The organism is Roseomonas sp. BN140053, from assembly GCF_047690175.1.
Lineage (GTDB): Bacteria > Pseudomonadota > Alphaproteobacteria > Acetobacterales > Acetobacteraceae > Roseomonas.
Genome location: NZ_JBLLEB010000031.1, coordinates 1 through 53,499 on the forward strand (window position 1 = coordinate 1; position 53,499 = coordinate 53,499).

Here is a 53,499-nt window from a genome sequence, read left to right on the forward strand (position 1 = left end):
ACCCGCGTGATCTCCTGCCCCTCCGCCAACCGCGCGAGGATGCGCGAGCTCAGCTCCGGCAACAGGGTGCGGGTCAGGATGACCTCGATGTTGCGCGCCCCACTGTCCACGTCACGGCATCGGGCCGCGATCGCTGCGGGCACGCTGTCGTCCACCTCCATCGACACGCCATAGGCTTCCTTCACCCGGCGCGCGATCCGCTTCATGTTGAGGCCAATGATCATCCGCATGATGTCGTCGGCCAACGGATAATACGTTACCACATTGCAACGGCCAAGGAAAGCCGGTTTGAACGATTTTAGCAGATCAGGCTTCAGCGCCTCGGTCAGCGCCTCGGGGTCCGGCGCGGTGTCCGGGTCGGCGCAGAGCTTGGCAATGGTGTCGGTGCCGGCATTGGACGTCATGATGATGACGGTGTTTCGGAAGTCGATGTCGCGACCCTCGCCGTCCTTCATCTGCCCCTTGTCGAACACCTGGTAGAAGACGTCCTGCACGCCGGGATGGGCCTTCTCCATCTCGTCCAGCAGCACCACGGAATAGGGACGGCGACGCACGGCTTCCGTCAGCACGCCGCCTTCGCCATAGCCGACATAGCCCGGGGGCGAGCCCATCAGGAGGGAGACCTTATGCTCCTCCTTGAACTCGCTCATGTTGATGACCGTCAGGTTCTGCTCGCCGCCGTAGAGCAGGTCGGCCACGGCCAGCGCCGTTTCCGTCTTGCCGACGCCGGAGGTGCCGACCATCAGGAACACGCCCACCGGCTTGCGCGGATCGGTCAGCCCGGCGCGGTTGGTGCGGATCGCCTGGGCGATGGCTTCCAGCGCGTGCGGCTGGCCGACCACGCGCTCCTCCAGCTTGTCCTTCAGCTTGAGGATGGTCTGGATCTCGTCGCCCAGCATCCGGCCCACGGGGATGCCGGTCCAGGTTTCCACCACCTCGCCGATGGCGTGGCCGTCCACCACCGGATGCACCAGCGGCTCCTCGCCTTGCAGGGTGCGCAGGGCGGCGGTGGCCTCGGCCAACTCGGCCTTGAGCGCCGCGAGGTCTTCCACCGGCGCCGTCGCTTCCGCCACCGCAGCCGCGCCGGCGGAGGAGGGGGCGGGGGTGGAAGCCGCCTCGACGCGGCCGCGCAGGTCGCGGATGCGCGTCACCAGCGCGATCTCTTCCTTCCAGCGGGCGTCCAGCGCGGACAGCTCGCCTTCCAGCTTGGCGCGCTCTTCCTCCAGCGCCTGGGTGCGCGCGGCGTGGTCGGAGCCCGACGCGCTCTCGCGCGCCAGCACGCGGGTCTCGGTCTCGATCAGCTCCAGCCGGCGCTGCCGGTCCTCGATCGCCGCGGGGGCAGCCGCCTGCGACATGGCGACGCGGGCGCAGGCGGTATCGAGCAGCGACACCGCCTTGTCCGGCAGCTGGCGGGCCGGGATGTAGCGGGCGGAGAGACGCACCGCCTCCTCCACCGCCTCATCCAGGATGCGCACGCCGTGGTGCTTTTCCAGCGTGGACACCAACCCGCGCAGCATGGCAGCGGCCAGCGGGTTGGAGGGCTCGCCGACCTGCACCACCTGGAAGCGGCGGGTCAGCGCGGCGTCCTTCTCGAAGTACTTCTTGTATTCCGCCCAGGTGGTGGCGGCGAGGCAGCGCAGCTCGCCGCGCGCCAGCGCGGGCTTGAGCAGGTTGGCCGCGTCGTTCTGCCCCTGCTGGCCGCCGGCGCCGATCAGCGTGTGCGCCTCGTCGATGAACAGGATGATCGGTTTCGGGCTCGACTTCACCGCGTCGATCACGCCCTTAAGGCGGTTCTCGAACTCGCCCTTCACCCCGGCGCCGGCCTGCAGCAGGCCGAGGTCGAGGCTCATCAGCCGGACCTCCTTGAGCGCTTCCGGCACGTCGCCCGCGGCGATGCGCAGCGCGAGGCCCTCGGCCACCGCGGTCTTGCCCACGCCGGGCTCGCCGGTGAGGATCGGGTTGTTCTGGCGACGGCGCGTCAGGATATCGACGGCCTGCCGGATTTCCGAGTCGCGGCCCAGGATCGGGTCGATCTTGCCCGCTTTGGCCTGCGCCGTGAGGTCGGTGCAGAACTGGTCCAGCGGCCCGCCGGCGCGCGGCGCCTCGCCGGGCACGCCCGGCGTCCCGCCCGCGGTGGAAGGGGAGGAGGCCAGGGCTTCGGCCGAGGACGCTTCCTCGGAAGCCGAGGCCATGTCGCGCATGCCCTTGCGCAGCGCCTCGGGCGAGATCTCGGCGAGGGACTGGGCGCTCTCGCGCACCACGCGGCGCAGCGTGTCATCCGACAGCAGCGCGCCCAGCATGTGGCCGGAGCGGATCTTGGCCGACTGGTCTTCCAGCGAGGCGATCAGCCACGCCTCGCGCAGCCAGGTGACGATGTCGGGTGACAGCGACGGTGCGCGGGAATTACCGGTGCGCAGCTTGTCCAGGCCGCGGTTCAGCTCGGCCGCCACGCGGCCGGCATCCAGGCCCTGGGCGCGCAGGATCGCCGACACGTCGGAGCCGGGGGTTTCCACGAGCTTGAGCAACAGGTGCTCGATCTCGACGTTGTAGTGGCTGCGCGACAGGGTCAGGCCTGCGGCAGCCTCCAGCTGGCGGCGGCACAGTTCATCGAGTCGCCCGACGAGCGACTTCAGGTCCAACGCGACCATGCCAGTGATACGCTCCCCGCCTCGGATCTTGCCGTGAAGAATCGTTGCCGGCCGCAACCCGGCCGGACACCGTTGCGATAAGCTAACTTGCTGTCGGAGCCGCTGTCCAGCACACTCGCTCGCGATTTAGCGATGGACGAAGATTCGGCGCATGGCGGGTGTTGGTGTGCTTGACCTGGATCAGTTGCTGGCGCCCCTCGGCACCGGGGAGAACGGCGTCGGCGACGACCTGCGGGAAGATTATTCCCCGACCTCGCCCTACCAGAAGCTGCGCGATGCCCGGGCCGAGGCCCGGGCCGAGGAGCGCGCGCAGGACACCAGTGGCGAACCTCCCACGGTTCCGCAGTCCTGGCGCGACGTGAAGCGGCTGGGCCAGGTCTGCCTGGCCGAGAAGAGCAAGGATTTCGAGGTCGCCTCCTGGCTGGCCGAGGCGCTGGTGCGGCTCGACGGGCTGGACGGGCTGCACGACGCGTCCGTGCTGCTGACCGGCCTGCTGGACCAGTACTGGGATGGCGGCTTTCCCTTGCCCGACGAGGAAGGGATGGAGGTCCGCGCCTCGCCCCTGGGCGGTTTGGCGGGGGACGCCGCGGATGGCACGCTGATGCAGCCGCTGCGCCGCCTGCCGCTGTTTCCCCGCGGCGATGGCAGCGACGCGTCCCTGTATATCTGGGCACAGGCCGAGGACACGGCCGCCATCGTCGACACCAAGCGGCGGGAAGCGCGGCTGGCTGCCGGGGTGCCGGCGCTGACGACCCTGGAAGCCGAGGCGCGTGCGTCCGGCCCCGTGCTGCGTGGCGTGGGCCTGGCGGCGCAGAAGGCGGGGGTGGTCTGGGCAGAATTCGACGCCAAGCTGACGGAGCGCTTCGGCAACGAGGCGCCTTCCACCCGGCGGGTGAGCGAGGCGCTGGCGCGCATCGTCGAGATCACCGAACGCATCACCGGCCCGCTCACCACCGCGGCCCCGGCCGGGGCGGCCGCCGCGGAACCCTCCGCCGCGGGCGCGACGGCAGCCGGGGCGGGAACCGTTGCCGTGGCCGGACCGGTCGGGGTCGGCGGCGGACCGATCACCGTCGGCGCCCTGCATTCGCGCGAGGACGCGATCGCTCGGCTGGAGGAGCTGGCGGCCTTTTTCCGCGCCACAGAGCCGCATTCCCCCCTGGCCTATACGCTGGAGGATGCGGTGCGCCGGGCGCGCCTGCCCTTGCCAGAACTGCTGGCCGAGGTGCTGCCCGACGAGGGCTCGCGCAATGCCATGCTGACCATGCTGGGCATTCGCACCCTCGGTCCGGTGACGATGCCGGCCATGGTGGCCGCGCCGGCGGCGGTGGCCCCCGCCGCCCCGGCGCCCGCGGCGGCACCGGCCGCCGCGGAAGCGCCCGCAGCGAACCCTGCTGCTTCCAACAAGATCGTCTGGTAGTATTTGACCAGGTTGCGATAGCGAACCTATCTTTCGGGCCGGGAAGATTTGCAAAGGGCCCCGGGGGGGCCTGAATGTTTCGGGAAATCCAGAGGGAATTGCCATGAGCGGGAGCGTTCACGAAAAGCTGGCGCGCGTGCGGAAGCCGCGCGTCCACATCACCTACCAGGTCGAAACCGAAGGCGCCGAGATCCTGCGCGAGCTGCCCTTCGTGGTCGGCATCATGGGCGATTTCGCCGGCGACCCGACCGAGCCGCTGAAGCCGCTGGCGGAGCGCAAGTTCGTCCAGATCGACCGCGACAACTTCGACGACGTGATGGCCCGCATCCAGCCCGGCCTGAACCTGAAGGTGGACAACACCCTGGCGGGCGACGGTTCCCAGATGGCGGTCAACCTGAAGTTCCGCTCCATGGACGATTTCGAGCCGGCCAAGGTGGCCGAGCAGGTGCCGGCGCTGAAGGCGATGCTCGAGACGCGCGCCAAGCTGCGCGACCTGATGAGCAAGGTGGACCGCTCCGACGAGCTCGAAGGGCTGCTGGAGCAGGTGCTGCAGGACAAGGACAAGCTGGCCAAGCTCTCGGGTGAGCTGGGCCTCGACAACAAGGGCGCCTGAACCATGAGCCAGACCCAGACGGGCGCTGCCGGCAGCACCACGGAACTGGAAGGCGGCCTCGGGCTGCTCGACCAAGTGATCGGCGCCACCAAGCAGACCGAGCGCGACCGCGCCCAGGACCTGATCAAGGCGCTGACCGAGGAAGCGCTGAAGGGCACCGTGACCTTCAGCCGCAACCTCGGCCAGACCTTCGACCGCGCCATCGCCGAGATCGACCGCAAGGTAAGCGAGCAGCTGAACGCGGTGATGCACAATGAGCGCTTCCTGAAGCTGGAAGGCTCCTGGCGCGGCCTGAAGTACCTGGTGCAGAACAGCGAGACCGGGACCTCGCTGAAGCTGCGGCTGCTGCAGGCCTCCAAGAAGGACCTGTCGCGCGACCTGCAGCGGGCCACCGAGTTCGACCAGAGCCAGCTGTTCAAGAAGCTCTACGAGAACGAGTTCGGCACCCCCGGCGGCGAGCCCTACGGCGCGCTGATCGGCGACTACGAGTGGACCAACCACCCCGACGACGTCGAAACGCTGCGCCTGGTGAGCAACGTCGCCGCGGCCGCCTTCGCACCCTTCATCTCGGCGGCCGGCGCCGGCATGTTCGGCTTCGAGGATTGGCGCGAGCTGAGCAAGCCCCGCGACCTGGCCAAGATCTTCGAGACGGCCGAATACGCCAAGTGGCGCTCCTTCCGCGACACGGAGGACAGCCGCTTCGTCAACCTGGTGATGCCGCGCACCATCGCCCGCCTGCCCTACGGTTCCGCGACCGTGCCGGTGGAGGAGTTCAACTACGAGGAGGCGCCCGCCGACGAGGCCGGGCGCGCCAAGCAGATGAACCACCACGACTACTGCTGGATGAACGCCGCCTACGTGATGGGGGCGCGGCTGACCGACGCCTTCGCGCAGCACGGCTTCTGCGTCGCCATCCGCGGCGCCGAGGGTGGCGGCAAGGTGTCCAACCTGCCGAGCCACACCTTCACCTCCGACGACGGCGACAGCGACGCGCAGTGCCCGACCGAGCTGGGCATCACCGACCGCCGCGAGGCCGAGCTCTCGGGCCTCGGCTTCCTGCCGCTGTGCCACTACAAGAACACCGACTACGCCGTGTTCTTCGGGGCGCAGAGCACGCAGAAGCCCAAGAAGTACGATCGGCCGGAAGCAACGGCCAATGCCGCCATCTCTGCCCGCCTGCCCTACCTGATGGCGACCAGCCGCTTCGCCCACTTCCTGAAGGTGATGGCGCGCGACAAGATCGGCTCCTTCATGGAGGCGAGCGACGTCCAGAGCTGGCTGAACCGTTGGATCAACAACTACGTCAACTCCAACGAGAATGCCGGCCAGGAAACCAAGGCCAAGTACCCGCTGCGCGAAGCCAAGGTCGAGGTGAAGGAAGTGCCGGGCAAGCCCGGCGTCTACAACGCCGTGGCCTATATGCGTCCCTGGCTGCAGATGGAGGAACTCTCCACCTCCATGCGCATGGTGGCGCGTATTCCGCAGAAGGCCTGAGGTGGACGGGACGGTGGCGGCCCCTGCCGGGGCCGCCGCCTCCCTGCCGGATCACGCCGAACCCGCGCCCACGCTGCGCGAGGCGGTGCTGGCGGGGCGGTTCCTCGGAACCTCCTATGCCGGCACCGCGCGCTCCCTGGCGGAGTTCGCCGCCGGCGGCAGCGAGGCACCCCTGCGGGACTGGTTCGGCGAGGCCGCGCTGCGTGCGGTGCTCGCCCATGACGGCACTGCGCGGGGCCGGCGCGCGGCCTGCGAACGCCTGCGCGAAGCGGCCGACCGCGACATCGCGGCACTCGATGCGCGCATCCATGCCCAGCTCGACCGCGTGATGTCGCATCCGCGCGTGCAGCGGCTGGAAGGTTCCTGGCGCGGGTTGTTCTGGCTGGCGGGGCGAGTGCCCTATGGCGCCAAGGTCAAGCTGCGGCTGCTGGTGGCACGCTGGCCGGAACTGTGCCGCGATTTCGAGCGCGCCGCCGAGTTCGACCAGTCCAACCTGTTCCGCGCCGTGTACGAGGAAGAGTTCGGCCATCCCGGCGGCGAGCCCTACGGCTTGCTGCTGGCCGATTACGAGTTGCGCCACGCACCCGGCCCCGGCAGCCCCACCGACGACGTCGCCGGGCTGGACGGTCTGGCCGGCATCGCCGCGGCCTCCTTCGCGCCGGTCGCGGTGGCGGCGCATCCGGCCCTGCTGGGGCTGGACGTGTTTTCCGACGTGGCGCCGAGCCTGGACCTGACGGACCCGCTGCGCGGGCCGGAGCGGCAGCGCTGGCGCGGCCTGCAGGGGCGCGAGGACAGCCGCTTCCTGGGCGTGCTGCTGCCGCGCGTGCTGGCGCGCGCGCCCTGGGCCGATGAGGCCGTGCGCCCCGACCGTTTCCGCCCGCGCGGCGCGCTGGGGCCGCGGGTCTGGACCAGCCCGGTCTACGCGCTGGGCGCCACGGTGCTGCGCGCCTTTGCCCGCTTCGGCTGGCCGGCCGATATCCGCGGCGCCGCCATCGCCGCCCAGGCCGAGGGCGGGGTGGTGGACGAGTTGCCGGCCGAGCGGCTCTCGGGCGATCCGCCCGGCGCGCCGCCGCGGCCGCCCATCGAGGTGTCGCTGACCGACCTGCAGGAACGCCAGGCGGTGGAAGCGGGGCTGATGCCGATCCTCGGGCTGGAAGGCCTGCCGGAGGTGACCTTTGCCGCCACCCCCAGCCTGCACCGGCCGCCGCGCATGACCGGCGAGGTCGCCAACGCCAACCAGCGCCTGTCCGCCCAGTTCAACGCGGTGCTCTGCGTCAGCCGCTTCGCCCACTGCATCAAGGTGATGGGGCGCGACATGGTGGGTGCCTTCAAGACGGCGGAAGAGATCGAGATGAAGCTGCAGCGCTGGCTGATGAACTTCGCCAACTCCTCCGGCGGCGGCATCGGCGAGAGCGCTGCCAAGTACCCGTTGCGCGGCGCCCGGGTGGAGGTGCGCGAGCGCCCGGGCAAGCCGGGGGTCTTCGGCTGCACCGTGCACCTGCAGCCGCACTACCAGCTGGACGAGGTCGGCGCCGCCTTCCGCCTCGTCACCGACCTGCAGGCCGCGAAGGCCGCGGCCTGAACCGAACACGCCGCGCGAGCGGCTGGCACCACCGACCAGGGGGAACACGGGACTCATGAGCAGTGATCCGGCGGGCGACGCCTTCCGAGCCGGCGACATCAAGGCCGCCATCGCCGCCACCACGGCCGCGGTGCGCGCCAAGCCGACCGATTCCGGCCTGCGCTGGCTGCTGGCGGAGATGTTCCTCTTTTCCGGGGAAACGGAACGCGCCGACCGGGCGCTGGACGCGGTGATCGCCGACGACCCCAGCCCGGCCGTGCTGGAATTCCGCCGCCTGCTGCGCGCGGAGGAGCACCGCCAGCAGTGCTTCCGGGAAGGCCGGGTGCCGAAGTTCCAGGGCGACGACCCGACCCCGGCGCAGAACGCCGCGCTGCGGGCGCTGACCCTGGCGCGCACCGGCGACCTGGCCGGCGCGGCTGAGGCGGCGGCGCAGGCGGAGGAGTTGCGTCCGCGCACCCCTGGCACCGCCGACGGCAAGCCCTTTGACGACCTGCGCGATGCCGATGACATCTTCGCCCCGCAATTCGAGGTGCTGACCGCCGGCGGCGACTACATGTGGGTGCCGACCGAACGGCTGCAGTCCTTGGTGATCGAGCCGGTGCGCCGCCCGCGCGACCTGTATTGGCGCCGCTGCATGCTGGAGTTGAAGGACGGCACGGAAGGGGCGGTGTTCCTGCCGGTGGTGTATCCCGCCACGGCGGCCACGATCTCCGACGCGCTGCGCCTGGGCCGGGAAACCGAGTGGTCCGAGGGCGAGGGCCCCGTGCGCGGCCTGGGCCAGCGGCTGCTGCTGGTGGGCGAGGACGCGCTGCCCCTGGCCGAGGCGGGCACGCTGGAGTTCACGTGAGCGATTCACATCGCCTCCGCCTGCCGCTGCTGGACCGGCTGCTGGACACCGATCCGGACGCGCCGCGCGACCCGCCCCTGTCCCAGCCCTTGGCGGTGGAGGTGCTGCGCGCCGCGGTGCGGCGGGACATGGAGGCGCTGCTGAACGCCCGGCGGCGCCGCGTGCCCCTGCCCAAGGGTCTCGCGGAGCTGCCGACCTCCCCGATCGGCTACGGCGTGCCGGATCCCACCGCGGGCTCCTTTACCGCCGAGGAAACCCGCGTCGCCCTGGCGCGGGAGGTGGAGCTGACGCTGCGGCGTTTCGAGCCGCGGCTGACCTCCATCACCGTGACTCTGCCGCCGCTGGAAAGCGAGTCGCTGGACCGCTCGCTCAAGCTGCGGGTGGAGGCAATCCTGCGCACCGATCCGGTGCCGGAGCAGGTGGCCTTCGAGACGGTGCTGCGTCCCGCCACCCTGGACGTGGCGGTGCGCGAGCAGTGAGCGAATCCCTCCTCCCCTACTACAACCGGGAACTCCAGGCGCTGCGGCGCGACGCCGGTGAATTCGCCCAGGCCTTTCCCAAGGTGGCAGGCCGCCTGCGCCTGAGCGGCGAGATCGCCGACGACCCCTATGTGGAGCGCCTGCTGGAGGGCGTCGCCTTCCTGGCCGCCCGGGTGCAGCACCGTCTGGACGACGAGCTGCCGGAGATCTCCGACGCGCTGCTGGAGATGCTGTCGCCGCAGCTGCTGGCCCCCGTTCCCTCCATGACCACGCTGCGCCTGCGCGGCAGCCCGGAGCTGCGCGCCGGGGTGGTGGTGCCGCGCGGCCTGGCGGTGGAAACCGATCCCGTGCGCGGTGAGCCGGTGCGCTTCCGCACCTGCCACGACGTCACGCTCTGGCCGCTGGTGCTGGACACCGCCCGCCTATCCGGCCTGCCCTTCCCCGCGCCGCCCAATCCGGCCGCCTCCGGCGCGGTGGCCTGCCTGCGGCTGGTGCTGCGCACCCCCGCCCCCGATCTGCCGATCAACACGCTGGGGCTGGACCGGCTGCGGCTGCACCTGCGCGGTGCCGGGGCCCAGGGCGCCCTGCTGCACGAGTTGCTGAGCCAATCCGTGATCTCGGTGGCGCTGGCCGATGGGCCGGCGGACACCGCCCCCACCATCCTGGGGCCGGACGCGCTGCGGCCGGCGGGTTTCGCGGCGGAGGAAGCGGCGCTGCCGTGGCCCAACCGCGCCTTTGCCGGGCACCGGCTGCTGACGGAATGGTTCGCCTTTCCGGAAAAGTTCCTCTACCTCGACCTCGACGGGCTCGACGCCCGCTCTCTCGTGCAGAAGGGCGACCGGATCGAGGTCTTCGTCTGGCTGTCCCGCGCGGTGACGGAGCTGGAGCGCTCGGTGAGCGCGGAGAACTTCGCGCTGGGCTGCGTGCCGGCGGTGAACCTGTTTCCCCTGCGCTGCGAGCCCATCGCGCTGGACGGCACGCGCTCGGAATGGCCGATCGTGCCTGATGCGCGCCGCCCGGCCTCGCTGGAAGTCTACGCGGTCGAGGAGGTGCGCGAGAGCCGTTCCGACGGCAGCCGGCGCACGGTGCTGCCCTTTCACCGTCTCGGCCGCGCCGACGCTCAGGAAGAGGTGACGGAGGTCAACTACCTGTCGCTGCGGCGCCCCGCGCTGGCGCCGCTGACGGGTACCCAGACCACGCTGGCACTACGCGACGCCGCCTTCGACCCGGCGCAGCCGGCCGACGCGGTGCTGAGCGTGGACGCGCTGTGCTGCAACCGCGACCTGCCTTCCATGCTGCCCTTCGGCGGCGGCCAGCCCCGCCTGCGGGTGAGCGAGGGGGGCACTCCCGTGGCCGGGGCGGAATGCATGACCGCGCCGACGCCGACGCTGAGGCCGCAGCTGAGCGAGCGCAGCGCCTGGAAGCTGGTTTCGCATCTGGCGCTGAACCACCTGGGCGTCACCGGCGGGCCGGAGGGCGCACTGGCGCTGCGCGAGATCCTGCGCCTGCACGACCTGCGTGACACGGCCGAGAGCCGTGCTGCCATCGCCGCCCTGCTGGCGGTGGAGAGCCGCCCCGGCGTAGCACGGCTGCCGGGCGGGCGTCCCGGTGCTTTCGTGCGCGGGCTGGACGTGACGCTGACCTTCGACCCGGCCGGCTGGCAGGCCGGCGGGCTGCACCTGCTGGCCGCGGCGCTGGAGCGCTTCCTGGCGCTGCAGGTCTCGGTCAACGCTTTCGTGCGCACGGCGGCGGTGCTGCGCGGGCGTCCCGGGGCGGTGGCGCGCTGGGCGCCGCGGTCCGGCACGCGCATCCTGCTGTGAGCGAGTTCCCGCCTGCCCAGCGCCTCGACCTCGCTGCCCTCGGGCTAGGAGAGGCCGCCCCGTCCGGGGCTGCGCCGGACGCCGTGGCCGGGGTGCCGCCGGAACGGGTGCCTGACGCTCCGTCCGGGGCGGCGCCGGCGCAAGCCGCTACCCCGATCCCGAGCCCGATCCCGGTGCCGCTGCATCTCGCCTTGCCGCTTCCTGGGCCACCGGAGCCTTCGCCGCGTGACCGGCTGGCCCGGACGCCCGGGCGCTTCGACCTGGACCAGGGCATCGCCGTGGCGGCGCACGGGGTGGATGCGCGCGACTTGCACTACCGCACCAGCGCGCGCCTGGCGCATGCCGAGGGTGCCATCGTGCAGGCCGACCCGGCGGCACGCACGCTGACCCTGGCCACCTTCGGGCTGATCGGCCCGGGCGGCGTGCTGCCACGCCACCACACCGCCACGGTCGCGACGGAGCTGCGCAAGCGCTCCGCCGCGCTGCACGCCTTTCTGGACATGCTGGGCGGGCGCTTCGCCGGGCTCTGGGCCAAGGCAGGGGCCAAGTACCGCCCGACCCGCGACCCCCAGCCGGCCGAGCGCGCGCTGTCCGCGGCCCTCGGCCTGGGCACGCCGCACCTGACGGAACGGGCCGGGGCACCGGAACCGGCGCTGCTGTTCCATGCCGGCAACCTGTCGGCCCGCACCCGCTCGGCCGAACGGCTGCGCGCCATGCTGGAGGAGGAGGCGGGCGGCGCGGTGGAACTGGTGGAGTTCGCCGGTGGCTGGCTGCGCCTGCCCGAGGAAGAACGCACCCGCCTGGGCGGCCGCGGCCGGCGCGGCGGCGTGCCCGGCCAGCATTCCGCCCTGGGGCAGGGCGCCGTACTGGGCGGGCAGGTCTGGGACGCGCAGTCGCGCTTCATCGTCCGCATCGGCCCGCTGCCGCGCGAAGCCTTCGAGGCGCTGCTGCCCGGCACGCCCGGCCATGCCCGGCTGCTGGCGCTGTGCCGCCTGCATGTCGGGCTGGACACCGGCTTCGCCCTGAACCCCGTGCTGGCGCGGGAGGACGTGCCGGCCCTGCGCCTCGGCGCGGCGGCGGCGGGCGCGCGGCTCGGCTGGTCCTCCTGGCTGACCCGGCCCACGCCGCGGCGGCGCGACGGCACCGAGCCGATCTTCGATGCGCGCTGAAACCGCCACGTGAAAGCAATCTTCTCGCGCCCGCACCGATCGTGCTATTCCGCCTCGGAAAATGGGAGGCTGGATCATGTCCCGCACCGCGTTGCTTGCCGCCGGAGCGGCCGTCCTGATCGGCGGCGCCATCACCGCCACCCCCGGCTGGGCCCAGTCCGACCCCGCTGCCCTGTCCCTGATCGAGCGGCTGCGGCCGCAGGCCGGCCAGACCCGCGGCATCCGTATGCCCGGGTCGGAAGCGGCGCCCGCCGCCCCGACGCAGCCGGCACCGGCCGCCGCCACTGTGCCCGCGCCGCCGTCCGGCAGCACCGCTCGCCCGGCGGCGGCCAGTGCTCCGGCGCCCCGGCCCGCGACGCCGGCCCCGGCGCGTCCCGCCGCGGCCGCCACCACGGCGCCTGCCGGTGTTGCGGCCGTGTCCATCACCGTGCGCTTTCCCACCGGCTCGGCCACGCTGACGCCGCAGGCGGAACGCGAGCTGGCGCCGCTCGGGCAGGCCCTGAGCTCGGCCGAGCTGGCGCCCTACCGTTTCCGCATCGAGGGTCACACCGACACGGTGGGCTCGGTGGACAGCAACAAGCTGCTCTCGGAGCGTCGTGCCGATGCGGTGCGCGACTACCTCGTGAGCCGCTTCGGTGTCAGCCAGGACCGGCTGGAAGCGGTGGGCCTGGGCCAGTCCCAGCCGCTGGTGCGCACCGGCGACCAGGTGCCGGAAGCGCGGAACCGCCGCGTGCAGGTGCTGAACCTCGGGAGCTGATCTCCCGCGACGCGGGAGGCGGGCGCGATGGGCTCGGAGGCTGACGACACGGTTCGGCTGAGCCCGCCGCCCCGCGCCGGGCGGCCGGTTCGGGGCTCTGCCACCCGGCGCAACGCTTGGCTGGGGGGGGTAGCGGGGCTGATCCTGGCGGGTGCGGTGGGCTGGACCGCCTTCCGCCTGCTGGCGCCGGTTCCCGCCCCGCTGCCTTCCCCGGCGCCGGTCGTCGCCCTGGCGACACCGCCCGCCGCTCCCGTCCTGCAAGCCTTCCCCGTGCTGACGGAAGCCGAGATCGCCGACCACCGGGCGGCCTGGCCGACGGTGCTGCAGCTGGCGGAGAACCCGCGCGTCTTCGTGCTGGATTTCCCGGACCTCGCCAGCCAGGGCATGGCGCTGAACCGGGTTGCCGCCCTGGTGGAAAAGGCCGACCTGCCGCGCGACCACGTGCTGTCCGACACCGAGATGGCGGCCGTGCTGGTGCGCTCGGGCGAAACGGCGGAAACCTACTACTACGGCCACGACTACCGCGGTTCCGACCTGGAACGCTTCTTCACCCTGGCGGCCCGCGAAGGGCTGGTGCTGAACGAGGGCGAGCGCTGGGTGTCCGAGCAGCTGGCCCGTGCCCGCGCCCTGTCCGGCCCGGGGGAGATCGCCCTGATCTCCGTGGCGGCGCCGGGTCCGCGGATGGATGAATCCGCCCGCCGGACGATCCTGCACCACGAGGTCGGGCACGGCTACGACTTCACGGTGCCCTTCTACGCCGCCCATGTCCGCCGCGTCTGGGCGGAGAGCTTCACCGAGGCCGATCGCGCTGCCTTTCGCAGCTTCCTGGCGCGCGAAGGCTACGACGTGACCAACGAGGACCTCGTGGCCGGCGAGATGCAAGCTTACCTGCTGTTTACCCCCGACGAGCGCTTCTTTGCCGCCCAGCATCTCGGCCTGAGCCCGCAGCGGGTGGAACAGCTGCGCGCCCTGGTGCGGAACCGCGCGCCCCTGCCCTGAGCGCCGCCGTTCAGCCGGCGGCGGGAAGGCGCTTGGACAGGAAGTAGCGGCTGTGCCCGGGCGGGTGGTCGTCCAGCTGGCCAAACACGGCGTAGCCCAGCTTCTGGTAGAAACCGAGGGCCTGAAAGCTGAAGGTGTCCAGCCGCACGCCGATGCAGCCACGACGAGCGGCCTCGGCTTCGGCCTGCCGCATCAGCTCCGAACCCAGGCGCTGGTGCCGGAGGTGTTCCGGCACGGCCAGCAGCTCGATGAACAGCCAGCCCCAGGAGGTGCGGCCCCAAAGGCCGCCGGTCACCGCGCCCCCGGCCGGCTCCCGCAGCAGCAGGGCCAGGGGGCGGCCATCGGAAGGCCCGATCTGGGCTTCGTTGAAGGCGACCAGCGGGCGCAGGATCGCTTCCCGGGCCGAAGCTTCCGGCGCATCCGTCAGGACCAGTTCATATTCCGCCTCAGAAGCCACGCCAGCACCCCGCGACACGTCGGGGCCGGTTTAGCGTGAAGGACGGGGGAGGGGGATAGCGCCGGCGCGCTTCGCGTCGGCCGGCCGGTGTTGTCGGGGCGATGCCGTCCCTCCGGCCCAGGGCCGGGATGCGGGGGCGCCGGGCTGCGGCGGTAACGACCGCCGGGCTGCAGCGTTCTCCCCGTATCTCCCGAACTGGAACCCTGCCGATGCGCCCGCCCCTGATCGCCGCCCTGTTGCTCGCCGCCACGCCCCTGTTGTCCCAGGGCGCTGCCGCACAAACAGCCGTGGAGCGCGCGCAACGGCAGCTCGACCAGCAGATCCAGGGCGACCGCCTTCGCGATGCGGCGCGGGACGCCAGGGGCGACGTGCGCGACGGCGCCGCGGCGCGGGTGGACGCGCTGGAAGCTGATCGCGCGCCCTTGCTCACCAACCGGAGCCCGACTCAGGACAGCCTCACCAGTGGCGGCACGCACCTGGAAACGGCACCGGTGGAACTGCCGGGCAGCACGCCTCTGCGCGACCGGGCACCCACGGTGGAGCGTCGCTGAGGGCGAGCCGCGGCGAGGCGGGGAGAGGAGTGGCGCGCCGCCGAGGGTGAGTATCGGTCCTTACTTCCTCATGGATGATTCCTGAACGGCCGGCAACGCATTCAGGTGTCGGAACGTTCATCGGCAAACGCCCAGGAGCCGATCATGTCCCGTTTCACTCCCCTGTGCCGTGGTGCCCTGCTGGCCGGCTTCGTCGCATCCGCCTTCGCCCTGCCGGCCGCCGCGCAGGACCTGAACGGCATTGTCGGCCAGGTCCTGCAGGGCCTGCAGGGCAACCAGCCCGGCAACAACGAGGACGCGCGACGACGCGACGAGGATGCGCGCTGGGCCCGCGAGCGTGAGCGGCAAGGCTCTGAGCGCGATCGCGAAGCCCGGGAACGCCGGCGCGAGGATTGGGAGCGCGACCGGGCCCGGCAGGAAAGTGACCGTGGACGTGGTGGGGACCGCCGTCGTGCCACGGAGGACCGTGACCGTCAGCTGGCCGAGCAGCAGCGCCGGATCGAGGATGAGCGCCGCCGCATCGCTGATGACCGTCGGCGCATTGAGGAAGACCGCTACCGGCGCTGAGGCCCGCGCCGCAACCCGGGCCGGAAAGGCACGTTCCCTCGCCACTGCTTCGAGAACGACACCATGCGCCCCCTATCCATCCTGGCTGCTGCTATCCTGGCCCTGACCGCGTCGCCTGCGGAAGCCGGGACGCTCGACAACCTGTTCAGCAGCACACTGGGGCGGATCTCCCTGTTCCGCGGCCAGGGTGAGGCGGCCGCGCCGGCGAAGCCGGTCGCGGACGAAGCCCTGAATCGCGAGCGTGAAGCACGTGAGATCCGGCGCCGCTACTGGGAGCAGGAAAAGGCGCGACGGGAAGCGCGTGCTGCCGGCAGCACCAACCTGGTCGCCAGCCCGGTTCAGTAGGCCGGAGCGTCCCGCGTCGCATAGCGCCGTGCCAGAATGCGGAGCGGCAGGGGGGGCGACCACCCCCCTGCCTTGCAGCATCAGCGCGGCGGCAACCCCCAGATTTCCTCGGCATATTCACGAATGGTGCGGTCGGAGGAGAACCAGCCGACCCGTGCCGTGTTCAGGATGCTGGCCCGCCACCAGGCTGCCGGATCATTCCAGCGGGCGGCCACTTCGCGCTGCGCGGCGTCGTAGCTGTCGAAGTCGGCGGTGACCAGGAAGGTGTCGTGATTCAGCAGCCCGTCCACCAGCCCGCGGTAGCGGCCCGGCTCCTCCGGCGAGAAAACGCCCGAGGCCACGGCGTCCAGCACCCCGGCCAGGCTGGGTGACGCGGCGACGGCAGCGCGGGCGTCGTAGCCCTGCTGCTTCCGGGCCGCGACCTCCGCGGCGGTGAGGCCGAAGATCACGATGTTCTCGGGGCCCACGCGCTCCCGGATCTCTACGTTGGCACCGTCCAGCGTGCCGATAGTGATGGCGCCATTCAGCGCCAGCTTCATGTTGCCGGTGCCGGAAGCTTCCAGCCCGGCGGTGGAGATCTGCTCGCTGAGGTCGGCCGCGGGAATGATCATCTCCGCCAGGGACACGTTGTAGTTCGGCAGGAAGGCCACCTTCAGCATGCCATGCACGGTAGGGTCGTTGTTGACCACCCGCGCCACGTCGTGTGCCAGGCGGATGATCAGCTTGGCTTGGTGATAGCTGGCGGCCGCCTTGCCGGCGAAGACCTTGACCCGCGGCACCCAGTCGCCGGTCGGGCGCGCCCGCATCGCGTTGTAGAGCGCCACGGTCTGCAGCACGTTCAGCAGCTGGCGCTTGTACTCGTGGATGCGCTTGATCTGCACGTCGAACAGCGCGGCCGGGTCCACAGCCACGCCGATCCGCTGCGCGATCAGGGAGGCCAGGGCCTCCTTGGCCACCCGGCGCTGGGCGGCGAAGCGGTTCTGGAAAGCCGGGTCGCCCGCATGGTCGGCCAGCCCTTCCAGCAGGCCGGGATCGTCCAGCACGCCCTCGCCCAGCGTGTCCACCAGCAGCCGGGTCAGGCCGGGATTGGCGCGCAGCAGCCAGCGGCGGAAGGTGATGCCGTTGGTCTTGTTGGTGATGCGCCCGGGCAGGACGCGGTTGAGGTCGGCAAAGACGGTCTGCCGCATCAGCCCGGTGTGCAGGGCCGAAACGCCGTTGATCTTGTGGGAGCCCACGAAGGCCAGGTGCCCCATCCGCACGCGCCGGCCGTGCTCCTCGTCGATCAGTGACACGGCGGCCAGCAACGCGTCGTTGCCCCCCTCCCGCCGGGCGGCGTCGAGGTGACGGGCGTTGATCAGGTAGATCAGCTGCATGTTGCGAGGCAGCAGCCGTTCCATCAGCGACACCGGCCAGGCTTCCAGCGCTTCCGGCATCAGCGTGTGGTTGGTGTAGGAGAAGGTGGCCCGGGTGATGTCCCAGGCCTCGTCCCATTCCAGTCCGTGCACGTCCAGCAGCAGCCGCATCAGCTCGGCCACGCCGATTGCCGGATGAGTGTCGTTGAGCTGCACCGCCACCTTGTCGGCCAGCGATCGGACCTCGCCGTACAGGGCGAGCTGCCGCCGCAGCATGTCCTGCAGGGAGGCAGAGGCGAAGAAGTATTCCTGTCGCAGCCGCAGTTCCTGCCCTGCCGGGGTCTCGTCACCCGGGTACAGCACGCGGGAGATCGCTTCCGCCCGGACGCGGTCGGTTTGCGCGCCGACGTGGTCGCCGCGGTTGAACTCGGCCAGCCGCAGAGGGTCCTTGGCCCGCGCCGACCACAGCCGCAGCGTGTTCACCCGCTTGCCGCGCCAGCCCACCACCGGCGTGTCGTAGGCCACCGCGCGCACGGTTTCGCTGGGGTGCCAGACCAGCTTGGGGATGCCGCCGGGCACCAGCTCGGCCTGCACGTAGCCGCCGAAGCCGATGTCGTAGCTGATCCCGGCGCGCTCGAACTCCCAGGGATTGCCGAAGTTCAGCCAGTCTTCCGGCAGCTCGTGCTGCTGGCCGTCCTCGATCACCTGTCGGAACAGCCCGTGCTCATAGCGGATGCCGTAGCCGTAGGCGGGGATGCCGATGCTGGCCATGCTTTCCATGAAGCAGGCGGCGAGGCGGCCCAGCCCGCCATTGCCCAGGGCGGCATCGGCTTCCTGCGCCAGCACGGCGTCTAGTTCCACGCCCAGCCCCTTCAGGGCCTCCCGCACGGTTTCCGTCAGGCCTAGATTGCCCAGCGCGTCCGACAGCAGGCGGCCGATCAGGAACTCCAGGGACATGTAGCAGACCTGCTTGTCCCCGCTTTCCCGCGTATCGGTGTTGGAGGTGCGCCAGCCGTCCACGATCCGGTCGCGGGTGGCGAGGGCCGCGGCCAGGAACCAGTCGCGCTCGCTGGCGCGCTCCTGCGTGCCGCCGACCTGGTAGATCAGCTTGGACAGGATGCTCTGGCGCAGCTCCTCCACCTCGGCCCGAGGCGGGCTGCCCGATGTGGTGCTGTCGAGGTCATGGGCGGGCGCGGCGATGGTGTCCACGGGAAGACCTTGCTTGGAGGAACGAAGCGGAATCTGGCCGATCAGCCCGGGTTGTCCAGCATTTTCGCGCTATGGTTGCGAATTGCTGCTTGCGGATCAGCTAACGGATGCAGCATCGGGGCGGGAACCTTAGCACAGCAGGGCCGGACCGAGGGACGGGATTGTTCCTGTTCGGGCCTGTCCGACCCGTTCAGCGCACCTCCAGCACCAGCTTGCCCCGGAGGTGCCGGGATTCGCTGACCCGATGGGCCTCGGCCGCGTCGGCCAGGGCGTAGCGGGTGATCGCGGGCAGCCGCACCGCCCCGGATTCGAGCAGGTGAAGGATGCGCTCCAGGTGCGCGCGGTCGCGGGTCACGGGAGGGCGCAGCACGTCTACATCCGTCCGGGGCGGGTGGGAGCCCACGGGGGCCGGGGCGATCCAGACCAGCCGCCCGCCGGGCCGCAGAACCTTGAAGGAGCGGAGCTGTACTTCGTCGCCCACCGTGTCGAACACCATGTCGCAGTCGGAAACGAGGGTGGTAAAGTCCTCGTTCCGGTAGTCGATGGCCCGGTCCGCCCCGAGCTGGCGGACGTAGTCGTGGTTGGCGGCGCTGGCGGTGGTGATCACCTGGGCACCGAGATGCTTGGCGAGCTGGATGGCGAAGCCGGCCACGCCGCCCGCCCCGCCCTGGATCAGCACAGTTTCGCCGCGCTGCAGCCGCCCGGTATCCTCGATGGCCCAGAGCGCCGTGAGGCCGGCCAGGGCCACCGCCGCGGCCTCGACATGGCCGAGGCGGTCGGGCTTGCGGGCGAGGAGGGCGGCGCTGATCGCGAGCTTCTCTGCATAGGCACCCTCGATGCCGCGATCGGTGACGCCGAACACCGCGTCGCCGGGGGAGAAAGCGGACACCCCCGCGCCGAGGGCGCTGACCACGCCCGAAAAGTCGCGGCCGAGGATGTGCGGAAAGGTGGTGTCGTAGATCCCGCCGCCGTTCCGGACCTTGTAGTCGGCCGCGTTGACGCTGGCCGCGTGAATGTCGACCACGACCTCGCCCGGCCCGGCCACCGGATCGGGCGCGTCGCCGTAGCGCAGGACCTCGGGCCCGCCATGGCGGGAGAGGATGATGGCCTTCATTGATGGTCGTCCCCTGCGGCTGCGCGCCCTTCGCCGGGCGCGAAGATGGCGGCGCCACTGATCCGGCAGCCGGGTTCCCTGTCAACGGCGCGGCGCCTTGCCGGGCGCGGGACGCGGCGCCTGTGCTTCGCTGCCCAGTGGCGGGCGTGGGATGTTGCCCAGCCCGGTGCCCGGTCCTAAGCCTCCGGGAAAGCGGGCCGGGGAGCGCGCCCGCAGCGGGAGCGATGGGATGGAAGAACCGATCCTGGTGGCGGGCGGCGGTCTCGGCGGGCTGTTCACGGCCCTGGCGCTGGGCCGCAGGGGCATCGCCGTGCGGGTGCTGGAACAGGCCCCGGCCTTCGAGGCGATCGGCTACGGCATCCAGCTCGGGCCCAATGTGTTCCCCCACCTGGAACGGCTCGGGTTGCGCGAGGCGGTGCTGGGGGCCGCGCATCTTCCCCCCGCGGTGCTGATGCTGGACGCGCTGTCCGGCGAGGAGGTCGCGCGCATCCCCACCGGCGCTTCCTTTCAGCGGCGCTTCCGGCACCCCTACGTCGTGATCCACCGCGTCGACCTCTACGAGATCCTGCTGGCCGCCTGCCGGGACACGCCCGGCATCACGCTGGAGCCTTCCACCGCCGTGGCCGGCTTCGAGGCGGGCGACGACGGGGTCCGCGTGCGGACGGCGGAAGGGCGGGAAATCCGCGGCGCGGCGCTGATCGGCGCGGATGGTCTGCGTTCCGCCGTGCGGGCGCAGCTGCGCGCGGAGGGCGAGCCGGACGCGGTCGGCTACGTCGCGCATCGCACCCTGGTGCCCATGGAGCAGGTGCCCGCCCATGTGCGCCGCGACGAGGTCATCCTGTGGGGCGGGCCGGGCTTCCACATCGTGCACTACCCGCTGCGGGCCAACAGCGTGTTCAACATCGTGGCGGTGTTCCGCACCGAAACCCATGCGCAGCGCCGCGACCCTGCCGCCTACAAGGCGGAGCTGCAGCACACCTATCGCGACGCGCATCCCGCCATGAAGACGCTGCTGTCCCTGATGAGCCTGGAACGGCGCTGGCCGATCTCGGACCGCGCGCCGATCCGGCACTGGAGCCATGGCCGCGTCACGCTGCTGGGGGACGCCGCGCACCCCACGCTGCAATCCCTGGCGCAGGGGGCCTGCATGGCGATCGAGGACGGGTCGTTTCTCGCCGAGCTGGTCGGGCAGGCGGCGGGCGACCACGCCGCGGCCTTTCGCCGCTACGCCGCCGAGCGCTACGTCCGGACCTCCCGCGTGCAACTGGAATCCCGTGCACTCTGGGACGTCTACCACTGCGACGGCATCGCGCGGGACGTCCGGCGTCAGACCTTCGGGGAACGCTCCGAGGAGGATTACTTCCGCTGCCTTGCCTGGCTCTATGACGGGGCGGACCCCCCGGCCGCGCTGCGCTCCGCTGCGGCGTGAGGGGGCATCCCCGACGCGGGTGAAGCCGCCGCGGCGCTACTGGCTGGCCCAGACGACGCGGTGCATCCAGGTGATCTCGGCCAGGTCGAAGCTGTAGTTCGGGTGGGCGGGGTTGAGCGAGGACAGTTCCACCTTGCGGGCGGATTGGCGCAGCAGCTCCTTGGCCATCACCTCGCCGCCGCGGGTGCGTACCACCACGCGGTCGCCGCGCCGCACCGGGGCGCCGGGGGACACGATGATGGTGTCGCCGTCGCGGAACACCGGCTCCATCGATTCGCCGGAAATCTCCAGCGCATAGGCATTGGGGTCGGGGATCTCGGGCACGCTGATCTCGTCCCAGCCGGCCCCCACGGGATAGCCGCCATCGTCGAAATAACCGGCGCTGCCGGCCTGGGCGAGGCCGATCAGCGGGATGCGCCGCATCGCCCGCACGGGGGAGCGGAAGTTCATCGCGGCGCCCGTGATCAGGCTGGCGAAGGCATCCATCCCGGTGTTGGTGGCGCTGAGCACCTTGGCCACGCTTTCCGTGGAGGGCCAGCGCGCCCGCCCGTCCGGGCCCGTCCGCTTGGACGGGTTAAAGGCCGTGGGGTCCAGGCCCGCCTTGCGGGCGAGGCCGGAGGCGGAGAGGCCGTTCTCCGCCGCCAGCGCGTCCAAAGCGCGCCAAATGTCGTTGTGCTGCATGGGTCCTTTATCCTAGGTGCGCAGTCGTTGATCAATAGGAACTTTCTCTTACAAAACGATTGACGTTCACGAAGTAGCGAGTGCAGTGTTCACTCATTGTTCCCGTCCAGGTCGAGGAAGCCCACGATGACCCCTGCCGCAGCGCGCCCCACCGGTCCCGGCCGCTTCGCCGCCATCAGCAAGGCGGAGCCCTTCCGCAGCGCCGAGGAGGCGTGGTTCTGGACCATGTCGGCGCTGATCGCCCGGCAGGAAGGGGCCCGCATCGTGGCCGGCCGCGGCGCGGTGGTGCGGCCCTGCGAGCCGGACGACGTGGTGAAGTGCCTCGACCGCCTGTACCGCCAGCGCCGGGTGGACCTGTCCCACGCGCGCATCCTGCGGATCTGGGGCGAGCGCGGCGAACGGCCCAGCGCCAACCACCCGCGCGAGCGGCACGACCACCGGCTCTGGACCGAGGCGCTCGACCGGCTGGAATGGCCGCTGCGCATCAAGGGAATCGTGGCCGGCGAACTCACCTCTCCCGCGGCATCGGCCGGCGGCACCGTGGTGTCGCTGGATGCCGCCCGGTCGTGAAACTCGGGGAAGGGGACGACTCGGCGACGGGGCAGCCGGCGGCGCACCCGTCGCACCGGCGGCAGGCAGGGGAACAGGAACTCTGGCTCGGCTTCGGCGGCCGGGCCGACCAGTTCTGGCTGCGGCTGCTGCGCCCGGGCTTCCGGCACTGCTTCGCCGGGCTCCGGGATGCCGGGGGCTGGACCGTGCTCGACCCCTTGTCGGGACGGTTGCTGGTGGTGCGACTCGACGTGCCCGCGGGGTTCGACCTTCCGGCCTTCTGGCGGCGCGCCGGCTGCGCCGTACTCGGTCCCTTCGTGCCGGCCGCGCCGGCGGCCCGGCGTCCCTGGCTGTCGCCCTTTTCCTGCGTGACGCTGTGCCGTGCGCTGCTGGGTCCGGGTTCGCCCCGCGCCATGACGCCCTACGGGCTGTTCCGTGCTCTCGAAGAAAAAAATACTATTATGAGGAAAATGTTCTTGACGGACGGTGTTCTCTCGCGTTAGAACACCGTCATCAACGGGCGAGCTGCGCCCGTTGCTCCCTTCCCGAACCTCCTCGTGGGCCCGACCGGATCATCCGGTCGGGCCCACGGCTTTTTCGGGACCCTCTCACACCGGACCCAGGAGAGCACGCGCGCATGGGTGTTTCGTTCCGTGCCCCGATGGCGAGGGTGACCGGCAACGGTTCCGCAGCCCACGGCGGCGCCTTCCTGGTCGGCAAGCCGGGCTTGCCGTCGCGTCGTGCCGGCGGGGCCGTGATGGCCATCCCTCATCCGCTGGCGTCGCAGCTGGCACAGGCCCCGAGGTCGGCACGATGAGCCCGCATCCCGGCTCCGGCGTGACGCCGGACGCGATCCTCGCCCGCCACGCCGCCGCGCTGGAGGCGCGCCGTCCCTGGGAGGGCGTATGGCGCGAATGCTACGAGCACGTGCTGGCCACCACCCCCGGCAGCGGCGGCCCCACCCTGTTCGACGCCACTGCCGCCGATGCCGCCGAGCAGCTTTCCGCCTCGCTGCTCGCCGAGCTGACGCCTCCCTGGTCCCGCTGGTTCGGCCTGTCCCCCGGCCGCGAGTTGGCGGAGGGCCCGGATGGCCGTGCCGCCGCCGAGGCGCTGGAGAATGCGGCGGACACGCTGCAGGGCCATCTCGACCGTTCCTCCTTCGCGCTGGAGATGCACCAGGCCTTCCTGGACCTGGTGGTGGCCGGTACCGGTGTGCTGCTGGTGGAGGAGGCCGCCCCCGGCGAGATGTCCGCCCTGCGCTTCCAGGCCGTGCCGCTGCGCGAATGCGTGCTGGAGGAAGGTGCCTCGGGCCGGCTGGACACGGTGTTCCGTGCTGCCCGGCTGGACCGCGCCACGATCACGGCGCGCTGGCCCACGGCACTCCTGCCGCCCGGTGAGGCCGGCGAGCGCTTCCGGGTGGTGGAAGCGGTGTGGCCCGACCGGGCCGGCGTCGCTTTCGCGGCGGTGCTGGACCTCGATGGCGGGGCGGTGCTGCTGGCCGAGGGGCGCTTCGCCCAGTCGCCGTTCATCGCCTTTCGCTGGATGAAGGCGCCGGGCGAATCCTATGGCCGCGGCCCCGTCATGAAGGTGCTGCCGGACGTCCGCACCGCCAACAAGGTGGTGGAGCTGGTGCTGAAGAACGCCTCCATCGCCGCGACGGGCATCTGGCAAGCGGATGATGACGGGGTGCTGAACCCCGCCACGGTGCGGCTGGTGCCCGGGGCCATCATCCCCAAGGCGCCCGGCTCCTCCGGCCTGACGCCGCTGGCGGCGCCCGGTAATTTCGACGTGTCACAGCTGGTGCTGTCCGACCTGCGGGCGCGCATCCGCACCGCGATGCTGACGGACCGGCTGGGCCGGCCGTCGGATGCGCGGATGACGGCGACGGAGGTGCTGGAGCGCTCGGCGGAAACCGTGCGCATCCTCGGCGCCACCTATGGCCGCCTGCAGGCCGAGCTGCTGACGCCGCTGATCGCGCGCTGCCTGAGCATCCTGCGCCGCCGCGGCGAGGTGCCGCCGGTGCTGCTGGACGGGCGGGAAGCGCGGCTCAGCTACCAGTCGCCCCTGGCGCGGGTGCAGGGCAGGGCGGATGCCGCCAACCTGCTGCTGTTCCTGCAGGCGGTGTCCGGGCTGGGCCCGGCCGCCGCGGCCGAGCTGAACCTGCCCGCCGCTGCCCGCCACCTTGCCCGCATCCTGGCCGCCCCGGCCGAGGTGCTGGCCGACCGTTCCACCGAGGAGTGATCCCGCGCATGTCCGACAGCCTGCTGGATGCCGCCCAGGACGGCGTGGCCGCTGGTGCTGCCCCGTCCCGCCCCGAGGAAGTGCCCGAGAAGTTCTGGAACGCCGAGACCGGCACCTTGCGCGTGGAAGCCCTGCTGAAATCCTACCGCGAGCTGGAGCGCAAGCTGTCGCAGCGCGTCGCACCCCCCGGCGCCGACGCGCCGGAGGAGGAGCGGCAGCGCTTCCTGCGGCTGCTGGGCGTGCCCGAGCACCCGGAAGGCTACGAGGTCACCGCGCGGCACGCGCTGTGCGGCCCGGACGCGGCGGTGAACGCCCGGCTGCACGCCGCCAACTTCACCCCCGCGCAGGTGCAGCTGGTCTACGACCTGGCGGCGGAGCGGCTGCTGCCGGTGGTGACCGAAGCGGCCGCGCAGGTCGAGGCGCAGCGGCAGCTCGACAAGCTGCGCGCGGCCTTCGGCGGCGAGGAGCGCTTCGCCCAGATCGCCCGGCAGATCTCGGCCTGGGGCCGCGCCAACCTGCCGGCCGAGGTGTTCGAGGCGCTCAGCACCACCGCCGAGGGCGTCACCGCGCTGCACGACATGATGCAGAAGGGCGAGCCGCCGATGGGCCGGCGCGCCGAGGCGCCGGAGCCGGCCGACGAGGAAGGGTTGCGCAAGATGATGCGCGACCCGCGCTACTGGCGATCGCGTGAGCCGGAGTTCGTGAAGCGCGTGACGGAAGGCTTCCGTCGGCTCACGGGTGGTTGATCGCGCGACTCAGGAATCCACCCCGAACCGAGGTGGACGAGTCACGTTCTAGGCTCGTAGCTTTCGCGACGACGCAATAGCCTGTTTCCCACGCATCCCCCCAGGGTGACAGGCATCGTCGTCGCGCCGGTTCCGTCTTCCCCCCTCGGACGGACCCGGCTTCACGGGGGCGGGTGGCGTCTCTCTTCCCCCTGACGCCGCCCGCCCCCGTCGTAGTTTCCGCCCCATTCCCGACGCGCCCAACCCGCGCCGCCGCCTTCCCCGCGAAGGCCGTGGCGCGGGCGCGCGTCGTTTCGTGCCGCAGGAACCCGGCCTCCGCTTCAGGGGGGAACCGGGCTCTCGGCGTTTCCCGTCCCCCTTTCCCCATCGCGGAGAATGCGCGTGCCCGGACAGATCGACGACGCCTTCACCAAGCAGTTCCAGGCCGAGGTGCACGAGGCCTACCAGCGCCAGGGCAGCAAGCTGCGCCCGACCGTGCGCTCCAAGAGCGGCATCAAGGGTGCCTCCACCGTGTTTCCCCGCGTCGGCAAGGGCGTCGCGGCGGCCAAGCCGCGCGCCGGCGCCGTGCCGGTGATGAACCTCAACCATGGCACCGCCGAGTGCTTCCTGCAGGACTACTACGCCGGCGAGTGTAAGAGGGGGTTTTTGAGTGTCTCATCGGCGGTTCAGCAGAGCTTAGAACGACCACCAAAACAATGATCTATGCGATGAAATGTAGAATGAAACGCTACTGACGCGTGAAGGGTTTAGGTATAGCCAGAGTGCCAGAGTGTGTGCCACAAAATGTGATCAGCCCATCAGCGAGGGCAGGAGGTCAGTGGCACGATGAGAGGTGGTGGGACGCGTCAACCAGCTCCAACAGTCACCGCGGACAGCGCGAATCGGCCGGCAACGGAGAGCAGGGCTGGTCTGCCGCGGCAAAATCGACGGACCAATCTAACCGACCGAAAACTGCTCGACCTCGCTAGCCGGCAACTCACGAAGCCGATCGACCTCTCCGACATCGCCATTGCAGGGCTAACGGCCCGGGTCTCACCCGGCGGGCGCATCGCCTTCTACTTTCGCTGGCGGGCCAACGGCGGCTTGCGTCGCGTGCGCCTGGACGCCGCGACCGTCGCTGAGGCGAGAACGCGTGCGACCGAAGCTCGCAGCGCCACTCAAATTGGGCGTGATCCTCGAACCACTGCTGCGGTGTACAATCCGGTGCAGGCAGCCACTGTGGCTGCGAGCGTAACCGATCTGATAACCGCCTTGAAGCAGCAGGGCCGCTCGGCCCGGTATTGCCGCAATGTTCAGCGCCTGTTCGAGAATCACGTGTTACCGACGTTAGGAAACAAGCGACTGACGGATTTGAACCGGGGAGACCTGACCGGCCTCTACCGTGAGCTGGCCGCTGTGAAGTCAGCGAATGGGAAAGGGCCAGAAGGAACACTCACGGCCATGGTCAACCGCGTGCATCTCCATGTCGGAGCGCTTCTCAGCTGGGCGACGCGCGAAGGCCGACTGCCGCCCGGCGTCGCGCCAGTGGTTCCACGTCCTGTTGCCGAGGAGCCAGGTGAACGAGCTTTGCGCGAGGAGACAAAGGTACTGCTGCGGCCACAGCACTTGGCGCAGTTGTGGCGTGCAGCCGAAGAGGAACAGCCGCACCTACGCTTCCTCGTGCGCCTTCTCTGTCTGCTGCCGATGAGGCGCGAGGAGATCACTGGGCTTTCCTGGAGCGAGATCCAGGGTGAGACGGAAGCGAGCACTGTCGAAACGCAGGACGGTGGTCAGTTCCGTGGCGCCAGACTTGAGATCCCAGCCGGGCGAATGAAGGGAAGGCGACCGCACGTTATGCCGTTGCCGCCTCGATCGGTTCAGCTGCTGCGTGACCTGCATGGGGTGCGCGGGATAGGAGAGTTCGTGTTTTCGGTTACTGCAGGGCGCACCCCCTTCGCGGGCTGGGGAACGCTCGCTGCGCGGCTGCGGAAGCGATGTCCTGACCTGCCGAAAGGTTGGGTGGTGCACGACATCCGAGGCGGTATCGCGACTGCGATGGGCGAGGCGGGAGAGGATGAGGCCGTCATCACCCGACTCCTACACCACGCACCGACCGCCCGAATCGGCATTACAGCAGTCTACGATCGAAGCCGCCGCCTACAGCAGATGTCGGATGTACTGGAGAACTGGGAAATGCGGCTACTGAAGGAAGTCGAGCGACAGGTTGGAGCAGTTAAATCATAGCGAATTTTTCGCAAAAAACAGCGTCACATGTCAACCCGGCTTGACATAAGGCAATGTTTTTTCTGGTTTTTTATGTTGCTTCACGCCGACTTTCTTGCCCAAGTTAGCACCGTGTCAGTCCCGGCATCCGAAGCGGATGCTGCGAGATGTAGCCCAGCGCAGGGCCAGAGCGTCGGCTTCGGCCGAGGGGACAAAGCGAAGCGGCTCGAGGCGGAACGGCCTCGTGGGATTTCCGCCTAGTGAGGGAGGCCCAGGAGAGGCCCCGACACCTGAGCCGTGAGGCTCTGTCGATCCAACAGCAAGCAGGGGTGCGGGGCGTGGCCCGACAGTCACCTCTTGGAAGCGGATGACAGATGCTGAAAGCGAAAGAGCAGTCGAGCGCTCACGAAGATCCTTTCCTCGATACGGCGGCAGTTATTGCGAGGGGATTCATCGGCAGCAAACCAACGCTGCACCGGTGCCTAAAGCGGGAACCAGACGAGAATCCTCTCGATCCCCCGCTCCGCCACACGAAGACAGGGCGCCGGTATTGGCGGCTGTCAGTTGTGGCCGCATGGGAGCAGCGAGAGAAGGACAGGGTCGCGCGGCAGGTCAGAGCGGAGGACTTGGTGCCGGACACTGACCCCGGACGCTGGGCGCCCGCAGCACGCGCGAAGGCAGCCTAGCCGATGTACGAGCATCGATCTGAACGTCAGCAGCAATCGGCTGTGTTGGACGCCAATGAAGACTCGCCAACAAGCACCGCACCTACCAGCAGTGGCTTGCAAGCCACCGGGCACAGCAGGAGTGAACACAACACCTTCCGCAAGTGGGCGGATAAAGGTTTCGGGGCTTCGCTCCTGCCGATTATCCCGCCGAACGCAGTTCTCGAAGCTGATGCCGGCAACCGCTCTCTTGCACTAAGAGGACGAGTGCCTGGTAAGCGGCAGGCAAATGGTTGCTGGCAGCTGTGGCAGGACTGGAACGGCTACGAAGCATCCACAGCTGATCTTGATGAGTGGGCAGCTTGGGGAGCCGGCGTCGGCATACAGGCGCGTCACTTTCCTGCCGTGTGGTGTGACACGGCGGGCCCAAGCATGGCGAACGAGCTCCTTGCATTGACGCGACGACGCCTCGGCAATGGTGCGCTGCGAACAGGTCCGGGACCCCGATGGCTGATGATGTATCGGCAGGGCGCCTTGGCGGAACCTTGGCAATCTCGCCGTATGCACTTCCGCCTCCCCAATGGGGCAAAGGGATCGGTGGAGATCCTGGGTGACGGCGCCTGTTACGTACTCGAGGGCATCATTCCCGACGAAAGCGGATGCGCATACCCGGAACTCCGGGCAATAGACCCAGTTGTTGGTAGACCTAACTGATGCCCCCGCAGGGCTCGAGCGCAGCGGCTGTGTCGCCCGTGTACGCAATAGCGACCAACAAGAGCAGCGATCGCGTGTTCGATCCTGCTCGTTCCTGGAAGCATTGGACTGATCTTGGCTTTGGCCCCTGGCTGGTACCGGTCATTCCGCCCGGTGTCGCTTTGTCCAGCAAGAGCACCGTGCAGCGGGAAGACACCCGGGCTGCGTGGCATCGGTGGTCGCTGGTATGGCTGGGGCGGCTGGCGCATCGGCCGGGCAGCGATGGATGATATCGCCAAGTGGCAGCTGATGGGTTGCAGCATCGGTCTGAACGGCACCCGCTACCCAGCCTGGGATGGCGATATCAGCAATCGGGACCGGGCACGCACTGTGCACGCGCTGATCGTGCGTATCTGCGGCGACACGCCAGTGCGCTTTGGCCGGCATCCCCGCTTCCTGCTGCCCTACTCCGCCGTGGAGGGGCAGCCCATCCGCTGGCGCAAGGTCGAGTGGGAACTGCCGGACGGCACCAAGGAGCATCTGGAGATCCGCGGCGACGGCCAGCAGTACGTGGTCGCCGGCGAGCACCCCGGCACCGGCAAGCTCTACGCCTGGCCCCAGGGAGTGACGCCGGCAGCCGAGTGGCGAGTGCTCACCCTCGAGCTGGTGCAACAGGTCTTCGCGGAGTTGGAGAAGCTGGTGCAGGGCTGGGGCGGGGTGGTCGTGGTAACCGCCGCCAGCACGGGCGAGGGGCGTGCTGTCGCCGACCAAGCAACGCTAATGGCTCCTTCTGCCGAGGCCCTACAGGAAGCCATGGCTGTGCTGCCCAACCAGTGCGCTTCCCGCGTGGAGTGGATTACTGGACTGGCGGCGATCCGTGCCGCTTCGCAGGGCCTGCTGGACGACGACGGCCAGGAGCTCGCTTGGGCGTGGTGCGAGCGATGGGAGGGCGGAAGCGACACGGAATCGGATTGGCAGAAAGCCTGGGCGTCGCTGCGGCCGCCCTACAGTGTCGGCTGGAGCTGGATCGAAGAGCGCGCCCGAGGAAACGGCTGGATCGGGTCAGCCAAGCTGGCGTTCGCCGGGGTGGATGCCCCGGTTCTGCAGGGTGGTTCTCCAGGGCAGTCAGACGCGACGTCGGGTGTGGTGGCAGAAGCAGTAAAGGCAATGAACGCCGAGCACATCTGTGTCTTGGTGGGTACGAACACACGCATCGCCCGCCATTACTGCGACGAGAATGGCCATGCGATCTGGCGGTTCGTGCCGCCGCGCGAGCTCCAAGCCTTCTATGACTCCCGGCTCATCCAGTTGCCCAGCGGCCGGCACCTGAACCGGGTTGCAGTTTGGATGAAGGCCGCAGAGCGCCGCACGGCTGACGGCATCACCTTCGCCCCAGGTGAGCCCGAGATGGTGGGTAATTCGCTGAACCTATGGCGCGGGTGGGGGGTGCAGCCGAGCGAGGCAGGCTCGTGCGAGCGCTTCCGGTCCCACCTCCTCGAAGTGGTGTGCGGAGGCGACCGGGGCGTGTTCCGCTACCTGTGGGGCTGGCTTGCCGACTTGGTGCAGAACGCCGCGCGTAAACCTGAGGTCGCGGTCGTCCTGCGTGGTGGGAAAGGTACGGGGAAGAGCATCGTCGGGGATTACTTGATGCCCATCCTCGGCCCTGCCCGCGTGGTCGTTAGCCAGAAAGAGCACTTTGTCGGGCGGTTCAATGCAAGCCTACGGGGCGCGCTGCTGGTCCAGGTAGAAGAGGCGTTCTGGGCCGGGGACAAGGCGGCCGAGGGCGCGCTGAAGCACCTCATAACCGCACCGGAAATCACGCTCGAACTCAAAGGCGTGGATCCAGTGCCTATCCGGAGCTGCGCGCGGTTCCTGTTCACCAGCAATGAGGAATGGGTGGTGCCGGCCACCTCGGACGAAAGGCGCTATCTCGTGCTGGACGTCTCATCGGCGCGGCGGGGGGACCGCCAGTATTTCAGCGATCTTCTAGCGGAGCGCGATGGCGGCGGGGCTGCCCATCTGCTCTGGGAACTGCAGCACGAGGACCTGTCCGCGTTCGACGTCCGCACCGTGCCCCGCACTGACGCCCTGGCCGACCAGATCTTGGAGAGTCTGCCTCCAGCGCCGAGGTGCTGGTTCGAATTCCTGATGCGGGGGTACATCACCGATCGGCAGCGCATCTACCAGCGGACAACTGGTGGCGCGAACACCGTCGTGGATCAAGGCACCGAGTGGGTGCCGGTTGTCAGGCGGGACCTCTTTGCCGAGGCGGTGGCCGAGTGCGCACGTCAGCATCGCTGGACTGGGCATTTGCCGACAGAGAACTCGCTCCTCCGGCAGCTGCGCCCATATTTGCCGAAGAGCTTCCGAAGCGAGGGACAACGTCTCATCATGCCACCACCGAGGGGATCGGACATGGCGGCCGATAACTCGCGGAAGTGGACTTACCTTATCCCGGCGCTCACAGAGTGCCGCGCCGCCTTCGAATTACAAATTGGCCGGAAAATCAGCTGGCACGACGACGAGGCTGGGTAAGCACGCGTATTGGCCTAGATGGTGTCCAGGGTTCAGCCGCCGTGTCCAGGTTCCCAAGCGTGCCTGGACAGCGTAAGATTTTGAAAATGCTGGCGTGTCCTGGCTGTCCTGGCTGTCTAGCGGTTCTGAACTGCACACACAGTTTTGGCTCTGTGGGGGAGAGCACGGGGCGTGGGTCGCCTCTGAGCGGCTATGATGTTTGAATTCCCTAATCTGATAGACTGTCTGGACAGTGTGGACTAAGCCTTGAAATTATTAGGATATTCGGTGTCCAGGTTCCGGTGCTGACGTGGACATAGCTGGACCGTAGGGTAGTCGGTGGGGCCGGTGCGGGTTCCCCCGTGCATGAAAAGCAGCGCTGCGCGCTTCGCCGTTCATGCAAGTCGTTGATCTGCTGGATTTCGGGCGTTCTTCGAGCAGGGGCCCCACGCTTCGCTCTCTGGTGCCGATCCGGCAAGAGGGAGTGGTGTGTTCCACCATTTCGGTGCGCGTCGCATCGCCCCCCCATCGTAGTCATGCCGTTGTGCCGCTGCGGCTAAGCCGCCTCGGCTTTTCCCTGTGTGCTGCTTCAGGATCTCTCGCAGGCGTAGCAGGAGCTACCCCGTGCGGATTACATTCGCAGCAGCCGCCACCGGAGCGCTTCGCCATGCCCCCTGACGAAACCAACATCGTGCCGTTTCGGGGCACCACAGCGGAGCGGCAAAAAGCAGCCGCACGGGTGCTGGCCAACTGCAGCAGCGTGGCCGATGCCGCCCGCCAGCTCGACGTTTCGGAAGCGACACTTCGCCGCTGGATGGTTCAGGAGGACTTCGCCAACCTGATCCTCCGGGCCCGTGAGCACTTCCTTCGGACGGAAGGCGCGACGCTGGGCGTGCGGGTTATGATGGAACTCGCCGAGGGCCGCCCCTACACGGACGAGAAGGGCGATACGCAGTTCCGCATCGCGGCCCCTGTGCGGTTTCAGGCCGCCAAGGAGCTTCTGGCCTTCGGTGGCCACTCTCAGGCTGGTGCGGCTGCCGAGGTTGCCGGGGCGCGGCGACAGGAGAACCTGCACGAGATGTCTGCCGACCAGCTGGAGCGCCAGATAGCCGCCGCCCAGGCAGCTCTGGAGGAGGCGCGGCGCCAGGTCGCGGTGCTGGAAGGGGTGGCGGAGGAAGCCACCCCGGAAAAGCAGACTCAGCCCTCTGCCGTAGAACTCTGGTAGCGGTTACCTCTTGCGTCCGGGCCAGCTCCGGAAGGCCGTCCTCGAAGCGTCGACTTCGGAGGTGCGATCGATTGGCTTAGGCTCGTAGCGCCTAACCTCCCGGACAGCCGCCATGCTCCTGCGCCGCCTCATCCTGCTCGCCTTCCTGCTCTGCCCGGCGCTGCCGGCCGATGCGCAGCCTGCTACGGCTGAATCCGACGCGCCGGCTGCTGCGAGGGTTCTGATCGAGGTTACCGGCACGGCAGCCGTCATGGAGCAGATGTTGGAGGGCATGCGGACGCCCATAGTGCAGCTCCTCCGCCAGCAGTCGCCCCAGCTACCCGCCGCCACCGTGGAGAGGGCAGTGGACGAACTCTTGATGCCCGAGTTCCGCGTCCGTCTGCCTGAGTTCCTGGATGCTGCTACGGCCATCTATGTGGCCAACTTCACTGTCGAGGAACTGCGCGAACTGGCCGCCTTCTACACCACGCCACTGGGTGCCAAGACGATACGGATTATGCCGCAAATGGTGGAGCAGAGCATGGCAGCTGGCCAAGCGTGGGGCCAACGCGTGGCGCGGGAAGTGCTGCGGAAGAATGCCGCGTCGCTGCGCGAGCGCGGCATCAACCTGTAATAGGGGTCAGCCGCCTGCCGCGGTGCGCTCGCTGGTGGCTCCTTGCGTCTTCAGGCCGGCGTATCAGGGCCCGTGACAGTGCCGAGCACCCGGTAAACACTGGCGCGACCTATGCCGAGCTGCCGGGCGATCTCAGCCGGCCGCGCGCCCTCGGCCTTCAGCCTGGCCACCTCGGCTGCCTGGCGCTGCGCCGTGGGCGCGCGGCCCTGATACTTGCCGTCCGCCTTCGCCTTCGCGATTCCCTCGCGTTGGCGCTCCAGCATCAGCGCCCGCTCAAACTCGGCCACCGCGCCCAGCATCGTCAGCATTAGGCGTCCCGTAGGGGTGCGGGTGTCCACTTCGGCGCCGCCCATGCTGAGGACCCGCAGGGCCACGCCCTTGGCCTCGAGCTGCGCCACGATGGACAGCAGATCCGCGACGCTGCGTGCGAGCCGATCCGGCTTCGCTACGGCCAGGGTGTCTCCCTGCCGCACGAAGGCGAGGGCCGCTTCCAGCTCCGCCCGCTTCGCCACCGAAGAGACCTGCTCCGCGAAAATCCGCTCGCAGCCGGCGGCGGCCAGGTCGCGCCGCTGCGCGTCCAGTCCGGCTTCCTGCTCCATGGTGGAGGTGCGCGCGTATCCCACCAGCATGGCGGGGCTCCTGTCTCAGTGAGGTCTAGGACGTGGTGGAGGCGGGTCGTCTCATTGAGCCGAACCATCCATGTGGGACGGTTCGGCTGCAGGGTGAGACGACCCGCTAGGGCGAGCCCTAGTGAGACGCCGTGACCGGCGCAGCAGCGCGGCCGGGGAACGGGATGATCTGCGCCGGGCCGCGATCTGGGGCGCTGCTGGCGGGACGAAGGGTCCACAGACCGTCGCGCTTCTGCACGTCGTATCCCATGGCGCGCAGCTTGCGCCGGGCTGTCGCGCCAGCGAAGCCGGATGAAGAAGTCAGGGCGAGAGGGAACAGCGTTTCGAGAACAGCAGCTTTTTTCTGCTGGGCAGGCGAAAGGATTGAAGTCCGGGCCATGGCCGGTTGCTCCTAGCTGACAGCATGGCCGGGAGCGTCTGGCTTATCAGGGCGCACACGCTTCCGGGGGCTGATAACTCGCAGCTAGTCGAGCACATGCGCCTTTGGGCTACCGCTTGCGCGGCACCTTCGGACATACGCGCATGTCCCCCGGAAGATCGGTGCGAAGTCGGATGCGCCGTGTCGGGGCGTCACGCTAGCTGCGGAGTTTATCAGGCTCCGTCGCAAAGGTGGGATAGACGCCAGCGGCACGTCAACAACAAAAATGACTGTAGCTCAAAGTATATTGTCGGTCAACAACAAGCACCAGAGCAGTCTTCTGCATGATGTTGAGCAGCACTTGGCAGACATTTACTTCCGAGCCGCATTCGTCACATCACAGTGATCCGGCAGCGTGCCCGACCCACCCCTCCGGGAGGGGGCGAACGCGCATGTATTTCTTACTGACCCGCGCGCCTACTAATTTCCTCCAATTTCGCGACCTTTCCACCAATCCGGTGGAACCTCCACACCGTCAGCCCAGCGCTTCGATCGCCGCCCTGGTCGCGTCGGGCACGTGGTGCCCGTAGACGCGCTGAACCATGGCCACCGAATTCCCGAGCGCCTCGGAGACATTCCAAATTGGCACGCCCCGTCGCAGCATGTGGGTGGCAGCGGTATGGCGGAGCACGTGAGCAGTGACGTCCGACGCTAACCCTGCGCGTCGTACGGCACTTTCAAAGGCGGTGCGGATGGAGCCTGGCTCATCCAGCACCCACGGGCTCAGCCCGCCACTGCCGTCCGGCAATCGCTCCGCCGCGGCAGCCTCCAGCACCTCGCGCAGGCGAGGGTGGATGTGGACGGTAGGACGGCGTTTCTTCGTTCGCTTGCTGTCCGGCTTGCGCAGATGGATGAGGCCCGCATGGAGGTCCACCTGCGACCATTCCAGGGTTTCGAGCGACCTCTTCCGAGCAGCGGTATAGTAGGCCAGGTACACGAACCGCTCGATCCGGCTGCGGCGGCTCGTGCTTGTTCGTCGCGCCGCAGCCAATAAGCGCTCAGTTTCCGGCTCCCTCAACCACGTTTCCCGTGGCTCACCAGCGTCGGGTAGTGGGATAGCGGGTACATCGGCCCGCGACAGACGCCCTTCGCGCACTGCGTGGTTGAGTGCTGCGACCAGAACTCCCAGCTCCCGGCGGATGGTGGGATCGCGAGCGAGCCGCCCCCTGGTCCCGGTGAGTTTGCCGGTCCTGCGGCGATGCACAAAGGATCTGACATCTCCAGGGTTGATACTGGCGACACTCATGTGACCGAAGTGCTGCTCCAGCATCCGCCGCGCGAATTCAGCTGTCTGCTTTGCGTCCACCTTCGGGTGCACGTGTTCGGTGAAGTAGTCGTCCAGCGCCTGTCGCACCGACAGTCCCGATCTGGCAGCCTCGCGTTCAAGGCCCTGCTGCCAGATGCTCAGGAGACGTGCTGCTTCCTCGGTGTCACTTGTCTCAGTGCTTATGCGCCGAAATTTGCGACCCTCCTTCCAAGCGATGTGGAAGATGCCGCCGGCAGCGCGCTCCAGGTGTGCCGTGATCGGCTTCGGTCGCTTCGCCGCGACGCTCTCCGCGTTTGAGAATACGGACGGCACAGCTTGAACACGTGGCGGCAGACGCGTGCGGCCTTCGCCTATCCACACCACCTCGGAGCGTCCCGGCAGGAGTGCTGGCAGTGCCGGCGGAGGAAGCCGCCTTTCAGCCGGCAGCAGCCAGTGCCCACGCATGGGCAGGGGAATCGCGAGCTCGCGGCAGAGCCTCGCCAGGTAGCTGTCGGAGCAGCCGAAGTGCTCCGCGGCCTGCCGTATCGGCTTGCTCCAGACTCGCTCGTGAATTTCCTTGCGGGTGGTCTTCACGTGCCGCCTCCAGCTTTGGGCGGTCTGCATTCAATGCACCTTGGTCGTGTCTGCCAACAGTACTGATGGCGACCGACACTAGGCGCCAAGGCAACGCACTTCTTGGCCCTGTGCGAGGTGTGGGTTGTGAAGGAGGTCGGCGCGCAGTTGGTCGAGGGCGTAGAGGCCGCGATCGAGGCAAACCAGGAGATCCAGCCGGAGCGGAAAGCTGGGTTGGTTCACGCCCGGACGGCGGCGCTAGGGATGCGTCCTATTCCGGCAGGCGCTCCGTGGTGGGGCAAGGGCGGAACGGGACCGGAGTGCACTTCGCCGGGCGGCATGGGGCGGTCGGCGTACCGCATCGGGCGACCCGGGTCAGACGCCCCACTTCTTAACGATGGTTCGGCCATGCGCAGTGGCCAACATCAGAGATTTGGGCGTGGCGTTGGGCTTGGCCTCGAACTCTACGGCGACCACGTTCATTCCGATCTCGCGGCTCACTTCATCGCTCACCGCCAGGGATGCAATGGTGGCTCCCATGGGACCGGGCTGGCCCGGCTGCATGGAAGAGTAATACTTCTTGGCGGAAGGGTCGTATTCCGACACGCAGAACCCGAAACGGACCGGATAGGACACGTCCTGCATCGGGCCTAGCCGGGCTGCATTGGCCGTGGACATCATGCATTGCACGAAGATGGAATCGGTCACGCCCGTGTCCCAGAGGAGCATCGTCATCACGCCGACGACCGGGACTTTGCCGCCCGTCGGCCTTATATCGACCGAGGAAGGGTGCCGGCCCGCCTCTTCCATCCAAGCAGCCCGGATGTCCGGCGCCAGCGAGATACCGCCCGGAGCCTGGAAGGTGGTTATGTAGCCCACCGGGTCGTGTCGCGCGTTGTTGCCGGCGAAGGCCACATGGGCATTGAGAGATCGGGAAAACTGCGGCATCGCAGCGGGATCCTTTCGGTGCGTCGCCAGGGTGTGGCGCCCGCCCGGGCCTGCGGTGCGGGTGGTGGGGTGACGGGGATGCCGGAGGTCCCGACGCATCCCTTGGGGGGGAACCTCTCGCCGTACATTGACTTGGCAGCAAGAGCTTGGCCGTGGGCGGTTCGCGGCGGTCGCTGGGGGGGGGCAGCGCCACGTCGCCTGGCCGAACCGGGCCGGGCCCGGACAGGCGACGTCTTGCCGGGCGGTGGCCTCTCGGACCCGCCGCGGGCAGGGAGGCACAAGGGCCTGGGTTCCACAACGCCGCCGCGTGGAGCTTCCTGGAATTTCCTGGACATTCCTCACTTTCCCGTTCGGCTCGGCACCACCGCCGGGCCGCGGCAAGCGCTGCCCCGAAAGGCGCGCAGGGATGGCTTTGGGGGCGATCGTCGCCGTGCAAAATGCCTTCACCGCGGCACACGGGCGGCTCTGATACCAAGTCCCGCTGGTCAAGACCTGTGCGATGCCGCGGTTCCGCCGAGGGCCGGGGCGGGTCCGCATCGGGCCGGCCCTATCCTCGATAAGTTGAGGCCAACGGGACACGGTATAAGTGCTGGCCCCGCAGGAGGAGCCCGCGGACGTCCGGCGCGGCCGCGAGGCACTGGCGAGGCCGCTGGCCGAGTTCCGCGCCTACTACTTCTTGCTGCAGGGCCCGGTCGGCACCTGCTTGTTCCGGCGGGTGCCAGTGGCGCCGATCCTGGACGCCCGGCTGGAGCTGACTGTCGGCGGCGCTGTCGAACGGCTGCGCTGCCAGGCGTGCGGCAGTCCGCCTGAGATCGTGGGAATGGGCTGGAGCGGGCCGGGCGAAGCCAGCGACTGGCTGCTCCTGCACTGCGGCGTGAAGCAGTGGCGCAAGCAGGTGGACCCACCGCGGCGGCCGCTGCCGTCGGCGGAGGTTCAGGGGCCGCTACCATGATGGCGGCCGGAGCGCCGGCGCGCCGCCCGTAGCCGGCGGTGTCTCGCCACCTCGACGGCAGCCCGCCGCCGGTCGCGCCGCTCTGGTACATGGGCTGGGCCTACTTCAGGATACGCTGTGGAGCGCCCCCCATTTCGACCGGACAGGCGGCGTAACCTGAGGACCTAGGCTGAAGCCTAGGCATACGCCTATGTCCAATGCCGCTGAGCGCGTGGAAATCATCACCGGCCGCGAGCGCCGCAGGCGCTACAGTGCCGCCGAGAAGGTCCGGCTGGTCGAGGAGACCGCTCAGCCAGGCATGACGGTCTCGGCCGTTGCCCGGCTCCACGGCGTCTCGCCCAGCCTGCTGTTCGGGTGGAGGCGTCGTATGGCCGAGGGTGGCCTGGAGGCGGTCCAGGCGGACGACGACGTGGTCGCCGCCAGCCGCGTCCGCGAACTCGAGGCCAAGGTCCGGGACCTCGAGCGCTTGCTCGGTCGCAAGACCATGGAGGCTGAGATCCTGCGGGAGGCGTTGGACGCCACCCGGGGGAAAAAGCCCGGCTTGCGGCTGCCGTCGCCGCCTCCGGCCGGTTCGCGGTGAAGGCCGTGGCCGATACCCTGGGCGTCGCCCGATCCAATCTGGTCGAGCAGCTGAAGGGTCCGGGACGCCGCCGCGGCCCCTACCAGCGCGGGGGCGACGACGCACTCCTGGCCGAGATCCGCGCCATCACCGATGCGCGGCCCACCTACGGCTACCGGCGCGTTGCTGCCTTGCTAAACCGGGCCCGGCGAGTTGCCGGTGAACCACCGGTCAACCGTAAGCGCGTCCTGCGCCTCATGCGGCGCGCCTCGCTCACGCTGCAGCCCAACACCGCGAGACGCGTCATCCGGACGCATGAGGGCAAGGTTGTCGCACCAGCGTCGAACCAGCGCTGGGCCTCCGACGGCCTCGTCATCGCCTGCTGGAACGGCGAGGCCGTCCACGTCGCGTTCGCCATCGACACCCACGACCGCGAGGTCATGGCCTGGGTCGCCACGGCCGGTGGGGGCATCAGCGGTGAGATGATCCGCGACATGATGCTCGCCTGCGTCGAGGGCCGGTTCGGCGACGTCCGCGCACCCCATCCCGTCCAGTGGCTGGCCGACAACGGCTCGCCCTACACGGCCAAGGACACGGTCGACTTCGCAACCGCCCTGAACCTCGTTGCCTGCTTTACCCCGGTCCGCAGCCCGGAAAGCAACGGGGTCTGCGAGGCGTTCGTGAAGACCCTCAAGCGCGACTACGCCCGGGTGAACCCCCGCCCGGATGCCCTCACCGTACTGCAGCAGCTCCCCGCCTGGTTCGAGGACTACAACGCCGCCCATCCCCACTCCGGCTTGCGCATGCTCTCACCCCGTGAGTTCATCGCCAGCCAGTTGTCGACCCCAGTCACCTGTCCGGTTTGATGGGGAGCACTCCACGCTGCGCCTGCGGGCATAGTCACAGCGAGCAGGTGGATGCGCTTAGGCGCCGCCACCGGCTGTCCGACTCGCTCCGGTGCTACGAGGTGATCGCGCGCCTGCGGTGCTCGAACTGCGTGCGGCTCTCAGTCTGGATGAGCGCGTGCCCACGCCATGGCTTTGGCCCGACTGGGTGAGCGTGCAGCTGCTCCCATCGCATCAGAATGACCCGCCAATGTCGCTTGGAACGCTTATCACCAGGAAGTCTTCTTTGTCTCCTCTAACGTTTAGCGCCTCATGAACGCTGTCCTAAGGCAAACCTAAACCGTAGTTGCCTGTAAATGCGGAGCTACATGGGCGAGAAACTGCCGCACAGAGGCAGCGTACTCTGCGCTATCGGCGGTTTCGGTCTCAAATAATTCATCGATGGCCGCTTGTTTTTCTAGGGGGTCTGTCGCTATTTCAATTACGTGTAGTATGCTCCAGATTGCATTCAGCCGCTTCACACGTCTTTGCATCAGTTCTGTTCGGTTAAGATCAAGCCTATGAAGAGTTCGCTTTGCTATGCCTTTATTGGGCTTGGCGAACATTATTGCTCCAGCAAATCTAAAAAGATCGTTGGGCTCGTCAATGTATGGGTCAACAATATCGATCTCTTTCCCTTTTTTCGTATTACAAACATCACATGCTAGCGTCAAATTACTCCAACGGAATGTATCTTCAAGTTTCACAGACTTCGGGGAGATATGGTCAATGTCGCCATAGGTAATGTGAGTGAGGCAGCTTTCACAGTAAGCGCACTTATCGTGCGTTTCCAATCGTAATGCCGCCTTAATCTCGGGATTGTTGTATCGGCTTGTCTCAGTACTGGTTGGCGCTTTGGAGGCAGCGACCCTGTCTTGCAACACCTTAAGCCATTGCGGACCGTTGTCCCGTAAGACTTGAGGTTCTGGTTGTTTGGTTAATTTGATCACTTATGTCGGACCAAATTTGCTAAAGCTTCAGGGTAATAATCGGAAAAACCAGCCTCGGCCAGCTTCGCGCGCAGCTGCTTCAGCGTCTCCGTAGTGACCTCGACACCCTCAAAATCAGCGATTATGTTGTTGAGCTGTCTGGACGCCCATTCTGGGATCGAGACACGGACACCAAGAACCTCTTCTAGGATTTCACTGGCGCTGCCAGCCTTTTTGACTTGATCTAATTCTACTGACCTAACTCGGCGAGTTTTGTGATCTGGAAAGCCGTTCGGGCCCAGCTTTCCTGTGTACCTTAGTGCATAGACGCGGGAGTTCTCGACGGCAGACACTATGAAAGGGCTATGCGTTGCAACTACAAACTGGACTTGCGGAAATGCGTCCACTAGGTTTGCTAGAATTGACCTCTGCATTGATGGGTGTAAATGATTTTCAGGCTCATCCAAGGTTGCACTAAAAGAGGGTTGAATGCGTGAATAAAGGAAAAGCTGCCAAGTAATCTCGATAACAGCAGTGATGCCCCCGGAGCCTGCATCTACGATAAATTCTCCCGAGCGCGTTTTAAGAATAATGTCCGGCGCTCTCACAGACAGTCTTTGAAATCCAATTTCTTTCGGAAGGACTTTACGAAGAACTTTACCGAAATCAGTGAACGCAGCGGCTAACTCGTCAATACGTTCAAAGTGGCTATTCCCCTCGCCGAACGCGGCCATGGCGATCAGCGTTTCTTTCATTCGGTACATTGGGGAGAACTGTGACTGGCCTCCGTTCGAGCGCGTCACATACTCGCTCATATAATTCTGGTAAGCGGCTGCAAGACTAATTATTTGGAAGGAAAGGCCCGCAACAGGCTGGTAGCTTGCAAGCGCTCGGTGTGAGCTTATAGGAACGCCCAGTACCTGCTGTTGGTTGGTTATCTGTAGACCGTATGAATGCGACTGGTTTTCATGAAAGCCTATGGTACCCACAGCGCCATTATCGTAGCGAAAATCACCAATCGGTATGAAATTCCCTGGGCGGCCTCTTGAGGTGGCCGCCTTGTAAGCATCAAAGCCGTCTGAAAGTGAGGGATCTATTTGGTCCTCCTCTTCCTCCTCCTCTTCCTCCTGCTCGATTTCATCATCGAAGAACGTCGTGTATGAACCAGCAGTCTCGCTTTTCGCAAGGAGGCCAGGGTCGAATAAAAAGCCGCCCCCCTTTCGGCGTTTTGGGGTTGCCAAAAAGGGTCGGGCAGGGGCGAAGTGCTGCGCGCATATATTTAAGATCGTACTTTTGCCTGCTCCATTTGATCCAGTAATAATAGTAAGGCGAGGATGAAAGTCGATGGAAACCGCATCGAATTGCCTCCAGCCATTTATGGTAATCGAGGCAAAAGACGTCATTTCGGTCTCCAGTACTGCAGGGCTTGCTGCAATAGGCTCCATACCTCACGTGAGAGTTCCAGGGGAGGACAAGATCCGAGTTGCCCGAAAAACTGTGCGCTGGAACCGCATCAAGGCAAACTACGAAAGGATCACGCTGCGCTCACAGGCGCAATACTCCGTTCGTCATTGGCCTCACCACGCCGTCCGCCTCCAGACCGTGCCGCTCCTGGAATTGCTGCACGGCCACCTCGGTCACCTTCCCGAACACCCCGCCGGCCGTGAGCACATAGCCCTGGCCCACCAGTGCGCGCTGCAGCTGCCGCACTGCGTCGCCGCGATCGCCGATGCTCAGCATGGCCGGGATCGGTCTCTAAGACCCCGTTTGAGAATGGCTACGGGTCTGGGTGGGCAACGCGCCGGAGCAGGAGCGCTCCCATGCTGAGGTGGATCATAGCGTCCGACACGTCCAAGCGCTTCTCGTAATCGCGCACGAGCCTGCGCCAGCGTGTTATCCACCCGAACGTGCGTTCCACCACCCACCGACGCGGCAGCACCTGAAAGCCTTTCTGGTCCGGCAGCTTGCGCACGACTTCCAGCGTGAAATCCTTGTAGGCGGCCAGGCTAGCCAGCCTGCCCCGGTCATAAGCGCCGTCGGCGAACAAGTGCTTCAGCCACGGCCAACGCTTGCGAACAGCCCGGACAATCTCTTCCGCGCCAGTGGCGTCCTGCACGTCGGCGGTGGTCAGGTTAACCATCAGCAGGCGTCCGTCCGTGTCCACCGCCACGTGGCGCTTGCGGCCCTTGGTCCGCTTGGCTGCGTCGTAGCCGCCGCCTCCGGGCGCGTGCGGCGCCTTGACGGTCTGGCTGTCCACCACGCCCGCCGTGGGGCTGGCCTCACGGCCTGCTCGCTCACGGTCCAGCATCAGCATCACGTCGTGGACCGTCTGGAACAGCAGGCGACGCACCAGGCGGCGGAACCACCAGTACACTGTTTGCCACGGCCCAAAATGCACCGGCAGCATGCGCCAGCCTCCGCCGGAGCGCGCCATGTAGCGGATCGCGTTCAGCACCTCGCGCAGGTCGACCTCGGGCTTTCTGCCGCATCCGAGCGGTTTCGGCAGCAAAGGCCTGACTTGCTCCCACTCGGCGTCCGTCAGGTCGGTCGGGTAACGGCGGCCACGCTCAAACGCCAGTTGCCGCTTACGATGCTCCTTGGTCCACATCCCATCCATGTGGCTATTCACGTCAACCCGACCCAGCCCAGAACTGCATTCTCAAACGGGGTCTAAGCCACTGCAGCCTGCCTCGGACGAGAAGCTCGCCTAGAGCTTGGCCTACACGCTGCGTGTCGCCGGGTATGGCCCCATCCGCCTCCCCCCCTCCGCGCCGGTGTGGGTAGTTCGCGATAACCTTGGCCGCCGAGTGCTGGCTTAGCGGTGTGCAAGCAGGCAAGCTCAGCTGACTGCTTCACCCAGCAACCGCGTTGCATCTTCTGCAGACATGCCATCGCTGAACAGGAGGCCTTGGCCCTCCTCGCAGCCGGTACCGAGCAGAGCAGCTCGCTGCTCCGCGTCGCCGATGCCATCGGCGGTGACGGTCAGCCCGAGGCCCTGGCCCAGTCCCACCAGCGCGCTGACAATCCGGGCGTTCTCGCCTTCCGAGCGCATGCCTTCGACGAAGCCGCGATCGATCTTGATCTTGTCGAGCTTGAAGTTGCGCAGGTGATAGAGGCTGGAATAGCCCGTCCCGAAGTTTCCCAAGGCGATGCGGACGCCGATGGCGCGCAGTGCCCCTAGCAGCAGTTGCGCCTGCTGCATGTCCCCCACCAAGGTGCTCTCGGCGATCTCCAGTTCCAGGCGCGACGGCGCCACCTGCAACTCCTCCAACATGGCCGCCACCCGCTGCACCAGCCCGCGGTCGTTCAGCTGTGACGGCAGCAGCTGCAGGCTCAGCGTCACCTCCGCCGGCCAATGCTGGGCCGCCTCGCAGGCCAGGCGCATCACCCGGTCGGACAAAGCAGCGATCAGGCCGCTCTCCTCGGCGATCGGGAGGAACCGCTCGGGCGGCACTTCGCCCAGTTCAGGATGCCGCCAGCGCGGCATCGCCTCGAAGCCGGTGATGCGCCCGCTGCGCAGGTCCACCGTGGGGCGGAAGCCCGGGCGTACCTGATCTTCCGCGATCGCTGTGCGCAGTGCCTCCTCCAGCGCCTCTCGTTCCCTGACGTGGCGGTCCATCTCCGTTTCGAAGAAACGCAGGGCCGAGCGCCCTTCCGCCTTCGCCCGGTACAGGGCCACGTCGGCCTTGCGCAGCGCTTCCGCGGCCGTGTCCGCATCGCCCGGCAGCAGCGCGATGCCGATCCCGGTCCCGAGCCGGTGCAGCGCCTCACCTGCCCGGACCGGCTCCGCCAGACTCTGGATCACCCGCAAGGCCACGTTGGTGGCGGCTTCGGCACCGAGCAGGTGCTGCGCCAGGATCGCGAACTCGTCGCCGCCAAACCTCGAAACCAGGTCGCCGTCCCGCACCGCCCCCTGCAGTTGGCGCGCCACCACGGTCAGGGCCTCATCGCCCACGCCGTGACCGTGCACGTCGTTGATTCGCTTGAAGCCGTTGAGGTCGAGTAGGAACACGGCATGCGACTTGCCGGCGGCGGGTGGCGCGGCGATGGCTGCGGCCAGTGCCTCGTCGAAGCGGCGGCGGTTGGGCAAGCCGGTAAGCACATCCTCGTAGGCCAGCGTCCGCGCCTCCTGCTCGGCGGCTATCCGCCGGCTGGTTTCACGCTTCTGCTCGAGGTAGCGCCGGATGGCGAACACCAGCATGCTCACGGTCAGCAGCGCGCCCAGGGTCAACGCCTCGTCGAGCTCGAGTACCCGATCTGCCGTCGAGGTGCTGCCCTCGGTGACGTAGATGTCGAGCTCAAAGGCGAGGAAGGCAGCCACCAGTAGGACCGCCGCCACCATGCCGAGATCCTGGATGCTAACTCGGTGCCGCATCACCCACGCCTTCCATGTTTCCTGACGGTCAGGAGCCTGCATTCCTGGGCTCGCGACCTCGCCGAGTTGCGCTGGCGCTTTGACGGAGTGTCCTGCCACTCACCGGGCCTCTCTCACGACTTCCTAACTAGCGCATAATTCAACCCAAGGTTGTCTGAACGCCGTGTGTAGAGGCTGGTCGTGCTCAGACCGGCTTGTCGGCAGGCAAGCCAACTAGGCCCGCCCGCTCCTAACCCATCGCTGGAACCCGTACGGCTTCCACCTTGATCGGCATACATTCCTCTAGATGGGGGACGCTAAGTGTCCCCACAGCACGCTACGGATCGTGCAAGATCATTACGCTATGCCGTCATGTTCTTATGTTGTTCGAATCCGGACTTTGCACCTAGGCTCCGGACATGGTCTCCGATTCGCACCCTCCCCTTCACTCCCCGGCTGAGCCGCTGGAACCTGCCTCGGACGAGGAGTTCGCCCAGAGCCTGGCCTACGCGCTGCGCTTCGACGACCGCGGCCGTCCCCGGGCCGGTGGCTGGGAGTTCGCGGCAGGGATCGCCGCCGAGCGCCTCGTCGACCACATCCGCCGCTCCAACTTCGTGGTCATGAAGCGCAAACCGACCCCGCCGCACGGCGCTGGCTGAGGTGCCCACCCCAGGCTTCGCCGAGCTGGGGGCGCGCTCCAACTTCTCCCTGCTCGACGGCGCCTCCCACCCCGCCGAGCTCGCCTCCACTGCCTCAGAGCTCGGCCTCGCGGGCCTGGGCATCTGCGACCGCAACAGCCTCGCCGGCGTGGTGCGCGGCCACGTGGCGGCCAAGGCACTCGGTCTGCCTTTCGCGGTGGGCGCCCGCCTGCAGCTGGAGGATGGCTCGGAGTACCTGGCCTGGCCCACCGATCGGGCCAGCTATGGCCGGCTGTGCCGGCTTTTGTCCGAGGCCCGCATGGGCGCGCCCAAGGGCGAGGCCAGCATTGCCCGCGAGGCGCTGCTCACGGCCGCCTCGGGCTGGGTGCTGGCCCTGGTCGCCCCCGAGCTGCCCACCGCCGGCTTCGGCGCACGGCTGCGGGCCGACGCGGAGGCGCTGCGACCCCGCCTGGCGCTGCCGCTGCTGTGCACCGCCACTCCCTGGCTGCACGGCTACGACCAGGCCAGCCTCGACCAGCTGGCCCAGCTTGCCTCGGCAGCCGGTGCGGGTCTGCTGGCCACCAACGCCGTGCGCTACCACCACCCGGCCCGCCGCCGCCTGGCCGACGTGCTCACCGCCATCCGCCTCGGCCGCACGGTGGACAGCATCGGCATGGCGGCCGAGCCCAATGGCGAGCGCTGCCTCAAGGGCCCCGAGGAGATGGCCCGCCTCTTCAGCCGCTATCCCGCGGCACTCGCGAACACGCTCCGGGTGCTGCGGGCGGCGTCGGGCTTCTCGCTGGACCAGCTGCGCTACGAGTACCCCGACGAGGTGCTCGAGCCCGGCCGCACGCCGCAGCAGACCCTGGCTGCCCGGGTCGAGGCTGCCGCCGCCGAGCGCTGGCCCAAGGGCGTGCCGGCCGGCATCCAGACCACGCTCGCCCACGAACTGGCGCTGATCGAGCAGCTGGGCTTCGCGCCCTACTTCCTCACCGTGGCCGACATCGTGGCCTTCGCCCGCAGGCGCGGCATCCTGTGCCAGGGCCGGGGCTCGGCCGCCAACTCCGCCGTGTGCTTCGTGCTCGGCGTTACGGCGGTGGACCCGAGCAAGCACGACCTGCTGTTCGAGCGCTTCGTTTCCGCCTCCCGCGGCGAGCCGCCCGACATCGACCTCGACTTCGAGCACGAGCGCCGCGAGGAGGTGATCCAGTACGTCTACGGCCGCTACGGCCGCGACCGCGCCGCCATCGTCGCCACCGTGATCCGCTTCCGCGCCCGCTCGGCCATCCGCGCGGTGGGCAAGGCCATGGGGCTGAGCGAGGACCTCACCGCCGCCCTGGCCAAGGCAAGCTGGGGGCCGGGACGGGAGCAGTGCCTCCCCGAGCTCGCCGCGGCCCAGGGCCTGGATGTGGCGGACCGCCGGCTGGCGATGTGCCTGGAACTCGCCGAGGAGATCCAGGACTTTCCCCGCCATCTGGCCACCCATGTCGGTGGCTTCGTGATCACCCGCGGGCCGCTGGTCGAGCTGGCCGTGCTGGGCAACGCCGCCATGCCCGGGCGCACCGTGCTGGAGTGGGACAAGGAGGACGTCGACGCGCTCGGCATCCTCAAGGTCGACCTGCTCGCGCTGGGGATGCTGAGCTGCCTGCGGCGCAGCTTCGCGCTGCTGGCCCGCCACAGCGGGCTGCGGCTCGACCTGGCCGGCCTGCCGCGCGACTGCGGCGAGACCTACGGCATGCTCCGGAGAGGAGACAGCCTGGGCGTGTTCCAGGTGGAGAGCCGGGCGCAGATGAACATGCTGCCGCGGCTGCGCCCGCGTGAGTTCTACGACCTGGTGGTGCAGGTCGCCATCGTCCGCCCCGGGCCCATCCAGGGCGACATGGTGCACCCCTACCTGCGCCGCCGCTGGGGGCAGGAGCAGGCCGAGTACGCCTCGCCCGCAGCCGAGCACGGCGACCCCGACGAGCTGCGCCACGTGCTGGGCAAGACCCTGGGCGTGCCGCTGTTCCAGGAGCAGGCCATGCGCATCGCCATCGTCGCCGCGCAGTTCACCCCGGCCGAGGCGGACGACCTCCGTCGCGCCATGGCGACCTTCAAGTACACGCAAGGGGTGGGGATCTACCGCGACCGGCTGGTGGAGGGCATGGCCCGGCGCGGCTACCCGCGCGACTTCGCCGAGCGCTGCTTCGCCCAGATCGAGGGCTTCGGCTCCTACGGCTTTCCCGAGAGTCACGCCGCCTCCTTCGCCCACCTGGTCTACGCCTCGTCCTGGGTGAAGTGCCACCACCCGGCGGTGTTCGCAGCCGCCTTGCTCAACAGCCAGCCGATGGGCTTCTACGCCCCGGCGCAGATCGTGCGCGACGCGCGGGAGCACGCCGTCGAGGTCCGGCCGCTGGAGATCAACAGCTCGGAGTGGGACAGCACGCTGGAAGCGGAGCCGGCCAGTGCCGGCGGGCTGGCGCTGCGGCTGGGGCTGCGGCTGGCGCACGGCCTGGGCCAGGAGGACGGGCAGGCGGTGGCGCGGGCCCGGCGGGCGGGCAACGGCTCGCCCTACGCCAGCGTGGACGAGGTGGTGCGCCGGGCCGGGGTGGGTAGGCGGGCGATCGAGGCACTGGCGGCAGCGGACGCCTTTGCCCGGCTGGCGATCAGCCGCAGGGAGGCGGTGTGGGACGCCTCCGGGCTGGCTGCCCCGGTGCACGACCTGCCGCTCTTCGCGGTGGGCGGACGGGCCGCCGCGGCCGGGGGTGACGCACCGTACCTGCAGGAGGCAGCGCCCGACCTGCCGGCGCATGGCGAGGGCGAGGCGGTGGTGGAGGACTACCGCGCGCTCGGGCTGACGCTGCGCGGCCACCCGCTGGCGCTGCTGCGGCCGGAACTGGACGCGCTGGGCTATGCCGACACCACCCGGCTGCGGGAGGCCCGCTCGGGCGCGCTGCTGCAGGTGCCGGGGCTGGTGCTGATGCGGCAGCGGCCGGGGACGGCCAAGGGCATCGTGTTCATCACCTGCGAGGACGAGCACGGGCAGGCGAACCTGGTGGTCTACCCCGACATCGGCGAGCGTGACCGGGCGGCGCTGATCGGGGCACGGCTGCTGCTGGCCGAGGGCCGGGTGGAGCGGGAGGACCGCCACGCCGAGGTGCCCATTGTGCATCTGATCGCGCGGCGGCTGCGGGACTGCTCCCACCTGCTGGACGGGCTGGGGCGGGTGGTGGCACCCGGGCCGGCGCTGGATCGCGCCCTGGGCCATGCCGACGAGGTCAGGCGACCCGAGCCGGGCTCACGCCAGCCGGCCCGCGTGCAGCTGCCGCCCAGCCGTGACTTCCGCTGACACTCCGGACGGGGCGAGGCCTGCAGCACGCGGCCGCCGGCCAGCGCTGATATGGCGGAGGAGCCTGGGCTGCCTACTCCAAGGTGACCGACAGCCTTAACGCTCAGAGGTCTTGAAAAGGGCAGATCTTTGCCACTTTCCAATGGCCTTAAGCTGCTCCTGAAGGTCGAACTGTACCTCTGCTAGGAGCGCCATGAACCACCAAGCTACCCCGATCTCACATGAGGCGGAACTGACCGCCCAGGCCGGCCGGCTCGGCGGCCTCAGTTACCAGTATCGTGGCGCCACGGTTGAGGCGACCGCCGAGCCCGGCGCGAGGATGCTCAATTGGTGTCTAAGGCTGCAAGGGCACCCGTCTGATGGGCAACTCTTCGCCTCACGGGAAGAGTGCATGCAGTTGGTGGACTATTGGCTGAACCAGGACTAGCCGCCCGTAGCGAACCACCGCTGCCCCTCGCCCCGGTGCTCGAAGCAGTACCACCCGCCCGTGGATACCCTTGCTGAAGTCGCCACCGAAACCCCAGCCAGCGTCCTCGCCTCAGACGACGCAGAAGTGGGCGAAGGGCTGCCCGGGCTCGTCGATGATCGGGGAGCCCTGGCCGGCCTCCGGGGAGGTGCCGAGCCGTTCCGGTTCCAGATTGGCCACGATGTCGCGCACCTGCGCTGCGGAGGCGTTCCGGCCCCGCTCGCGCGGCTGCACGCCCTCGGCATGCGGATAGGCCGGGTTCGGGGTGAAGTCGTTGGTGTGGCTCGGGATCAGGTCGCGCAGCTCCACCACCTGCGGCTCCACGTCCACGGCACGGCCGGCCGGGGTGAACACGCGCGTCGTACCCCCGCCAGTTGTATTCCCAGTTATATTTCGAGCGGCATTTTCCCCCGCCGCCTCCACCGCCGGGTCGCGCAACGCCCGGCGGAAGAAGTCGCGCACCGGCATGGCCGCGTCCGGTACGATCTGCCCGGCGGCCACCACTTCCGTCGCCTGGTCCAGCACGTCGAGGTGCGCCTGCGCGCCGTCCGGCCCCGCCGGGTTGCCGCTGAGGTCGCGCTGCTGCCGCTCCAGGGTCAGAACACGTCCGACTGCCGGCATCGGAAGGGACGGCTCACGTGGAGGATCCCGCTCACGGGGCAGATGCCGTGGGCCGTTGCGGAGCCACAGGAACAGCATGCCACCCCCAAGTTCGAGCCGGTCATCACCCAGGCAGCGAAGTCACTCAGTTGCGCTGAAGAGTGACTGTGCAGGGCCGGCGGGATTGGCTGTCGCGCGAATTCCAGTCCTGCCACCCCTCCAGGGTCGCGGCCGTTCCTGTCAGCCGCCCCTGGTACTGTGACGTGTAGGAGAAGCCGCGTCCGGAGGCACCGCCTTCCAGCCGCACCATCCCGTCAGCCGACACTGTGCCCCGTCCCTGTTCGACATTGCCCGAGGTTTGTCCCGAGGCCGTCAGCACATCGCGCTCGTAGCGGGCGGTGGTGCCGGACACGGTAAGGCGAAACGGAGTGTTCAGGACGCCTTGCGTCGTGCCAGGGACCGGCTCGCAACGTAGCCGTCCGCTCCAGGCCGCCTCCTGCGCAAGCGCCGGTGCAGCAGTTACGAGGCAGATGGTAGCGAGGAAGGCTGCCACGCGAGCATTTCCAAGGGTGAGAACCATCCTGCAGGTGTCCATCCGATACGGAGTAGGAACAACGCTAGGGTGGCCACAGGCGGGTGACAATGCTCTCCATACCCCCAAGCCCGCCGCTACGGATTTAAGGGGATCGGCCAGGTGCCAGACCGGCCGGCGCAACGGGGGCTCCTGCTGGGGCTCCCGTCGAACCCTGGCCGCACAGATCACTCCAGCGTAGCTAGAAGCGCCCAGCGCTCGTGGTCGCGCCACTCGCCGCCTACGCGTAGGTAGCCGGGCGAGAAGCCCTCCTGCCGGAAACCCAGCCGCCGCAGCAGTGCCAGCGAGCGCAGGTTACCGGGCTGCACATTGGCTTCCAGCCGGTGCAGCCCGAGCTCAGCGAAGGCGTGCCGCGCCGCGGCACCTACGGCCTCCGTCATCAGGCCACGGCCTGCGGCGGCGGCGCTGCCGTAGTAGCCGAGGTAGGCGCTGCGGAAGCTCCCCCACACGATCTCGCTGAGGTTGACCATCCCGGCCACCGCGCCGTCGGCGGCGTCCCGCGCTACGAAGCTGCGGTGCGGGCCGGTAAGGTGGCGGCCGAACCAGTCGGCGAACCCCGCCGCGTCGGTGAAGGGCTGCACCCAGGGGGTGTGGTGGCCGCAGCTGTCCCGGTTGGCCTGGATCAGCTCCGGTCCATCGGTCCAGCGCACGGGATGCAGGGTAATTCGCGACATAGTAGGCGCGCAGCCTACCGGCCTAGCTAGCCGGATTGAAGCGTCGGCGTGGGCGGGAACGGTTCAACTGGCGAACCCTGCCCAACCCTACACGCCACCGCCCTGTCTTTAGACGGGTCGCAGGGTCGAGCGATTGTCAACGTGCTTCCGCGCAGACACCCTCTCCCCATGACGCCCCGCGACACCGCCCGGCAGCTCCGGGCCGACCCCACCCCCGAGACGATCTGCACTGCGGCCGGTGACCTTCCCCTGGTGCTGTTCCGTGCCCTTCGCTCCCTGCTGGTGTCGCTATTGATGGCTGCGCCTCTGCTGGCATGTGCGGAAGCTATGCGGCCGCCTGCAACACTGACGCTGGGCGAGCCCTCCATTCGGGTGACGTTCATCGTCTACTTTGACTGGGATCGTGCCGACCTCAGCGACCGCGCCCGGCTGATCCTCACCGAGGCGGCGGTCCATGCTCGACGCACCGGCTCAACCCGCATCGAGGTGGAAGGCCATGCCGACCGCTCCGGCACGCCGCAGTACAACCAACGCCTGTCCCAGCGACGGGCCGAAGCTGTGGTCGCCGAGCTGATGCGCCAGGGCATTCCCCGCGATGATCTGGTGATCCGAGCCTTCGGCGAGAGTAGTCCATTACTCGCCACTCCCGACGGCGTGCCGGAGCCGCAAAACCGCCGGGTGCAGATCGTTCACCGATAGTCGGAGGTTGCCATGGACACGCTGGCGGACTGGCTCGACGGGGTGGACTACGCCGCGAACCTGCCCAGCCCGAACCGGACGGGCGTGTTCCTGCGCGCCTGGCTGGCGGAAGAACCCCGGGCGCTGCGGGACTACGAAGCGCACAAGGGCGCGCGTGGGAGGGCGCTGGCGTGAGCCCGCCACCTTTTACGGCCGATGCTTACCTGTATGTGCTGCGCGACCTGGCCGCCCAGGTGCAGGAAGCCGGCGAGCTGCCCGAGAAGATGTCTGGCAGGCTGGAAGCCCTGGCGATGGAACTGGCGGCGCTGGCGGGGATGAAGCCTGCCACTGCCGGCATTCCTCGCGCTGTGGTGGCCGAGCTGCGGCGGTATATCGAGGAACAGGACACCATCGCGGCCCGGACGCCAGCACTGGCCCAGCAACCCGGCTGGGATGCCCGCATGATGTTCCTGCGGGACGCGGTGGAGGCGATCGAGGCGCGGTGCGGGTTCCGCTAGACCTGAGCGACCGTCTTGTTGGTCAAGCGGTTTGCCATGGTGTGTTGGTCCGGACGATGGCGTTGAGGATGCCCAGGAGACGCCGGATGCAGGCGACAAGGGCGACCTTCTTGGGTCGGCCGCGGGCGGTAAGGGCCTGGTAGTGGGCGGGTAGGACGGCGTTGTGCCGGACGGCGACCAGGGTGGCCATGAAGAGGGTGTTGCGAAGGGAGGTGCGACCGCCGGCGATAGCGCGGTGCCCACGGAACTGTCCGCTGTCGCGGTTCACAGGGGCGACACCGACCAGGGCGGCGAGCTTGCGCCGGTCGAGTTGGCCCAGTTCGGGCAACTCGGCGATGAGGGTGCGGGCGGTGACGTCGCCGATGCCAGGGACGGAGGTCAGCAGGTTCTCGGTTTCGCGCCACAGCGGCGAGGCGCGCACGGTGCCCTCGATGTCACCGTCGAGGCTGGCGAGCTGAGCTCGCAGCACGGCCGGCGTCGCGTCGATGGCGGCCCGGACCTTGGGATTGCGGGCGCAGCGTCGGCGATTGCCTTCCATGACGGTCATCTCGACAACCTGACGCCTGCGGGCGACCAGTTCGGTGAGGGCCTGCGCCAAGGCGTCGGGAAGTGGGCGGGGCTCGGGTCGGATGCGCTCGGCGAAGAGGGCGAGGAGGGCGGCGTCGATGCGATCGGTCTTGGCCAGTCGCCCCGTAGCGCGGGCGAAGTCGCGGACCTGCCGCGGGTTTACCACCGCGACGGCCATCCCGGCGGTGGCGAGGTCGGCCGCCAGCCGGACCTCGTAGCCGCCGGTGGCCTCAAGAACGATGAGCGCGGGCGACAGGCCGGCCAGGACGGCGGTGACCTGTGCGAGGCCGGCCTCATCGTTGGCGAGGGCTATGGCCTTACCAGATGGTCGGAGGTGAAGGTCGAGCCGGTTCTTGGGGACATCAATGCCGACGAAGACCGGCGAAGCAGTGGCGTTCTCCATGGCCCGTCCTTGCGAATGCGGGCTCGCCGCGGAGCGGCGGCCCAAGCGACCGTTCGGGTTCTCGGAAAAGACAGCGGCCGGGGCGCCATGCTCAGGTACGGGCTCTGCCACCCAAGGGCCTAGCGGGCTCCCGGCCGCTGCCAGCCTCGCTGAGCCATCAGCCGCAGGCAAGGAAGAGATACAAGGGCCGGAACAACTCGCATCAGTGCTTGCCGCCGGGTTTCCCCGCATCTGTGATGGATGGCAGCACGCTTATTGCGGCGTCGTGACCTCGGCGTTGGTTGGCAGGAACTAGAGTGCCTTAGCTGCTCACCAGTCAGGCGCCCACGCATGATGCCCCGGTTCTTCTTCGACATCCATGACAGCAAGAGCTTCCATTGGGACACCGAAGGCCAGGATATGCTTATACCGGCGCGCTTATGAAGTGACTTTTCCAATCCAAGGATAGCTGGTGAGGGAGCGGAGGCGATCTGGCGTCAGGGCATTCCAGGCTTGGCAGCAGGCGTCGACGATGGCGGCGTTGCTGTGGAGCAAGCGATGGGAGAGAAAGCGCTCGCGCAGGTAA

At 68.5% G+C, this 53,499-nt stretch carries 48 protein-coding genes and 1 pseudogene; 31 read left to right on the forward strand and 18 right to left on the reverse strand.

Annotated elements, in window-relative coordinates; genetic code table 11:
• The coding region (gene tssH, locus ACLIBK_RS20085) for a type VI secretion system ATPase TssH (RefSeq protein WP_415389082.1) at positions 1-2,648 on the reverse strand (2,648 nt) is incomplete at its 3' end.
• Positions 2,649-2,814: 166 nt separating this feature from the next.
• Here tssH and tssA point away from each other — a divergent pair.
• From tssA to ACLIBK_RS20135, 10 genes are all read left to right on the forward strand, one after another.
• Positions 2,815-4,065: a type VI secretion system protein TssA gene (gene tssA, locus ACLIBK_RS20090; RefSeq protein WP_415389083.1), complete on the forward strand. Its 1,251-nt coding sequence runs from the start codon at positions 2,815-2,817 to the stop codon at positions 4,063-4,065.
• Positions 4,066-4,168: 103 nt separating this feature from the next.
• Positions 4,169-4,678, forward strand: a complete 510-nt coding sequence (gene tssB / locus ACLIBK_RS20095) for a type VI secretion system contractile sheath small subunit (protein ID WP_415389084.1) — start codon at positions 4,169-4,171, stop codon at positions 4,676-4,678.
• Positions 4,679-4,681: 3 nt separating this feature from the next.
• A complete protein-coding gene (tssC, locus tag ACLIBK_RS20100) occupies positions 4,682-6,172 on the forward strand; it encodes a type VI secretion system contractile sheath large subunit (protein WP_415389085.1) in 1,491 nt (496 codons plus the stop codon).
• A 1-nt stretch (position 6,173) separates the two neighbouring features.
• Entirely contained in the window at positions 6,174-7,754 is a 1,581-nt protein-coding gene (gene tssC / locus ACLIBK_RS20105) for a type VI secretion system contractile sheath large subunit (protein ID WP_415389086.1), read from the forward strand.
• Positions 7,755-7,809: 55 nt separating this feature from the next.
• Positions 7,810-8,601, forward strand: coding sequence for a type VI secretion system accessory protein TagJ (locus ACLIBK_RS20110; protein ID WP_415389087.1), 792 nt, complete (start codon positions 7,810-7,812; stop codon positions 8,599-8,601).
• Entirely contained in the window at positions 8,598-9,080 is a 483-nt protein-coding gene (gene tssE, locus ACLIBK_RS20115; protein ID WP_415389088.1) for a type VI secretion system baseplate subunit TssE, read from the forward strand. The genes ACLIBK_RS20110 and tssE overlap by 4 nt, the downstream gene beginning before the upstream one ends.
• Entirely contained in the window at positions 9,077-10,900 is a 1,824-nt protein-coding gene (gene tssF, locus ACLIBK_RS20120; RefSeq protein WP_415389089.1) for a type VI secretion system baseplate subunit TssF, read from the forward strand. Before tssE ends, tssF begins: the two co-directional genes overlap by 4 nt.
• On the forward strand, positions 10,897-12,069 hold the full coding sequence (gene tssG / locus ACLIBK_RS20125; protein WP_415389090.1) for a type VI secretion system baseplate subunit TssG: 1,173 nt from the start codon (positions 10,897-10,899) through the stop codon (positions 12,067-12,069). Before tssF ends, tssG begins: the two co-directional genes overlap by 4 nt.
• A 76-nt stretch (positions 12,070-12,145) precedes the next feature.
• Positions 12,146-12,826 (forward strand): OmpA family protein, encoded by a 681-nt coding sequence (locus ACLIBK_RS20130; protein ID WP_415389091.1) that lies wholly within the window; start codon positions 12,146-12,148, stop codon positions 12,824-12,826.
• 27 nt (positions 12,827-12,853) lie between these two features.
• On the forward strand, positions 12,854-13,825 hold the full coding sequence (locus ACLIBK_RS20135; RefSeq protein WP_415389092.1) for a hypothetical protein: 972 nt from the start codon (positions 12,854-12,856) through the stop codon (positions 13,823-13,825).
• A gap of 10 nt (positions 13,826-13,835) precedes the next feature.
• Here ACLIBK_RS20135 and ACLIBK_RS20140 read toward each other — a convergent pair whose 3' ends face one another.
• Positions 13,836-14,282, reverse strand: coding sequence for a GNAT family N-acetyltransferase (locus ACLIBK_RS20140; RefSeq protein WP_415389093.1), 447 nt, complete (start codon positions 14,280-14,282; stop codon positions 13,836-13,838).
• A gap of 209 nt (positions 14,283-14,491) precedes the next feature.
• On the opposite strand from ACLIBK_RS20140, the gene ACLIBK_RS20145 reads away from it, so the two are divergent.
• The 3 genes from ACLIBK_RS20145 to ACLIBK_RS20155 all read left to right on the forward strand — a co-directional run bounded on the left by ACLIBK_RS20145 (position 14,492) and on the right by ACLIBK_RS20155 (position 15,745).
• A complete protein-coding gene (locus ACLIBK_RS20145) occupies positions 14,492-14,833 on the forward strand; it encodes a hypothetical protein (RefSeq protein ID WP_415389094.1) in 342 nt (113 codons plus the stop codon).
• 144 nt (positions 14,834-14,977) lie between these two features.
• Positions 14,978-15,400 (forward strand): hypothetical protein, encoded by a 423-nt coding sequence (locus ACLIBK_RS20150; protein ID WP_415389095.1) that lies wholly within the window; start codon positions 14,978-14,980, stop codon positions 15,398-15,400.
• A 63-nt stretch (positions 15,401-15,463) separates the two neighbouring features.
• Positions 15,464-15,745: a hypothetical protein gene (locus ACLIBK_RS20155; RefSeq protein WP_415389096.1), complete on the forward strand. Its 282-nt coding sequence runs from the start codon at positions 15,464-15,466 to the stop codon at positions 15,743-15,745.
• An 80-nt stretch (positions 15,746-15,825) separates the two neighbouring features.
• Here the strand turns inward: ACLIBK_RS20155 and ACLIBK_RS20160 are convergent, their stop codons facing one another.
• Both ACLIBK_RS20160 and ACLIBK_RS20165 read right to left on the reverse strand, forming a co-directional pair.
• Positions 15,826-18,306, reverse strand: coding sequence for a glycogen/starch/alpha-glucan phosphorylase (locus tag ACLIBK_RS20160; RefSeq protein WP_415389097.1), 2,481 nt, complete (start codon positions 18,304-18,306; stop codon positions 15,826-15,828).
• Between the two features lie 190 nt (positions 18,307-18,496).
• Entirely contained in the window at positions 18,497-19,420 is a 924-nt protein-coding gene (locus ACLIBK_RS20165) for an NADP-dependent oxidoreductase (protein ID WP_415389098.1), read from the reverse strand.
• A 229-nt stretch (positions 19,421-19,649) separates the two neighbouring features.
• Here ACLIBK_RS20165 and ACLIBK_RS20170 point away from each other — a divergent pair, with 229 nt between their 5' ends.
• Positions 19,650-20,849, forward strand: coding sequence for an FAD-dependent monooxygenase (locus tag ACLIBK_RS20170; RefSeq protein ID WP_415389099.1), 1,200 nt, complete (start codon positions 19,650-19,652; stop codon positions 20,847-20,849).
• A gap of 36 nt (positions 20,850-20,885) precedes the next feature.
• Here ACLIBK_RS20170 and ACLIBK_RS20175 read toward each other — a convergent pair whose 3' ends face one another.
• Positions 20,886-21,530, reverse strand: coding sequence for a S24 family peptidase (locus ACLIBK_RS20175; protein WP_415389100.1), 645 nt, complete (start codon positions 21,528-21,530; stop codon positions 20,886-20,888).
• 126 nt (positions 21,531-21,656) lie between these two features.
• Here ACLIBK_RS20175 and ACLIBK_RS20180 point away from each other — a divergent pair, with 126 nt between their 5' ends.
• From ACLIBK_RS20180 to ACLIBK_RS20225, 10 genes and pseudogenes are all read left to right on the forward strand, one after another.
• Positions 21,657-22,100, forward strand: coding sequence for a hypothetical protein (locus ACLIBK_RS20180; protein ID WP_415389101.1), 444 nt, complete (start codon positions 21,657-21,659; stop codon positions 22,098-22,100).
• The gene (locus ACLIBK_RS20185) at positions 22,097-22,582 is read left to right on the forward strand and encodes a hypothetical protein (RefSeq protein WP_415389102.1); all 486 of its coding nucleotides are present in this window, start codon (positions 22,097-22,099) and stop codon (positions 22,580-22,582) included. Before ACLIBK_RS20180 ends, ACLIBK_RS20185 begins: the two co-directional genes overlap by 4 nt.
• 310 nt (positions 22,583-22,892) lie before the next feature.
• Positions 22,893-24,320, forward strand: a complete 1,428-nt coding sequence (locus ACLIBK_RS20190) for a portal protein (protein ID WP_415389103.1) — start codon at positions 22,893-22,895, stop codon at positions 24,318-24,320.
• Between the two features lie 8 nt (positions 24,321-24,328).
• Positions 24,329-25,066: a capsid assembly protein gene (locus ACLIBK_RS20195; protein ID WP_415389104.1), complete on the forward strand. Its 738-nt coding sequence runs from the start codon at positions 24,329-24,331 to the stop codon at positions 25,064-25,066.
• 381 nt (positions 25,067-25,447) lie between these two features.
• Entirely contained in the window at positions 25,448-25,765 is a 318-nt protein-coding gene (locus tag ACLIBK_RS20200; protein ID WP_415389105.1) for a phage capsid protein, read from the forward strand.
• 126 nt (positions 25,766-25,891) lie between these two features.
• Positions 25,892-26,236, forward strand: a pseudogene (locus ACLIBK_RS20205) (Arm DNA-binding domain-containing protein); the annotation flags it as partial.
• Positions 26,237-26,317: 81 nt separating this feature from the next.
• Positions 26,318-27,289, forward strand: a complete 972-nt coding sequence (locus ACLIBK_RS20210; protein ID WP_415389129.1) for a tyrosine-type recombinase/integrase — start codon at positions 26,318-26,320, stop codon at positions 27,287-27,289.
• Positions 27,290-28,908: 1,619 nt separating this feature from the next.
• Complete coding sequence (locus ACLIBK_RS20215; protein ID WP_415389106.1) at positions 28,909-31,161, forward strand: DUF5906 domain-containing protein; 2,253 nt, start codon at positions 28,909-28,911, stop codon at positions 31,159-31,161.
• Between the two features lie 646 nt (positions 31,162-31,807).
• On the forward strand, positions 31,808-32,365 hold the full coding sequence (locus ACLIBK_RS20220; RefSeq protein WP_415389107.1) for a transposase: 558 nt from the start codon (positions 31,808-31,810) through the stop codon (positions 32,363-32,365).
• Between the two features lie 112 nt (positions 32,366-32,477).
• Entirely contained in the window at positions 32,478-32,978 is a 501-nt protein-coding gene (locus ACLIBK_RS20225; protein ID WP_415389108.1) for a DUF2059 domain-containing protein, read from the forward strand.
• 50 nt (positions 32,979-33,028) lie between these two features.
• Here ACLIBK_RS20225 and ACLIBK_RS20230 read toward each other — a convergent pair whose 3' ends face one another.
• The 4 genes from ACLIBK_RS20230 to ACLIBK_RS20245 all read right to left on the reverse strand — a co-directional run bounded on the left by ACLIBK_RS20230 (position 33,029) and on the right by ACLIBK_RS20245 (position 36,792).
• Positions 33,029-33,607 carry a recombinase family protein gene (locus ACLIBK_RS20230; protein ID WP_415389109.1) on the reverse strand — a complete coding sequence of 193 codons (579 nt, stop codon included), beginning with the start codon at positions 33,605-33,607 and terminating at the stop codon, positions 33,029-33,031.
• Between the two features lie 118 nt (positions 33,608-33,725).
• Positions 33,726-33,986, reverse strand: coding sequence for a hypothetical protein (locus ACLIBK_RS20235; protein WP_415389110.1), 261 nt, complete (start codon positions 33,984-33,986; stop codon positions 33,726-33,728).
• Between the two features lie 514 nt (positions 33,987-34,500).
• Positions 34,501-35,865 carry a tyrosine-type recombinase/integrase gene (locus tag ACLIBK_RS20240; protein ID WP_415389111.1) on the reverse strand — a complete coding sequence of 455 codons (1,365 nt, stop codon included), beginning with the start codon at positions 35,863-35,865 and terminating at the stop codon, positions 34,501-34,503.
• A gap of 354 nt (positions 35,866-36,219) precedes the next feature.
• Positions 36,220-36,792 (reverse strand): hypothetical protein, encoded by a 573-nt coding sequence (locus tag ACLIBK_RS20245; RefSeq protein ID WP_415389112.1) that lies wholly within the window; start codon positions 36,790-36,792, stop codon positions 36,220-36,222.
• 586 nt (positions 36,793-37,378) lie between these two features.
• Here ACLIBK_RS20245 and ACLIBK_RS20250 point away from each other — a divergent pair.
• Both ACLIBK_RS20250 and ACLIBK_RS20255 read left to right on the forward strand, forming a co-directional pair.
• Positions 37,379-37,744, forward strand: coding sequence for a hypothetical protein (locus tag ACLIBK_RS20250; protein WP_415389113.1), 366 nt, complete (start codon positions 37,379-37,381; stop codon positions 37,742-37,744).
• A gap of 190 nt (positions 37,745-37,934) precedes the next feature.
• Positions 37,935-39,169 (forward strand): IS3 family transposase gene (locus ACLIBK_RS20255; RefSeq protein WP_415389114.1). Its coding sequence is split into 2 segments (ribosomal slippage): positions 37,935-38,283 and positions 38,283-39,169, totalling 1,236 coding nucleotides; the frame shifts between segments, so codons are not numbered across the junction.
• A 314-nt stretch (positions 39,170-39,483) separates the two neighbouring features.
• Here ACLIBK_RS20255 and ACLIBK_RS20260 read toward each other — a convergent pair.
• From ACLIBK_RS20260 to ACLIBK_RS20280, 5 genes are all read right to left on the reverse strand, one after another.
• Positions 39,484-40,137: an HNH endonuclease gene (locus ACLIBK_RS20260; RefSeq protein WP_415389115.1), complete on the reverse strand. Its 654-nt coding sequence runs from the start codon at positions 40,135-40,137 to the stop codon at positions 39,484-39,486.
• Positions 40,134-41,519: an AAA family ATPase gene (locus ACLIBK_RS20265; RefSeq protein WP_415389116.1), complete on the reverse strand. Its 1,386-nt coding sequence runs from the start codon at positions 41,517-41,519 to the stop codon at positions 40,134-40,136. The genes ACLIBK_RS20260 and ACLIBK_RS20265 overlap by 4 nt, the downstream gene beginning before the upstream one ends.
• 142 nt (positions 41,520-41,661) lie before the next feature.
• The gene (locus ACLIBK_RS20270) at positions 41,662-41,856 is read right to left on the reverse strand and encodes a peptidoglycan-binding domain-containing protein (RefSeq protein WP_415389117.1); all 195 of its coding nucleotides are present in this window, start codon (positions 41,854-41,856) and stop codon (positions 41,662-41,664) included.
• Between the two features lie 37 nt (positions 41,857-41,893).
• Entirely contained in the window at positions 41,894-42,724 is an 831-nt protein-coding gene (locus ACLIBK_RS20275) for an IS5 family transposase (protein WP_415389118.1), read from the reverse strand.
• 231 nt (positions 42,725-42,955) lie between these two features.
• Positions 42,956-44,458, reverse strand: coding sequence for a putative bifunctional diguanylate cyclase/phosphodiesterase (locus tag ACLIBK_RS20280; protein WP_415389119.1), 1,503 nt, complete (start codon positions 44,456-44,458; stop codon positions 42,956-42,958).
• 431 nt (positions 44,459-44,889) lie between these two features.
• Between ACLIBK_RS20280 and ACLIBK_RS20285 the strand changes: the two genes are divergently transcribed.
• Both ACLIBK_RS20285 and ACLIBK_RS20290 read left to right on the forward strand, forming a co-directional pair.
• Entirely contained in the window at positions 44,890-45,129 is a 240-nt protein-coding gene (locus tag ACLIBK_RS20285) for a hypothetical protein (RefSeq protein WP_415389120.1), read from the forward strand.
• A 1-nt stretch (position 45,130) separates the two neighbouring features.
• On the forward strand, positions 45,131-48,436 hold the full coding sequence (locus ACLIBK_RS20290; protein ID WP_415389121.1) for an error-prone DNA polymerase: 3,306 nt from the start codon (positions 45,131-45,133) through the stop codon (positions 48,434-48,436).
• 538 nt (positions 48,437-48,974) lie between these two features.
• Here the strand turns inward: ACLIBK_RS20290 and ACLIBK_RS20295 are convergent.
• The 3 genes from ACLIBK_RS20295 to ACLIBK_RS20305 form a co-directional block, all read right to left on the reverse strand.
• Positions 48,975-49,523, reverse strand: a complete 549-nt coding sequence (locus ACLIBK_RS20295; RefSeq protein WP_415389122.1) for a hypothetical protein — start codon at positions 49,521-49,523, stop codon at positions 48,975-48,977.
• A 124-nt stretch (positions 49,524-49,647) separates the two neighbouring features.
• Complete coding sequence (locus tag ACLIBK_RS20300; RefSeq protein WP_415389123.1) at positions 49,648-50,055, reverse strand: hypothetical protein; 408 nt, start codon at positions 50,053-50,055, stop codon at positions 49,648-49,650.
• A 206-nt stretch (positions 50,056-50,261) separates the two neighbouring features.
• Positions 50,262-50,768 carry a GNAT family N-acetyltransferase gene (locus ACLIBK_RS20305; protein WP_415389124.1) on the reverse strand — a complete coding sequence of 169 codons (507 nt, stop codon included), beginning with the start codon at positions 50,766-50,768 and terminating at the stop codon, positions 50,262-50,264.
• Positions 50,769-50,936: 168 nt separating this feature from the next.
• Between ACLIBK_RS20305 and ACLIBK_RS20310 the strand changes: the two genes are divergently transcribed.
• The 3 genes from ACLIBK_RS20310 to ACLIBK_RS20320 are packed head-to-tail and all read left to right on the forward strand — an operon-like array spanning position 50,937 to position 51,964.
• Positions 50,937-51,467 carry an OmpA family protein gene (locus ACLIBK_RS20310; RefSeq protein WP_415389125.1) on the forward strand — a complete coding sequence of 177 codons (531 nt, stop codon included), beginning with the start codon at positions 50,937-50,939 and terminating at the stop codon, positions 51,465-51,467.
• A 12-nt stretch (positions 51,468-51,479) separates the two neighbouring features.
• Positions 51,480-51,641 carry a hypothetical protein gene (locus ACLIBK_RS20315; protein WP_415389126.1) on the forward strand — a complete coding sequence of 54 codons (162 nt, stop codon included), beginning with the start codon at positions 51,480-51,482 and terminating at the stop codon, positions 51,639-51,641.
• On the forward strand, positions 51,638-51,964 hold the full coding sequence (locus ACLIBK_RS20320; RefSeq protein ID WP_415389127.1) for a hypothetical protein: 327 nt from the start codon (positions 51,638-51,640) through the stop codon (positions 51,962-51,964). The genes ACLIBK_RS20315 and ACLIBK_RS20320 overlap by 4 nt, the downstream gene beginning before the upstream one ends.
• A gap of 22 nt (positions 51,965-51,986) precedes the next feature.
• Here ACLIBK_RS20320 and ACLIBK_RS20325 read toward each other — a convergent pair whose 3' ends face one another.
• Positions 51,987-52,934, reverse strand: coding sequence for an IS110 family transposase (locus tag ACLIBK_RS20325; protein WP_415389128.1), 948 nt, complete (start codon positions 52,932-52,934; stop codon positions 51,987-51,989).
• Positions 52,935-53,499: the final 565 nt, after the last annotated feature.

Excerpts from the sequence above, each read along its gene's own strand:
- tssB (WP_415389084.1), top strand. The coding sequence starts at position 4,169 with ATGAGCGGGAGCGTTCACGAAAAGCTGGCGCGCGTGCGGAAGCCGCGC.
- tssC (WP_415389085.1), top strand. The coding sequence starts at position 4,682 with ATGAGCCAGACCCAGACGGGCGCTGCCGGCAGCACCACGGAACTGGAA.
- ACLIBK_RS20110 (WP_415389087.1), top strand. The coding sequence starts at position 7,810 with ATGAGCAGTGATCCGGCGGGCGACGCCTTCCGAGCCGGCGACATCAAG.
- ACLIBK_RS20130 (WP_415389091.1), top strand. The coding sequence starts at position 12,146 with ATGTCCCGCACCGCGTTGCTTGCCGCCGGAGCGGCCGTCCTGATCGGC.
- ACLIBK_RS20135 (WP_415389092.1), top strand. The coding sequence starts at position 12,854 with ATGGGCTCGGAGGCTGACGACACGGTTCGGCTGAGCCCGCCGCCCCGC.
- ACLIBK_RS20145 (WP_415389094.1), top strand. The coding sequence starts at position 14,492 with ATGCGCCCGCCCCTGATCGCCGCCCTGTTGCTCGCCGCCACGCCCCTG.
- ACLIBK_RS20150 (WP_415389095.1), top strand. The coding sequence starts at position 14,978 with ATGTCCCGTTTCACTCCCCTGTGCCGTGGTGCCCTGCTGGCCGGCTTC.
- ACLIBK_RS20155 (WP_415389096.1), top strand. The coding sequence starts at position 15,464 with ATGCGCCCCCTATCCATCCTGGCTGCTGCTATCCTGGCCCTGACCGCG.
- ACLIBK_RS20165 (WP_415389098.1), bottom strand. The coding sequence starts at position 19,420 with ATGAAGGCCATCATCCTCTCCCGCCATGGCGGGCCCGAGGTCCTGCGC.
- ACLIBK_RS20170 (WP_415389099.1), top strand. The coding sequence starts at position 19,650 with ATGGAAGAACCGATCCTGGTGGCGGGCGGCGGTCTCGGCGGGCTGTTC.
- ACLIBK_RS20175 (WP_415389100.1), bottom strand. The coding sequence starts at position 21,530 with ATGCAGCACAACGACATTTGGCGCGCTTTGGACGCGCTGGCGGCGGAG.
- ACLIBK_RS20180 (WP_415389101.1), top strand. The coding sequence starts at position 21,657 with ATGACCCCTGCCGCAGCGCGCCCCACCGGTCCCGGCCGCTTCGCCGCC.
- ACLIBK_RS20190 (WP_415389103.1), top strand. The coding sequence starts at position 22,893 with ATGAGCCCGCATCCCGGCTCCGGCGTGACGCCGGACGCGATCCTCGCC.
- ACLIBK_RS20195 (WP_415389104.1), top strand. The coding sequence starts at position 24,329 with ATGTCCGACAGCCTGCTGGATGCCGCCCAGGACGGCGTGGCCGCTGGT.
- ACLIBK_RS20215 (WP_415389106.1), top strand. The coding sequence starts at position 28,909 with ATGGATGATATCGCCAAGTGGCAGCTGATGGGTTGCAGCATCGGTCTG.
- ACLIBK_RS20220 (WP_415389107.1), top strand. The coding sequence starts at position 31,808 with ATGCCCCCTGACGAAACCAACATCGTGCCGTTTCGGGGCACCACAGCG.
- ACLIBK_RS20225 (WP_415389108.1), top strand. The coding sequence starts at position 32,478 with ATGCTCCTGCGCCGCCTCATCCTGCTCGCCTTCCTGCTCTGCCCGGCG.
- ACLIBK_RS20230 (WP_415389109.1), bottom strand. The coding sequence starts at position 33,607 with ATGCTGGTGGGATACGCGCGCACCTCCACCATGGAGCAGGAAGCCGGA.
- ACLIBK_RS20235 (WP_415389110.1), bottom strand. The coding sequence starts at position 33,986 with ATGGCCCGGACTTCAATCCTTTCGCCTGCCCAGCAGAAAAAAGCTGCT.
- ACLIBK_RS20245 (WP_415389112.1), bottom strand. The coding sequence starts at position 36,792 with ATGCCGCAGTTTTCCCGATCTCTCAATGCCCATGTGGCCTTCGCCGGC.
- ACLIBK_RS20265 (WP_415389116.1), bottom strand. The coding sequence starts at position 41,519 with ATGACGTCTTTTGCCTCGATTACCATAAATGGCTGGAGGCAATTCGAT.
- ACLIBK_RS20270 (WP_415389117.1), bottom strand. The coding sequence starts at position 41,856 with ATGCTGAGCATCGGCGATCGCGGCGACGCAGTGCGGCAGCTGCAGCGC.
- ACLIBK_RS20275 (WP_415389118.1), bottom strand. The coding sequence starts at position 42,724 with ATGTGGACCAAGGAGCATCGTAAGCGGCAACTGGCGTTTGAGCGTGGC.
- ACLIBK_RS20280 (WP_415389119.1), bottom strand. The coding sequence starts at position 44,458 with ATGGTGGCGGCGGTCCTACTGGTGGCTGCCTTCCTCGCCTTTGAGCTC.
- ACLIBK_RS20285 (WP_415389120.1), top strand. The coding sequence starts at position 44,890 with ATGGTCTCCGATTCGCACCCTCCCCTTCACTCCCCGGCTGAGCCGCTG.
- ACLIBK_RS20295 (WP_415389122.1), bottom strand. The coding sequence starts at position 49,523 with ATGCCGGCAGTCGGACGTGTTCTGACCCTGGAGCGGCAGCAGCGCGAC.
- ACLIBK_RS20305 (WP_415389124.1), bottom strand. The coding sequence starts at position 50,768 with ATGTCGCGAATTACCCTGCATCCCGTGCGCTGGACCGATGGACCGGAG.
- ACLIBK_RS20310 (WP_415389125.1), top strand. The coding sequence starts at position 50,937 with ATGACGCCCCGCGACACCGCCCGGCAGCTCCGGGCCGACCCCACCCCC.
- ACLIBK_RS20315 (WP_415389126.1), top strand. The coding sequence starts at position 51,480 with ATGGACACGCTGGCGGACTGGCTCGACGGGGTGGACTACGCCGCGAAC.
- ACLIBK_RS20325 (WP_415389128.1), bottom strand. The coding sequence starts at position 52,934 with ATGGAGAACGCCACTGCTTCGCCGGTCTTCGTCGGCATTGATGTCCCC.